This is a genomic window from Salinibacterium sp. UTAS2018 (assembly GCF_004118935.1).
In the GTDB taxonomy this organism is placed as follows: Bacteria; Actinomycetota; Actinomycetes; order Actinomycetales; family Microbacteriaceae; genus Rhodoglobus.
Window position 1 is genome coordinate 400,363 of record NZ_CP035375.1, and the last position, 57,671, is coordinate 458,033.

The following is a 57,671-nucleotide window of genomic DNA, read 5'->3' on the forward strand; positions in this document are numbered from 1 at the left end:
TATTGAACCGGATGCATGACATGGTGTCGAGGATACTCGTGCGCTGCTGCGAGACCACGCTGTGCTCTCGGCATTTTGGATGCGGATGCTCGCTAGACTTGACCCGTGGCCAAGAGCAGTTCACCCGAGATCAGCGATCGTGTGTGGACTGTGCCCAATATCTTGAGCTTCATCAGGCTCGGGCTCGTTCCCGTGTTCCTCTATCTCATCATTTCTGCCCAGGACGCTTTAGCGCTGATTGTGCTGGTTTTTTCCAGCCTCAGCGACTACCTCGATGGCTTCATCGCCCGGCGTTTTAACCAAATGACGCGATTGGGGCAGCTGCTCGATCCGGCGGCGGATCGCCTCTTCATTTTTGCGGCGCTGATCGGTCTCGCCGCTCGCGAGGTGATCCCGTGGTGGTTGGTCGTCGTGATTGTGGCGCGTGACGTCATGTTGGCGATCTTGGGCATCGTTTCTGCCAACTACGGGTTTGGCCCGCTTCCGGTCCACCATTTGGGCAAAGTCGCCACTGCGGCGCTCTTCTACTCACTGCCGATACTGATGCTCGGGCAGGCATTTCCTGCGATTGCCGGGGTCACGGAACCCCTCGGGTGGGCTTTCGCGCTCTGGGGCGCATTCTTATATTGGTGGGCAGGTTTCATTTACGTTGCACAATCGGTCCGAATTTCTCGTCTTCCGAGGGTCTGAGGAGTGCTCCGATCCGATACGCTGGTTAGTCAGGGAGGTTTGCGATGGTTGAGTCAATGAATAGTGGTCACGGCGCCGACGTACAGTCGGCAAACGAGACGTCCGCGCAGCCTATTGTCGAGCGCATCGACACCACAGCTACGTATAGTCACGAGTTTGCGGCGCAGGTCGCAGCGATGGCTGCTGATGTGTCGGCCGACGAGCAGTCTGCGATCGCCGCGCTGCCTTCGGGGTCAGCTTTGCTGATCGTTCGCCGCGGCCCCAATGTGGGTGCGCGTTTCCTTTTGGATGCCGACCTCACTACGGTGGGCCGTCATCCTGAGGCAGATATTTTTCTCGATGACGTCACGGTGTCGCGTCGTCATGTCGAGTTCTTGCGTAACGGTATGTCTTTCGATGTTAAAGACTTGGGTTCGCTCAACGGCACCTACCTCGGCGGCGACCGCATCGCGACTACCGCTGTCCTTCGCGACCGTGCTGAAGTTCAGATCGGCAAGTACAAGCTCACGTTTTACGCGTCGCGGCGCGATCTCGCGCCGGCGGCGAGTAATTAGTGGCTAGCGTCGCACGCCAAGCGCGGTCCACTCCGGGTCCCGCTCTGCTAAGTATTGGCCAAGTTCTTGCCAAGCTCAGTCCTGAGTTTCCTGACTTGACCCCGTCGAAGTTGCGTTTCCTCGAGGAACGAAAGCTCGTTGCTCCAGCGCGAACAGCGTCGGGCTATCGCAAGTTTTCGTCCGCAGACATGGAGCGCCTGCGCTTTGTGCTCACGATGCAGCGCGACCACTATCTTCCCCTCAAAGTCATTCGTGGCTATTTGGAAGAGATGGATGCGGGGCGCACGCCCGAGCTTCCTGGTGGCGCGGTTGCGGCGGCTTCCATGCTCTCGGCGGAGCGCAAGCTCACCCGCGACGAGTTAATTCGCGAGGCCGGCGCGAGCCCGATGCTGTTGGGGGACGCGATTTCGTCGTCGCTCATCGTGGCGTCCGATGTATTCGGTGAAGATTCTCTTGCCGTGCTCAAGTCGCTTGTAGAGCTCCAGCGCAGCGGTATCGAGCCACGACACCTTCGCGGGTTCCGCGCAGCCGCAGAACGCGAGCTAGGCCTTATCGAGAGCGCATTGATGCCGGTCGCGCGTCGTAAAGATGCGTCAAGTCGCGCCCGTGCGGCTGAGATGGCCCGCGAAATTGCCGGGCAGCTAGAGATCGTTCGCAGCAGTCTTATTCGATCCGCCCTCAGCAGACTCGATTCGTAGTACGGTCGATCTGTTGATCGTTTTTTGGCGCCAGCCAAAGACGGTTCCGTGAGGTTGGCCCAGTTTCACCCGGCTGATTCCGACACGCCGCCGAGTTTTTGCGAATGTCGTTGATCGGGGCCGCGGGCGTGACTACCGTGGGGTAACACGAAACACTAAGCGTCAACTTCAACATGAAGGTTCGTTGTTTTCGTGCTGATCAATCAGAACTAAAGGGGCCAAGCCATGAGTGAAGTGAACCGTAGCGAAGAATCACGCTACGACCTTGGCCTTCTCTTCACCGACGGAATGCCCAACCTCGACGACACGTCGGGGTACCGCGGCGCTGTAGCTGCTCGCGCTGCGGGCATTAGCTACCGTCAACTCGACTACTGGGCTCGCACCCAACTGGTAGAGCCCACGGTTCGTGGCGCTGCCGGATCAGGCTCACAGCGACTGTATGGCTTCCGCGACATCCTCGTGCTCAAGTTGGTCAAGCGACTGCTTGACACGGGTATCTCCCTTCAGCAAATCCGCATCGCAGTCAATCAGCTCCGTGAGTCGGGCATCCATGATCTTGCTCAGACCACGCTCATGAGCGACGGAGCCGGGGTCTACCTCTGCACGTCGAACGACGAAGTTATCGACCTCGTAAGCCGCGGCCAGGGCGTGTTTGGCATTGCTGTTGGCAAGGTTCTGCGCGAAGTGGAAACCAGCCTGATCGACCTCGATACGATCAAGGGCGAAGACCCGATGGATGAGCTGGCTAAACGTCGTTCATCCCGCGCGTCCTAAGCGACGCTTTTCTCGCTGCGCAAATCTGCGTAGCTGTCAGGACGCAAAAAAAGACCAGCACCGAAGTGCTGGTCTTTTGTGCACAGAGCCGAGCTACTGGCCGTTGTTGTACTCGCCCATGCGCGCGGCGCGCATGACGCGGTCGAGAATCTGATCGAAGTATCGCGCCATTTCCTGAGCGCTCTCGCCCGGCCACACATGCAGGGGCTTCGCAGCGCCCTGAGCTTGCTGAAGCGACGTACGCTCCGGAAGCTGCGGGGAAAGCACGAGCGGGCCAAACATGTCGCGAAGTTCCTTGATTCGAAACTGGTGTTCGAGCGATTGCGACCGTAAACGGTTCACGATGATCCCGAGCGGCTGCAAACGAGGGGAGAGGCCGCGGCGAATTTCTTCGATCGCGCGGAGGGCGCGGTCGGCGGCGGCCACTGAAAATAGTCCGGGTTCCGTAACGATCGAGACGCGATCGCTGGCAGCCCACGCGGTTCGCGTGAGGGCGTTGAGCGACGGCGCGCAGTCGATCAGTACAAGGTCGTAATCCGCTTCAACGTTGGCGAGGGCTTCTTCAAGCTTCCAGATGTCGCGAATGCTGGGGTGCGGCCCGTCGAAGTTGATCGCCGACGGGGAGCCGATGAGTACATCTATTTTGCCGGGGCGGCCTTTGGTCCAGCCACTGGGAGCGATCGCGGCGCGCACGATTTTCTCCTTGGGCGAGGCAAGGACGTCAGCCACATTGAGGTGACCGGTGACATCAATGTCCATACCGGTCGAGACATCGGACTGGGGGTCAAGGTCGACGACGAGAGTTCGAAGACCGCGAGCGAAGGCCGCCGAAGCGAGCCCAAGCGTAACGGTCGTCTTTCCTACGCCCCCCTTGAGGGAGCTAACGCTAAGTACGTGCACGAGTAACGACGATACCTTCACTACAGTTAAGAAACCTAAAACTCCGCCAACTTTTGCGCACCCTTGAGGAAACTGCCAGAGTTCAATCACTCTAGGCTTGGTTTTTGTCAGGAAGGACCGAATGTTCAAGAAGATTCTCGTTGCTAACCGAGGTGAAATTGCCATCCGCGCTATGCGCGCGGCTGTCGAGCTCGGCGCAAGAACCGTTGCTGTTTTTCCGTATGAGGACCGTAATTCGGTTCATCGGCTGAAGGCCGATGAGGCGTATCAGATCGGTGAGGAGGGTCATCCTGTTCGGGCCTACCTCGATGTTTCGGAGATCATCCGAGTTGCGAGGGAGTCGGGCGCAGACGCGATCTACCCCGGCTACGGCTTCCTCTCGGAGAACCCTGACCTCGCTCGCGCTGCAGCGGACGCGGGAATCACCTTCATCGGCCCACCCACCAAGGTGCTGGAGATGGCAGGCAACAAGGTCACGGCAAAGGAACACGCCATTGCGGCGGGAGTTCCCGTGCTCAAATCAACTCCGGCCAGCACTGACCTTGAAGCGCTCATCGCTGGTGCCGACGAAATCGGCTTCCCGGTGTTTGCTAAGGCGGTCGCCGGTGGTGGTGGTCGCGGCATGCGCCGCGTCGACAAGAGAGAAGACCTGCGCAGCGCTCTTGAAGAGGCCATGCGCGAGGCAGATAGCGCTTTCGGTGACCCCACGATGTTCATCGAGCAGGCGGTCGTTCGCCCGCGTCACATCGAGGTACAGATTCTCGCTGACTCGCACGGCGGAACGATCCACCTGTTCGAGCGCGACTGCTCGGTTCAACGTCGTCACCAGAAGGTTGTCGAGATCGCTCCGGCGCCCAACCTCGACGAGAACACCCGCCAGGCGATGTACCGCGATGCGATCGCCTTCGCCAAGTCCATCGACTACGTGAACGCGGGAACCGTCGAGTTCCTGCTCGACACTGCGGGGGAGCGCAAGGGTGAGCACGTGTTCATCGAGATGAACCCGCGCATCCAGGTCGAGCACACGGTTACCGAAGAAGTGACCGATGTCGACCTCGTTCAGTCCCAGATGCGCATTGCGTATGGTGAGTCGCTCGAAGAGCTCGGGCTCCGTCAAGATGAGCTTCAGCTGCGCGGGGCCGCTCTGCAATGCCGCATCACGACAGAAGACCCCGCCAGTGGGTTCCGGCCCGACACCGGCAAGATCACCACGTACCGTTCGCCGGGTGGTGCCGGCATCCGTTTGGATGGTGGAACCGTTTCTGCAGGTTCGCAGATCTCGCCGCATTTCGACTCCATGCTCGTCAAGATGACCTGCCGTGGTCGCGACTTTGCGTCGGCGGTGCGCCGCGCTCGTCGTGGGCTCGCGGAGTTCCGTCTTCGCGGTGTCACCACAAACATCCCGTTCTTGCAGGGCGTTCTTGACGACCCTGAGTTCATCGCGGGCGACGTCAGCACGGCGTTCATCGATGAGCGTCCGTGGCTCGTCAACTCGCACCGCTCGAAGGACCGTGGAACCAAGATCCTCACGTGGCTCGCTGATGTGACCGTCAACCAGCCCAACGGCGATGGCGCGGGAATCATCAAGCCCCAGTTGAAGCTGCCCGAGGTTGACCTCATGGTCGACGCTCCTGCCGGTTCGCGTCAGCGCTTGCTTGAGCTTGGGCCGGTCGGTTTCGCTTCCGCACTGCGCGAGCAAAAGTCGTTGGCTGTCACTGAAACCACTTTCCGCGATGCTCACCAGTCGCTCTTGGCGACTCGCGTGCGTACTCGCGACTTGGTCGCAGTGATGCCGCACGTTGCGCGCCTGACACCTGAACTCCTGTCGGTCGAGGCGTGGGGTGGTGCGACCTACGACGTTGCACTGCGCTTCTTGGCCGAAGACCCGTGGGAGCGCTTGGCATCGATGCGTGAGGCTCTGCCGAACGTCGCGATCCAGATGCTGCTGCGTGGCCGCAATACGGTTGGCTATACCCCGTACCCCACCGAAGTGACGGATGCCTTCGTGCGCGAAGCAGCCGACACCGGGGTAGATATCTTCCGTATCTTCGATGCGCTCAACGATGTTTCGCAGATGCGTCCTGCGATCGACGCGGTTCTCAACACGGGTACCGCTGTCGCTGAGGTGGCCCTCTGCTACACGGGCGATCTTCTTGATCCGAATGAAGATCTTTACACGCTTGACTACTACCTCAAGCTTGCCGAACAGATCATGGAGAGCGGCGCTCACGTGCTCGCGATCAAGGACATGGCCGGCCTGTTGCGTGCAGAAGCCGCTGAGAAGCTCGTCACGGCGTTGCGGGAACGATTCGACGCTCCGGTCCACGTGCACACTCACGACACCGCTGGTGGCCAGCTGGCCACGCTCTTGGCTGCAGCACGCGCCGGGGCGGATGCAGTGGATGTCGCTAGCGCTCCGATGGCAGGAACGACCAGCCAGCCGTCCATGTCGGCCTTGGTCGCCGCGCTCGCGCACACCGAGCGCGACACCGGAATCTCGCTCGATGCTGTTTCGGATCTCGAGCCCTACTGGGAGGCCGTGCGTCACACCTACGCGCCATTCGAGTCGGGACTTCCCGGCCCGACAGGGCGCGTCTACCACCACGAGATTCCTGGTGGTCAGCTCTCCAACCTGCGTCAGCAGGCGATTGCGCTCGGTCTCGCCGATCAGTTCGAAACGATTGAAGACCTCTACGCTGCGGCCAACAAGATGCTGGGGCGTCCGCCTAAGGTGACGCCGTCATCTAAGGTCGTTGGCGACTTGGCGTTGGCTCTGGCTGCTGCCAACGCCGACCCGGCTGATTTCGAGGAAAATCCCGACAAGTACGACATCCCGGATTCCGTTATCGGTTTCATGGCGGGGGAGTTGGGGGAGCTTCCTGGTGGGTGGCCCGAGCCCTTCCGTACGAAGGTGCTCAAGGGGCGCAACGTCAAGATTGGTGTCGAAGAGATCAGCGCTGAGGATCAAGCGGCGCTCGATGGTGAACCGCAGGAACGCCGCTCGGCCCTCAACCGGTTGCTGTTCGCTGGCCCGACTCAGATCTTTGAGACGGCGCGCGAAACCTATGGCGATCTTTCCCAGCTCGACAGCACTGATTACCTGTACGGCATCCAGCACGGTCAAGAGCACGTGGTGGAGATCGAGAAGGGTGTTCAACTCTTCGTCGGTCTTGAAGCGATCGGTGAGGCCGACGACAAGGGTATTCGTACGGTGATGGCGACCCTCAACGGGCAGCTGCGTCCCGTATTCATCCGGGATCAGAGCATCCAAGTCGACTCGACTGCTACGGAGAAGGCCGATGCGTCGAAGCCCGGCCACGTGGCCGCACCCTTCTCTGGAGTCGTCACGTTGCAGGTCGAGGAGGGCGCGAAGGTTGAAGCTGGCCAGGCCGTTGCCTCGATCGAGGCCATGAAGATGGAAGCCGCGATCACCACTTCTGTCGCCGGAACGGTCAAGCGTTTGGCCATTCCCACGACGCAACAGGTGGATGCGGGAGATCTGCTTGTGGAAATCGAGCCCAGCTAGTTCGTAAAGTTTGTAGGGTGAGGGCGTGACCGTTGTGCAAACGACGGTCACGTCTCGCTCGTTAACGCGGTAGAATGGTGTGTTTGCTTTCTGAAGGGGATCGACACGTGACTACAAAGCGCAATGACTCTGATGTGCAGTCGTCCGTCGACGAACAAGATTCGTCGACCGATCACGACACGAAAGACTCGACTGTTGAGCAGGCTCCGAGCTCTGAAAGCGTGACCTTCACGCTGTCACTGCCGGTTGCCGTTCGCGAAACACCGGCGCACGAGGCCGCTGTAGCAATCGATGATGTCGCCGTTACGGCCCATCACGTCGACCCTGCAGCGATGGCAACGACTACCGTCGCATTCGCGCCGGAGTCTGTGGTGACCATTCCGCCGGAGTCGGTGCCCGAAGCCGCTGTGATTCCGGAGCTTCCCCCGGCAGACCGTCCGTCGACGCGTCGAGGGCGTCAACGCACCGAGGTACGCACAACGCCAGAGACGGCCACAATGCTGACTGCCGAGCGATTGATCAATCCGGGGCGAAAAACTCGTCTGGCAGCGCCGGAGGGGTTCTTCCAAGAACTCGTCTACGCGGCAACCTTCCACCTGGTCAATCTGGGGGATTCCTACCGCGTGCGGGAGCGCAAGGCGCTCGAAGCTCGCGTCACTAAAACTTTCGTCGGCGGTACCCGATTCGTGCCGGTGCTCACTCGCAAGGGCGGCGTGGGCAAGACCACGATCACCGCACTGCTCGGTATGGCACTGGCCGACACTCGCGAAGACCGCATCATCGCGATCGACGCCAACCCCGACCGCGGCACGCTGGCAGAGCGCATCGACAAGCAGACGCGCGCCACGGTGCGCGACGTCGTTATGCGTGCCGAATCGCTGCACACGTTCAGCGAGTTCCAGACTGTCGTTTCTCGTGACGAGACTCGCCTCGATGTGCTGGCCTCCGACACCGACCCTCACGTATCCGAAGCCTTCGATGAAGATGACTACAACGTTGTTGCCGATATGGCTGAGCGTTTCTACTCGGTTGCGATTACGGACTGCGGTACCGGCATTGTGCACTCGGTCATGCGAGCGACTCTGCAGCGTGCAGACTCGATCGTGATCGTTTCGGGCGGCAGCGTCGACGAAGCTCGACTGGCCTCTGAAACGCTCACTTGGCTTGAGTCGAATGGTCATGAAGATCTCGTCAAGAACGCCGTCGTTGCTATTAACACCGCCACACAGGGCACTAACTTGGTCAAGCTCGAGGAGATCGAGGCGCACTTCAAGTCGCGCGTTCGTGAAATCGTGCGTGTTCCCTACGACCCCAGCTTGGCGACCGGGTCTGTCGTTCACTACCGCGATCTCAACAAGCTGACCAAAGCGGCAGCCACTGAGCTTGCGGCAGTAGTCATGGATGGCCTTCCCGCGGTTCGGGTCAACTGACGTTATGGCTGTTCGTGAGATCCGTCTTTTCGGCGACCCCGTCCTTCGTTCGGCATGCGATCCGATTGTGATCGGTGACCCGCGTGCCACTGCACTCGTTGATGACCTCATCGAAACGGTGAAGCTTCCCGGGCGAGCGGGGCTAGCCGCGAACCAGATCGGCGTCGGTCTGCGGGCGTTTAGCTACAACATCGATGGAGACATCGGCTACATCATCAACCCTGTGCTCGCCGAAGTGTCGGGGGAGCCGGAGTTGGTAGACGAGGGGTGCCTCTCGGTGCCCGGTTTCTACTTTCTGCGCCGTCGGTACCCGTTTGCGCGGGTCACTGGCGTGAACCTAGCGGGGGAGCCTGTCGAGCTCAGCGGCGATGGCCTCATGGCTCAGGCGCTTCAGCACGAGACAGATCACCTCGACGGTCACCTCTATATCGAGGGCCTTGAGGCTGAGACGAAGCGTGAAGCGATGCGCGAGATCCGTAAGGCGTCCTGGTACTAGCAGGTCTTGAGGTCGTGGATTCCACGCGGACCGCGCCTACGCACGAGAAAACCCCCGTCACGCGTGCGTGACGGGGGTTTTCTGCTGTGACAGCTACTTGAGAGAGATTCCCTCCGTGGCCGGCGAGTTCGAGTAGAGCCCGTCGATCACGTCGGCAAAGTCCACCAGGATGACGTTCCTCTTGATGCTGAGTTTCGGGGTCAAGTGACCGCTTGCCTCAGTCAGGTCAGCATCCAGGATGTGGAACTTGCGAATCGATTCGGCGCGGGAGACTCGAGAGTTTCCGACGTCGATCGCCTTTTGCACTTCGGCGAGCACCGCGGGGTGCGCTGCTGCCTGCTCCACGGTCCACGTAGCGTCGAGGCCGTTGTTGCCGAGCCAGGTCGGAAGCATCTCTTCATCGAGAGTCACCAGCGCCGAGATAAACGGGCGCTGCTCCCCGACGACGACGACTTGTCCGATGATCGGGTTCGCGCGAATCGGGTCCTCAAGGGCAGCCGGAGCGACGTTCTTGCCTCCGGCGGTCACGATGATCTCCTTCTTGCGACCGGTGATCTCGAGGTAGCCCTCTTCGTCGATCTGTCCGATGTCGCCGGTCTTGAACCAACCGTCTTCAAACACCTCGTCGGTGGCAGCCTGGTTGTTCCAGTAGCCGTCGAAGACGCACACGCCCTTGGCTTGAATTTCTCCGTCGTCTGCGATGCGAACGGATACTCCGGGAAGCGGCGGGCCGACCTTTCCGATCTTGAAGTTCGAGGGCTTGTTGACCGAGATCGGAGCAGTCGTCTCGGTGAGGCCGTAGCCCTCAAGAATCGTGAGACCGAGACTGCGGTAGAAGTGTCCGAGGCGAAGGCCGAGCGGTGCAGAGCCTGAGACGGCGTACTTGACGCGTCCGCCGAGGGCAGCGCGAATCTTCGACAGCACGAGGCGGTCGAAGACGGCGAACTGAATCTTGAGGCCCAGCGGCACGTGGCCGGCATCCATGGCCTTGGAGTGAGCAATCGCGACCTCAGCGGCCTTGCGGAAGATCTTGCCTTTGCCGCCGGCTTCAGCCTTTTGCTCCGAGGAGTTGTACACCTTCTCGAAAACACGCGGCACGGCCAAGAGGAACGTCGGCTTGAACGAGGCCATCGACGGCAGCAAGAGCTTGGTGTCAGGCTGGTGTCCGACCTTCACGCCACCATGGACGCACAGGATTGAGATAAAGCGGGCGAAGATGTGCGCTGTCGTGATGAACAGCAGCGTGCTCGAGTCGGGGTTCACAACCTCCGGAATCGCTTTCTGAGAGTTGCGGCACAACTCAACGAAGTTCGAGTGCGTGATGACGCAGCCCTTGGGCTTGCCGGTCGTTCCCGAGGTGTAGATCAGGGTCGCGAGGTCAGATCCCTTGGCGAGGTTACGGCGACGTTCAATTTCTTCGTCGGTTACGGCTGAACCTGACTTTGCGAGCTTGTCGAGGTCACCGAGATCGATCTGCCAGACGTTGGCGATCGCAGGAACGTCGGCGCGAATTTCATCGAAGCGAGCGAAGTGATCCGGCGTTTCGGTGATCATCGCCGTAGCGCCAGAATCCGTGATATTCCAGAGGATCTGGCTTGGCGAACTTGTTTCGTAGATTGGTACGAGCACTGCTCCCGCAAACCAGGTTGCGAAGTCAATCAGAGTCCACTCGTAACGGGTCTTGCACATAAGACCGATTTTGTCGCCGGGCTCGATGCCTGCGGCAACCAAGCCCTTCGCAAGAGCTTTAACTTGGGTAAGAAACTCTGTTGACGTCACATCGCTCCAGCCACCGTTAGCGGTGGGGAGCGAGAACAACGCGTTATTGGGTGTAGCCGCAACGCGATCTATCAAGAGATCGGTAGCGTTTGCTTCCGGGTCAGCCTTAACGAGGGCTGGTACATCAAACTGTTTCACGGCAACTCCTTTGGCACCGGTTAGGTGGTCTCGTCCACTCTATCGAGATCATCCGCCACAAAACACGCGCGCATTGGTGCGAGAGAACAATTGCACCCTTTTGTGGGGTACCTGACCACCGGGCGGTAGAGTGGGTAATCCCGCGACGACGAAAGAGAGGTGCCATGTTCTATTGGTTTATGAAGAATCTGGTTGCCGGTCCCATCTTGAAGACCGTCTTCCGTCCGTGGGTATCCGGTTTGGAGAATATTCCGCGTAAAGGCGGAGTCATCTTGGCCAGCAACCACTTGTCTTTCATCGACTCAGTCTTCTTACCGCTCGTAATGGACCGCCGTATTTTCTTCTTGGCCAAGAGCGACTATTTCACCGGCAAGGGCATTAAAGGCTTCCTGTCGCGCGCGTTTTTCAATGGCACCGGCATGCTGCCGATTGACCGTTCCGGCGGCAAGGCATCCGAGGCGTCACTCAATACCGGGCTTGCTGTTCTCGCTCGCGGAGAGGTTCTCGGCATCTACCCCGAGGGCACCCGCAGCCCAGACGGCAAAATGTATCGCGGTCGCACCGGCGTTGCCCGCATGATTCTTGAGGGTCACGTCCCGGTTGTTCCGGTAGCGATGATCGACACCGAGAAGGTCATGCCCATCGGTACCAAGATTCCTCGCATGGGTCGTATCGGCATTGTTTTCGGTGAACCGCTCGACTTCAGCCGTTTCGAAGGCATGGAGGGCGATCGGTTTATCCTTCGCTCGATTACCGACGAAATCATGTATGAACTCAACCGCATCAGCGGGCAAGAGTATGTGGACGTTTATGCCACCTCGGTCAAGGACCGCAGCGCAGCTCGTCGCTAACTCCTCCGCCGTTAGGGCGACGTGCGACACCGTCCTCACGCACATGTAACGGTGACGCTCAGCGCTCCGCGGTGCCGTAGGCTCTAAGAGGGTCACAAGCCCAGCCATTCTCGTAGTAAATGTATGAAGGAAACTCCTCGTGGTCGACCCGTCAGAACCAGTCGTGCTCGCTGATCCCGCCGTGATTGCCGGCCTAGACAACTGGCGCACTCTCCCCATCAAGCAGCAGCCGCAATGGCCGGATGCCGACGCCGTTGGCGAAGCATCCAGCAAGATTGCCTCGCTGCCGCCTCTCGTCTTTGCGGGCGAAGTAGATCGCCTCCGCACGAGGCTCGCGCGCGCCGCTCAGGGTGACGCCTTCTTGCTGCAGGGTGGTGACTGCGCCGAAACGTTTGCCGGCGCTACGGCGCAGCAGATCAGCGACCGCGTCAAGACCATCTTGCAGATGGCTGTCGTGCTCACTTATGGCGCGTCGAAGCCCATCGTTAAAATGGGGCGCATGGCCGGCCAGTTCGCCAAGCCGCGTTCGAGCGACTCCGAGACGCGCGGCGATGTTACGTTGCCCGCCTACCGCGGCGACATCGTCAACGGCTTTGACTTCACTCCGGAGTCGCGCACCGCAGACCCCGCTCGTCTCGTCGAGGGCTACCACACGGCAGCTTCGACGCTGAACCTCATTCGGGCGTTCACGCAGGGTGGTTTTGCTGATTTGCGCCAGGTGCACTCCTGGAACAAGGGATTCGCGGCTAACCCGGCGAACCACCAGTACGAGAGCCTCGCTAAAGAAATCGATAAGGCGGTGCGCTTCATGGAGGCCGCAGGCGCTGACTTCGACGAGCTCAAGCGAACCGAGTTCTACGCCAGCCACGAAGGCTTGCTCATGGACTACGAGCGCCCCATGACGCGCATCGACTCACGCACCGGCACCCCGTACAACACGAGTGCTCACTTCTTGTGGATCGGGGAGCGCACCCGCGACCTCGACGGCGCTCACATCGATTACTTCTCGCGACTGCGTAACCCGATCGGCGTCAAGCTCGGTCCAACTACGACCCCCGAGACCATGAAGCAGCTCATCGACAAGCTGGACCCTGAGCGCGAGCCCGGCCGACTCACCTTCATCACCCGCATGGGTGCTGGCAAGGTGCGCGACGCGCTTCCGCCCCTGCTCGAGGCCATCAAGAGCATGGATGCCACGCCTCTCTGGGTCACTGACCCGATGCACGGCAACGGCCTCACTACGCCCACCGGCTACAAGACTCGTCGTTTCGATGACGTCGTCGATGAGGTCAAGGGATTCTTCGAGGCGCACCGCGCTGCGGGAACGTACCCCGGCGGCATCCACATCGAGCTCACCGGTGACGACGTCACTGAGTGCCTCGGTGGCTCCGAGCAGATCGACGAAGCAACGCTCGCGACTCGCTACGAGTCGCTCTGCGACCCGCGACTCAACCACATGCAGTCTCTCGAACTCGCGTTCTTGGTGGCTGAGGAGCTTCGCGCCTTCTAGCACTAACGAAAAGCCCGCCCTGTCGAGCGCCGTAAGGCGCACCGCTGGGCGGGCTTTTAGGTTGTTAAGACGCTTGGAAAACGCGACCTATAGCTGCGGACCGTAGAGGGTCACTTCCGAGCCTCTCTTGAGAGATTCGCCGGCGCCGGGGTCTGTGCCAGAGACCGGTGCGAAACTTGAATTCCAGAATCCCTGAGGGATATCGGTGATCACCGTCACTACGAAATCGAGCGATTCGAGTTCGGCTTTCGCTGCGGCGATCCATTCGTCACTTACGTCGGGGACCTGAACTGGTTCGGGGCCGCGAGAAGTGATCAGCGTGACGGTATCTCCTTCGCGAACAATGCGCGGTTCGCCCTCGTCGTTCTTCTCGGAATCGATCGAGACGACAGTGCCTTCATCGCAGTCGCTGAAGACTTCGATACCCAGTTCAACGTTGAGCTGGAGGTCAGCGAGCGTCTGCGTGGCATTGTCAACGCTCGAGCACGCCACATCGGGCAGCGAACCCGCCGACACGATCAGCGACACCTCTTGAAGCTCACCATAGTTTTCTGCACCCAGGATGGAGGCTCCGTCGGCGTCGAGAACATCGATGATGAAGCCGGCTTCGATCTCGCTATCGAACTGTCTCACGACCGGCTCGACGAAGGTGAACGGTGCTTCGCTGATCGCGGTGCGAGCCTCGTCCTCCGTCATGTCTGCGAAATTCGGCACAGGGAGGGGGCGCGGCCCCTGAGAAATGAGAAGTTGCACGGGTGAACCGTTCGCGACGATGGCTCCCACTGCAGGATCGCTATTGGCCACGAGATCGACGGCGATCACCGCGTCATAGGCTTCGCCCAGTTCGTCACTGACCTCAAGGCCGAGGTCTTCGAGTATGACCCGAGCCTCGGCGGGGGTGGAATTCTGAATGCTGTCGGGAATTGTCACTTGCGATCCCGGTCCGGCGCCGAAATACCACCCCGCACCGGCAGCGCCACCCACGAGAAGCACGATCAATGCGACCAGCCACCAGCCACGTTTCTTTCGCTTCGTGGCTCGAGTAGAAAGTGTCGTGGTGTTTTCTGAAACCTGAGTGGGCGCGGGGGCCGCGACTTGCTGCAGCTCGGCACCGAAAACTTGAGTGTCAGCCGTCGAGTTCTGAGGTTCGCTGGCAGGGGCGCTGGGCAGCACCATGGTGCGCTGCACGGCGGTCGATGCCGTCGGTGGTAGTGCTGTCATGAGCGAGCTGTGCGTTTGATACAGCTGATCGAGCAGCACGCGAGCGTCTTTGGGACGATCATCCGGTTCGCGAGAAGTTGCCCAGAGCACGAGGTCGTCGAGTTCGGCCGGCACGAGGTGGTTGGCAGCGCTAGGGCTGGGCACGACCTCGTTGGCGTGCTGATAGGCGATCTGCATGGGCTGTTCGCCCTTGAAGGGCTGTTCACCGACGAGCATTTCATACATCATGATGCCGATGGCATAGATGTCGCTGCGGGTATCGGCGAGTCCGCGGGTGACGAGCTCGGGGGAGAGATAGGCGATCGTGCCGAGTAGTGCTGCGCCGGTTGCCGTGTTGGCGCTGGCCGCGCGTGCGAGGCCGAAGTCGCCGATCTTAATGCGGCCATCGTCGGCAAGCAGCACGTTCTCTGGCTTGAGGTCGCGATGGACGATGCCCGCTTTGTGCGCCGCGGCGAGGCCTGCGAGCACAGCCTCCATGATGTCGAGTGTTTGCTCGGTAGTGAGAATGCGGTGTTCTTCAAGAAGGTCACGCAGCGTAATGCCAGGCAGGTACTCCATGACGAGATACGCCATGTCGCTGTCTTGGCCCTGGTCGAAAACGTTGACGACGTTCGGATGTGCAAGACGCGCAGAGGATCGTGCTTCTTGAACGAAACGTTCCTTGAACTTGCTGTCGTCAGCAAGGTGGCCGTGCATCACCTTGATCGCGACCTTGCGCTGGAGGCGCTCGTCGGTGGCGAGGTAGACCGTAGCCATGCCCCCACGCGCAATCCGCGAACGAATCTGATAGCGGCCGTCGAGCAGACGGCCGATCATCGGATCAGTAGAGTTCGCATTCACTCTGAGAGTCTAAAGTTCTGAGCTTCCCCAGCACCGCTAGACACGGCTGTTCTGCAGGTTAGTCGAGCTGTTCGAGCCAGAAGCGGGCTGATTTCTCCCACTTTGCGTACGCATCCGGGTGTCCGGAGATCTGTACGGCCTGTGCGGCGCGCGTGACCGTCATGTTCTGCCAGCCGGAGATTTCCAACAATCCGCGAGTAGTTCCTGAGTTGGGATTGCTTGGACCCCCGTAAAAGAGACGTGCAGCGTGGTCCGGCGCCGTGAGCTCGGCCACTGTTCCCCATCCTGCACTCGGGCGCTGCTGAAAGAGACCGACGGAGTCGCGATCGCCCCAGTCAAGGTTTCGAAGACTCGACTCCTGCATTGCGGTAGCGAGGGCAATGATGATGCCGTAGTCCGACACACCGAGCTCGCGGCCCACCTGAATGATGACGTCAGCGTTTGCTTGCATCTCAGAGTCGAGGTACGTGACAGTATCCCCGGTGCTGGCGACGCTCGAACTCGGAGCAGGGATCGTCAAAGTGTCGCCGATGAAGATCATCCCCGAGTCAGCGATGCCATTAGCTTCCAGCAATGCTGCAGCCGAAATGTCGGCGATCGAGGCGATCGCTGAGATCGTATCGCCGGACACCACGACGTAGGGAGTGCCTGGCGTGGGTCGCGGTGCCGACTCGTCAGAGCTGCTGGCATCGGCTTCACCTGTGGAAATCTCATCAGGAGAAACATCGTGATGGTCTTCAGCGGCGTCGAGTTCGTCGGCAGTGAAGTCGTACGCTTCGGTCTCTTGCAGAGGCGAGCTGAGGTTGCCGGGAATGATCATCGTCTGGCCGGGGTAGATAATGCTCGACCACCCAAGCCCATTTGCCGACATGACCGAAATCGTAGAAACACCGAACTTGTGAGCGATCCCGCTTATCGTGTCGCCAGCCACGATGGTGTACTCGCCGTTGGTCGTCTTAACCTGGTTGACGCTGGGCAGCGTCTCCGCCGTGTCTTTGGAGAGCTTCAGTTCTTGGCCCGGAAAAATCATCGACGACCAGCTGAGCCCATTCAGGGCGAGAACGGATGCGGTCGAGAGCCCGTATTTCGAGGCGATGTCGCTCACCGTGTCGCCTTCTGCGACACGGTAGCTGGCGGGTGCGGGCTGAATTTCGGTCGCAGGCGCTTCGCTGACGCGTGGCGCGGCAAGGGCGGCGCTCGGCTTATTTGCACGTTCAGTCGACAAGCGCGGATCGTTGGGGGTCTTCGCATTGACGGGTTCGACCGGACCGGTGAGATTGAATGTCACGGCAGCGAGTGAGCCGACGAGAAGCACGGGTACCGTGTTCATCACGCTGCGGTGGAGACGCGCACGCTGCTTTGTCAGTCGTCGAGCACGATCGTCGCTGTGCTTCGATGGTGCGGGAGCGAGCCCCGCAAAAACGTTCGACGCACTGTTGTCGATGTCGTCAGTAATGAAATGTGTCATGTAATTCTTCCTGCTCCCGGCCCCGAGTAGGTCTCTGTGATTGTGAAAATCACCGCTCCCAAGTTGTCACAGAAGCAGTCTTGTGTCAATCAATGTGGCAGGAGTGACTGATGTGACTGGTGTTATTCGAGTTCACTAGTGAATATTCTGCGGAAGCCGTGCGAACTGTCAGGTTTTACGCTGATGTCGTGGCAGTCTTAACGTGTGAATGAATCACCCTCCACCCACTGGCTTACTGTTCCTGACCTCACCGAGCTTCTCGGTCTCAAGGTGAGCCAAGTGCGCCGCCTTATCGAAGAGGGCGCACTACTCGCCAGCAAGATCGATGGAGTCTGGCAAGTTCCCGACGTATTCATCGTCGATGGAGCTCCCCTTCGCGAACTAAGGGGAACAGTCGTCGTGTTGTCCGACGCGGGCTTCTCGTCAGACGAGTCGATGACTTGGTTGCTCTCAAGCGAGCCGAGCTTAGGAGTATCCCCGGTCGAAGCCCTTCGAGCTGGACGCAAGGCGGAAGTGCGTCGCGTCGCTCAAGCGCTCGGCTTCTAGAGCGCACAACTCCTTCCTTAGCGTCCTCTAGTTCTCGAGAGCGAGGCCGATGCGCCTTCAGCGCGACGCGCTAAAAGGTGCGCGTGGTCGCCGCTTTTGCCAGTTCGAGAAGCTGCGCCCGCGCTGTCGGCGCTAAGTTCGCGCTCTCGATCGCTTCGCAGGCTCGTTCCAAATTGCGAGTGATGACTTTTTCGACTTGAACGATCGCGCCGGATTCGTGCAAGGTCGAGCGGAGCATGCCGACCTGTTCGTCGCTGAGGTCGGGATCTCCGAGAAGCTCGTCGAGGATCGCGTTGGCGCTTCGCGAGAGGTTTTGGCGCGCAATCGCGATAATCGCGGTGCGCTTTCCCTCACGAAGGTCATCGCCGGCGGGCTTTCCCGTAACTTCAGGGTCACCGAACACTCCGAGAACGTCATCCCGCAACTGGAATGCGACGCCGAGCGGCAGCCCAAAGGCTCGTAGCGATGCGAGTTGCTCGTCACTGCCGGCGCCCAAGCTAGCCCCGAGCACGAGGGGGGCTTCGACGCTGTACTTTGCAGATTTGTAAACGAGTACGCGTTGGGCTCGGTCGAGTGCTTCTGATTCGGGGTAGCTCGCCCAGGCGCTCTCATCGTGGATGTCGAGAAACTGACCTGCCATGACCTCAGTTCGCATGGTCATGAACTCTTTGCGGGCCGCGATGGCGGAAGGTCGAGGGAGGGTGCCGAGCCCGCGACCAAGTAGTTCATCGCTCCAGCCCAGCAAGAGGTCGCCGAGCAGCAAGGCCGATGCTTCGCCGTAGGCCTCAGCGCTGCCGCTCCAGCCGCCCTGTACGTGCATCGTCTCGAAGCGTCGGTGGGCCGAGGGTGCTCCGCGGCGAGTATCCGAGCGGTCCATGATGTCGTCGTGCACCAGCGCTGCGGCATGAAACAACTCAAGTGCGGAAGCCGAGAGCAGAACGCCGGTGAGATCGTGGCTCGCGCTGTCGTCAGCGAACGGATCTTCGGGTGAGGTCAGTCCCGCGACTGACTGCCAGCCCCAGTAGCAGAAGAGCGCCCGAAAGCGCTTGCCGCCGGCGAGGAGGGCGCTCCCCACATCGGTAAGGGCTGTCAGCTCGGGGGCGATCGCTTCAAGTTCGCTGTGCTTCTCGCTCAGGAACTCATCGATTTTCAGCTGGACAAGGTCAACTAACTGGTTACTCTCAGGCACTCGTCTAGCCTACCTAGTGAATGGGGGCGTACTATAGAGACCTAGCCGTAAATCCCAGAGAGAGGGGAACGGAATGCCGCTTTCAGAGCAAGAGCAGCGGGCCCTCGATGAGATGGAGCGCAGTCTCTATCAAAACGATGCCGATTTTGTCAGCGCAGTTAACCCTCGCAAAGGTAAGCCTAACTATCGAATGATGGTTATCGGCGTCCTTGTTGCGGTCGCTGGAATCATCGCGCTCCTCACGGGCGTCATCATTCAGCAGCCTCTCGTGGGCGTATTGGGCTTCATTGTCATGTTCGTTGGCGTGCTGCTCTTCGTATCACCGTCACGCTCGAGTGATGCCGACCTCGACGCAGACGCTGCACCCGCATCCTCAAGCAACTCGACCAAACGCGGGGCATCCTTCATGGATACCCTCAACGAGCGCTGGGATCGCCGCCAGGACGGCCGCGGCTAACCTCCCACCCACTCCACTTTCAAGGACCAGCCTTCGGGCTGGTCCTTTTTTGTGCCCTCAACAGGGGAGGACTCTCCATTTCTTGGAATTTTGCTCCATTTTCCTCCACCCCAATATTCCGCTAACTTACTGGCATATGTGGATAACTTTGACGCTGATACGCTGAAAACCTTAGATATGTGGTTGAAAGTGGAGTAAAGTGGAGGCAACCAGAATCCGGGCCGGAGATTGAGGGGAGGCGCCGTGTTTCTAGGCACCTACGCTCCCAAGCTCGACGACAAGGGCCGCATCATCCTGCCGGCGAAGTTTCGTGAAGAACTCGCCTCCGGTGTCGTGGTCACTCGCGGCCAGGAGCGGTGCCTGTACGTCTTCAGCCAGCGCGAGTTCGAAGTGATGCATGAGGCGATTCGCAAGGCACCGGTCACGAGCAAGCAAGGTCGTGACTTCTTGCGTCTCTTTCTTTCTGGAGCCAACCAAGAAACCCCAGACAAGCAACACCGAGTAACGATTCCGGCCGGGCTACGCGAGTACGCCGGACTGGGGCGGGATCTCACCGTCATCGGTGCGGGCAATCGCGCTGAGATCTGGGACACCGAAGCCTGGAACAACTACTACGAGGCCACCGAGGCCGATTTCGTCAACACCACCGAGGAGGTGATTCCGGGACTCTTCTAGCTCTTCGACGCTGACTCCCAGCCGAACGCCCTGATTTTCTTCCCCGATATCAGGTCGAGTCGGATGGGGATCAGCATCCAAGAACTAGGCCCTACGCCATGGCTGACAACACCATCCACACCCCAGTACTCCTTGAGCGCTCGATTGAGTTGCTCGCCCCAGCGCTAAACGCCCCGGGCGCCGTTCTTGTTGACGGAACCCTCGGCATGGCCGGTCACGCAGAGGCGTTCCTCCAACGTTTTCCCGAGCTCACCCTCGTGGGAGTGGACCGGGACGAAGACGCTCTGGCTATTGCTCGACGTCGGCTCGAGCCTTTCGCCAACCGCACTCACTTTGTTCATGCCGTGTACGACGAAATTCCGCAGGCGCTCGACTCCCTGGGGATCTCGTCGGTGGAAGGCATTTTCTTCGACCTCGGGGTTTCGTCCCTTCAGCTCGATCGTGTCGAGCGAGGGTTCTCCTATTCTCAGGACGCTCCGCTTGATATGCGAATGGATACCTCAACGCCGGTCACCGCGGAGCACATCCTTGCTACGTACAGCGAGCTCGAACTTCGCCGCATTTTTTATGCGTATGGCGATGAGAAACTCGCGCCGAGATTCGCAAGCCGCATCGTGCAGTTCCGTGAGCAGCAGCCCTTGACGACATCCGCCCAATTGGTCGAGCTGATCATTGCGGCAACCCCGGCCGCTGCGCAGCGTGCGGGCCATCCTGCAAAGCGAGTTTTCCAAGCGCTTCGTATCGAGGTCAACCAAGAACTTTCGGTTCTCGAGCGCGCGATTCCTGCGGCGGTTGATTCGCTTGCTATTGGCGGTCGGATGGTCGTGCTGGCGTACCAATCGCTGGAAGACCGAATCGTGAAGCGTGAATTGCAACGTCGCTCACGCTCAACGGCGCCGGCGGGATTGCCCGTCGAGCTCCCTGAGCACAAAGCAGAACTCAAACTCTTGGTTCGTGGCTCCGAACAAGCCAGCCAAGAGGAGCAAGACCTTAACCCGAGAGCAAAGCCCGTACGACTGCGAGCGATAGAACGAATGCGAGTCACCTCATGAGCACTAACCTCGCTTATGCACTTCCAGAACCACTTCACCGTCCGTCAGAACGACCCTCGCACATCGAGATCGTCACGACGAAGGCTCAGCGCAAGGCGCGTCCGCGCATGCTCTATGCGGTGGTGACAGTTGCTAGTTTTTTCGTGATCCTGGCCGCTCAGCTGTTGCTGAGCATTGTGGTCACTCAAGGCGCTTACCAGATCGACGCACTGCAGTACGAGCAGAAGGTGCTCATCCGTACTGAGCAGAGCCTCTTGGAATCGCTCTCGTTGCAGTCCTCATCCCAGAATCTAGCGTCGAAGGCCGCTGAGCTTGGAATGATTCCCAACGCCACCCCGTATTCGCTTGATATCGCAAATGGGTCTGTCTTCCGTCTGCCGGGAAGTGCTGATCCAACCGGATGCGGCGGAACCTGCGGCCTCGTGGGCAATACGCTGCTTTCTAGTGCGTCAGTGGGAGCGGCGCAGGCTGCCGGAGCTGACGCGACTGCGTCGACAACCGCAACCGCGGGGACGGCAGTCGTTGGGGCCGCTACCGGTGCCGCCGCTGCAGGAACTGCTGCTGCAACGGCCGAGGTAACGCCCGCTGAACCCGCCGCGCCAGAGCCGTCCAATAACACGATTCCCGCCCCTGTCACGCGATGATTGAGGTGAACCCTCTGGGGGAGGACCGATGAAAGCCCGCTCAACTCGCGCTCGAGTGTCCTTTGTCGTTCTTACGATCGCTGTCTTGACTGTTGTTTTTATGGTTCGTCTTGTCGACCTTCAAGTGGTCCAGGCAGAAGCCCTGAACGCCGAGGCCGACACGAAGCGCACTCTCACGAGCGTCGCGTACGGAACGCGCGGCGACATTGTCGACACGCGAGGTGCAGTGCTCGCCGACAGCGTTGAACGATTCGATATCGTCATTTCGCCTCGTGTGACTTTGCTGCGAGAAAACGCGTCAGTCGTCGTCTTGGACGACCTGAAGCAGATCACGGACATCATTGGGGGAGACCCCGACGAGATGCTCACGATGATTCTGGAGAACCCAGAGTCGGATTTCGAGTACCTCGCGAAGAGCATCACTCTCGAGCAGTATCAAGCCGTGGAGGATCTAGGGATTTCGTGGTTGTACTACGAACTCAACCCGGAACGAAGCTATCCCAACGGTGAGATCGCGGGAAACCTCGTTGGCTTCATCGGTACAGATGGGCCTCAGGCCGGAGTTGAACTGACGTCAGACGAGTGCTTGGCCGGCACCGACGTCGAAGCCAGCTACGCACGCGGCGAAGATGGAGTCGCGCTTCCGGGCAGCGCCGTTGAAACGCTGGAACCCCAAGACGGCGGCACCCTTTCTCTCTCGATCGATGGAGACCTTCAGTTCTATGTGCAGCAGCGTATGGCGCAGACCGCTGAGTCCCTTGGGGCAACATGGGCCACGGGCGTGGTCATGCGCGTCAGCGACGCCCACCTGCTGGCTGTCAGCGACTGGCCGACCCTCGACCCCAACGACGTCAACCTTGCCGACCGCGACGCCCTCGGATCGCGCGCATTCAGTACGCCTTACGAACCCGGCTCGACAGTGAAGGCCTTGACCGCGGCATCCCTCATCGATGCCGGTGTTGCCAACCAGAGCACCCAGGTCGTCTCGCCCTACGCCCTTGAATTGACCAACGGTGGCGGAACGATTAGTGATTCGTTCTATCACGAAGACCAGCGTCTTACTTTGGCCGGGGCACTCGTGGAGTCATCCAACACGGCGATCGCTCAATACACCGATCTTCTGGATGCCGCGTCGCGTCATGACTATCTTGAAAAGTTTGGCTTCGGGCAAAAGACCGGTATTGGATTCAACGGAGAGTCGTCCGGAACGCTGTACGACGCCGATGAGTGGGATGCTCGCACGAACTATGCCGTGCAGTTCGGCCAGGGGCTGACGACGACATCCATTCAGATGGCAAGTTCCTACCAGGCGTTGGGTAACGGGGGAGTCCGACTCCCGCCCGTGCTCGTCGAAGGTTGCGAATGGCCCGATGGCACGGTCACCGATACGCCCTCTACCGAGGGCACGCGAGTAATTTCTGAGGCCGCCGCTAAGCAGACTCTTGAGATGATGGAGATGGTTTACAGCTCCAGCGGCTCTGCACCGAACCTTGAGATTCCGGGCTACCGTGTGGCGGTTAAGAGCGGTACGGCCCAAGTTGCGGAGAACGGCGCTTACGGCGATAACGTCGTTATCTCCTACGCGGGCTTGGCGCCGGCCGATGACCCTGAGTACATTGTGATCGCGACTGCTGGTATCCCAGATAGCATATATTCCGGCGCCATCGCCTCGACGTTCCGCGACATTATGGCCCAAACGCTCACCACCTACCGTGTCACCCCCTCAAGCACGTCAGGACCGGATCTACCGCTGCGTTGGTGAGTTTCCCCGTGTTAATCAACCCTGGAGCACTCCACGTGATCGAACTGAGTCTTGCCGAAATTGCCACCGCCGTCGGCGGAGAGTTGCGCGACGGTAGCGATGCTCAACGGCGGCTCCCCGCCAGCAGCGTGCAAACCGATTCACGACTGAACACCCCCGGCTCCATCTTTTTCGCGCTTCGTGGCGAGAGCACCGATGGGCATCTCTTCGCGGCGAAGGCCGTCGAGAACGGTGCCGCGCTTGTCATCGCAGAGCGACCGCTGGAGCTCGAGGTTCCCCAGATCATCGTGAGCAACGGAGTCGAAGCGCTTCAAGGGCTGGCGCGAGCTGTGGTGGCTCAGGTTCGCAATGCGGGCGAACTGAAAGTGGTTGCGGTCACGGGGTCAAACGGTAAAACGACCACGAAGAATATGCTGCGCACGATCCTGGAACGCGCGGGCGAAACCGTGGCGCCTCAAGGGTCGTTCAATAACGATGTCGGTGCTCCGATCTCCATGCTTGGCGTGACCGCATCCACTCGTTACTTGGTGGTGGAGATGGGAGCCGATGGCATCGGAGACATCGCTCGCTTGCAGTCGGTCGTCATGCCCGACGTGGGCATCGTTCTGATGGTCGGTCTCGCTCACATCGGTAAATTTGGTGATGCTGCCACTACGGCGCGCGCAAAGTCCGAGATGGTGACGAGCCTTCCTGCCACGGCGACCGCAGTGCTCAACAGTGACGATGGTCGCGTGAAGGCTATGGCGCAGCAAACGCAGGCGACGGTTGCGTTCTTCGGGCTCGATTCTTCGGCCGAGGTATGGGCTGACGACATTCAAGCTACGGCGAAAGGAACGGCCTTCGATCTTCACGTGGAAGGGTCCGTGATTCCCGTGCAGTTGCGCATCTTGGGCGAGCATCACGTTACAAACGCCCTAGCGGCGATTACCGCCGCCCGCGCTCTCGGAATCGCCCCGAGCGAATCTGTAGCGGCATTGGAATCCATCGATCGTGCCGAACGTTGGCGCATGGAACTTCTTGAGGCTCCCGGCGGCATCACGGTCATCAACGATGCCTACAATGCGAGCCCCGATTCGATGGCCGCTGCGCTCAAGACCCTCGTTCAGATCGTCGGTCCCCATAACCGGTCTGTCGCTGTTCTCGGCGAGATCGCCGAGCTGGGTGACTACGCTAATGAAGAACACGATCGAATCGGTCGCTTAATCGTTCGACTGAACGTGCAGAAGCTAATCGTTGTGGGGCACGCCGCTCGCCACATCCACAATGCGGCAGGCCTTGAAGGTTCGTGGGATGGAGAGTCGGTACTCGTCGATAGCATCGAGGAGGCATACGCTGTGCTTCGTGACGAATTACGAGAGGGAGATGTGGTGCTAGTGAAGTCATCCAACTCTGCCGGCTTGAGAATTCTTGGCGATCGGATTGCCGGGGTCTCCGCATGATCGCACTACTGATCGCCGCAGCCTTCTCTCTCGTCTTTACGCTTTTTCTTACTCCGCTCTTTATCAAGCTCTTCGTGCGCTTGAAATGGGGCCAGTTCATTCGCGACGACGGCCCTGAGAGCCACCACACCAAACGGGGCACGCCCACAATGGGCGGAATCGTCTTTATCTTGGGCGCGACGATGGGATATTTCGTCGGGCACTGGGTGGCCAGCGAACCGGTGACGCTGTCTGGCATCCTCGTGATCTACCTCATGGTGGGCCTCGGCGTCATCGGCTTCATCGACGACTTCATGAAGACGCGTAAACAGCGCAGTCTCGGGCTCGGCGGGTGGTCGAAAGTTGCCGGTCAGGTTATCGTGGCTGCCGGATTCGCCGCTCTTGCTCTCAACTTCCCTGATCCGGGCGGCCTGACTCCGGCGTCATCCATGATCTCGGGCATCCGCGACATTCCTTGGCTCGACCTCGCGACTTTCGGTGTCGTCATCGGTGCGATTTTGTTCGCCATTTGGGTCACTCTGATTATCGTGAGCACGTCGAATGGTGTGAACGTCGCGGACGGCCTCGACGGGCTTGCGACCGGATCGGCCATCTTCGCCATTGCCTCGTACATCGTGATCGGTTTCTGGCAAAACAACCAGTCGTGCAGCAACTTGAGCATCGACCGTGAGGTCCTCTACAAGTGCTACGACGTGCGCGACCCGCTAGACCTCGCCATCATCGCTGCGGCCATCGCGGGTGCCCTCATCGGGTTCCTCTGGTGGAACACTTCCCCGGCTCAGGTCTTCATGGGAGACACCGGCTCGCTCGGCCTTGGTGGCGCTATTGCCGCCCTGGCCATCATGAGCCGCACGGAACTGCTTCTCGTACTGATCGGCGGTCTCTTCCTCATCGTCACCGGTTCGGTGATCCTGCAACGCGCCTACTTCAAGATCACAGGCGGTAAACGTATATTCCTGATGAGCCCGCTGCATCATCATTTCGAACTCAAAGGCTGGGCCGAAGTCACGGTCGTCGTGCGTTTCTGGCTGATTGCGGCGCTATTCGTCGCGGCCGGCGTCGGAACCTTCTATCTCGAATGGATTAACCAGTAGCTGTGCGTGACCTCACTTCATTCACCAGTTGGAACGGGGCGTGGAGCGAGCTCAGCGTCGCTGTGCTCGGTCTCGGCGCAACCGGCTTCTCGGCGGCAGATACCCTCACTGAATTGAAGGCTGACGTGCTGGTGATCGCGGATGCGGCATCCGACAACCGAATCGAGATGGCCGAGGTTATTGGGGCGGCACTCGCTCTCGGCGGCACCGCCGAGGACCAAGTCGCGGCACTGACCGCTCATACCCCCGACGTCGTCATCGTGTCACCGGGATATCCGCTCGATCACCCCTTGTTGCTGTGGTGCCGTGAGAACGACATCGCCATGTGGACAGAGATCGAACTTGCTTGGCGCTTGCGGGATAAAACGGGCACGCCCGCTGAATGGATCGCCATCACCGGTACCAACGGCAAAACGACCACGGCGCAACTGACCGCCCATATTCTGACAACGGCCGGATTCCGAGCGGGAGCCGTCGGCAACATCGGTGTTCCCGTGCTTGATGCGATCCGCTACCCCGATGGCTTCGATTTTCTCGTCGTGGAACTGTCAAGTTTTCAATTGCACGGCATGCCGCGGATGGGTGGCGGCGCGATTTCGCCACTCGCTAGCGTGTGCCTAAATTTGGCTGACGATCACCTCGACTGGCACGGTTCACGCGAGGCGTACGCCGAAGCAAAAGCCACGGTTTACGCGAATACGAAAGTCGCCGCTGTCTACAACCGTGCGGTGCCAGCGACTCAAACTATGGTCGAAAATGCCGATGTGGTCGAAGGATGTCGAGCAATCGGTTTCGGACTCGATACGCCAGGTCGCAGCGATTTCGGCATCGTGAGCGATATCTTGGCCGATCGTGCGTTTGGCGACGACCGCCACAACACAGCACTTGAGCTGTTCACCCTTCACGAATTGCAGCAGCGCAATTTCGGCGCGCCCCACATGGTCGCGAATATTTTGGCAGCAAGTGCGCTCGTGCGCGCGGCCGGTGTCAGCATCGAAGCGTTGCGCGCGGGTGTCGCGAGCTTTGAGCTCGATGCCCACCGCAACCAAATCGTCGTTGTCAGTGGAGGCGTGACCTGGGTGAATGACTCTAAAGCGACGAACTCACACGCGGCAAGCGCGTCGCTCTCGGCAGCGGACCCCGTCGTCTGGATTCTCGGCGGGCTTCTCAAGGGGGTTGATGTTGCGCCGCTCATCGCCAAGCATGCTGATCGGTTGAAGGCTGCGATCGTGATCGGCAGCGAGAGGCTGGCAATCCGGGCCGCATTCGAGCGACACGCGCCTGAGATTCCGCTCTTCGAGGTCGAGTCGACTGACACTGAGCACGTGATGCCACGAGCTGTTGAGATGGCGCACGGGATCGCCACCGACGGTGACACGGTCTTGTTAGCGCCGGCAGCGGCTTCCATGGATCAGTTCAGAAGCTATTCCGACCGCGGAGAAAAGTTTGCGGCAGCTGTGCTCGAACGAGTAGGAGGAAACGACGATGGCGCCTCCTCAGCGACCGCAACGGTCCCCTCGGCCGGCTAGCTCAGATTCTCAGTCTCGGCCTCAGGCTTCGTCGACACCGTCGGACAAGTCGTCACGGCCGCTAGCGGCGCGCGTACCGGTCAAGAAGATTTTCTCAGCGCAGTCGAGCGATTTCTTCTTGCTGTTGGGAACAACTCTCTTTCTCGTCGTCTTTGGCCTGGTCATGGTTCTTTCGTCGTCGTCGGTCGAATCGTATGCCGCGGACCAGGGATTTTTCGGAAGCTTTTTACGTCAGACCGCGTTCGCGTTCATCGGCATACCGCTCATGCTGCTCGCCTCGCGCGCTCCCGTGCGATTCTGGAAACGCTGGGCGCTTCCTGGGCTGATCCTCGGCGCCGTACTGCAACTTCTCGTATTCGTTCCCGGTATCGGTTTGGCCTACGGAGGCAACCAGAACTGGATTCAAATCGGTACGTTTAGTGCCCAACCGTCAGAGTTCGTCAAAGTCGCCGTCATCGTGTGGGTGGCGTGGGTGCTGTCGACCAAGCAAGATCAGCTGGGCGATTGGAAGCAAGTTCTGCTCCCTGTCGCACCAGTGGCCGGTGCTGCGATCGGATTGGTGCTGATTGGAAACGACCTCGGCACCGCGTCCATCATGTTGCTCATTGTCTTCTCGTGTCTTTTCTTTGCGGGCGTTCGACTGCGTTTTCTCACCATCGGCGTCGTTGCTGTAGCTCTGGGCGCCATCATGTTTGCGACCACTAGCGGTTCTCGAACGTCGCGCATCGGCGTATGGCTCAACGGGTGCACCGAACTCGACTATCAGGACACGTGTTGGCAAATCGAGCACGCGTATTGGGCTCTCGCTGGTGGCGGCCTCTTCGGTCGTGGCCTGGGCAACTCGGTCGCTAAACGTGGCTGGCTGCCCCACGCCGATAGCGACTACGTCTATGCGATTATCGGAGAAGAACTCGGCCTTATCGGCGCAGTGGTCGTGCTATCGCTGTTCGTCACGCTCACCGTTGCTTTCGTGCGAATTATTCGTTCTACCAACGACAGCTTTGTCCGCATCGCTACGGCCGGAGTAATGGTCTGGGTTGTCGGCCAAGCCTTCGTCAACATCGCTGTCGTGTTGGGTGTGCTCCCCGTTCTTGGAGTACCGCTGCCGCTGATTTCAACCGGTGGGTCTGCTCTCATTGCCACACTGCTTGCCATTGGCATCGTTCTTTCCTTTGCCCGCGCAGAAAAGAATGGATCTAATCCACCGCGCCCCGGCGCAACCTCCACCCAGCCGAAGACCGCGACACAAGCGGCGCCAGCACAACCGGCTCCGGTGCAATCGCCCGCTGACCGATCACGCATGCTGGCCGCAAATCGAGCACAAGGACGTCGATGACCACGTATCTACTGGCGGGCGGCGGCACCGCCGGCCACGTCAATCCCTTGCTCGCCGTCGCCGAACGCATTCGGGTGCGCGAGCCGGAGGCCGAGATTCTGGTTTTGGGCACCGAGGAGGGGCTCGAGGCGAGATTGGTGCCTGAACGTGGTTTCGAATTGCTCACGATCGCCAAGCTCCCTTTTCCTCGACGACCGAATCGGGCTGCGCTGAAGTTTCCGGCCCGCTTGCGTGCGGCGATTGACGAGGTCGTTGCGATCATCGCTGATCGTGAGGTAGATGTCGTCGTTGGTTTCGGCGGTTATGTGGCTGCGCCGGCGTATTTGGGCGCGCGTAAGGCGAAAATTCCACTCGTCATTCACGAAGCAAATAGCCGTCCAGGAATCGCTAACCGGCTTGGTTCCTTCTTCACTCCCTTCGTCGGCACAGCCTTCGATCGGACTCCGATTCGCGGGGGCGTCGTTGTCGGCATGCCTCTGCGAGCAGAAATTGAAACCCTCAATCGTTTCGCGGCGCGTTCGGAAGCCGACCCATTCTTCGGACTCGATCCTGAGAAGCCAACGTTGCTCGTGACCGGAGGATCCTCGGGCGCTAAGCGCATCAACGACACCATCTCGTCTTCGATTACCCGCATTGTGGGTGCCGGGTGGCAAGTACTCCACATCACAGGGGAGTACCGGGATGCCGTAGACGATCCGCAACTCGCCGGGTATGTGGTCGTCAAATATTGCGACCGGATGGAACTGGCTCTCGCGGCTGCGGACCTGGCAATCGCACGCGCAGGAACCTCGACGGTGGCGGAGCTCACTGGCCTGGGCATCCCGGCAATCTATGTTCCTTACCCCGTCGGCAACGGCGAGCAGAAGTACAACGCGCGCACAGCCGTAGATGCGGGCGCCGCCATCCTCGTTGACGACTCGGAGTTCCTTCCGCAGTGGGTCGGGTCTGAACTTGTTCCTATGCTGCGTCGCCGTGCTCTCATCGCCGATATGGCCGCCCGGGCATCGACGGTAGGTTCACTCGACGGAACGGACCGAATGCTCGAACTCGTCGATCTCGCCCTCGGCCGCGCTCTACCATTGACATCATGATCTTCCCCGATTTGTCTATGCCCCTGCCCGGCCCACTCCGTTCGGCGCACTTCGTTGGCGTCGGCGGCTCAGGAATGAGCGGTATTGCCCGCATGTTTCTGGATGCCGGTATGACAGTCACTGGTTCTGACCGGGCAGCGAACGCGAACGTTGAGTCCCTGCGCGCGGCTGGAGCGACGATCACTATCGGGCACGACGCGGCCAACCTTGGCGACGCCGATGCTCTCGTCTACACCGGTGCGCTGTGGCCCGACAACCCTGAGTATGTCGCCGCAGTCGAGCGGGGGATCCCCGTTCTGCACCGCTCCCAAGCGCTTGCGTGGCTCGTGGGTTCCGACCGCCTCATCGCGGTTGCTGGCGCTCACGGCAAGACGACCTCCACCGGAATGATCATTACGGGGCTTCGCGAGCTCGGCGCATCGCCCAGCTTCGTCAATGGCGGGATCATTCAAGGTCTGGGAACAAGTTCAGGCTCCGGCTCTGACGACCTTTTCGTCGTGGAGGCGGATGAATCTGATGGCTCATTCTTGCTGTACTCGACAGCAATCGCTCTGATTACCAACGTCGATGCCGATCATCTCGATCACTACGGCTCACACGAAGCTTTCGACGATGCCTTTGTCGAATTCGCCGCGAAGGCATCAGAAGCTGTAGTGGTATCGAGTGACGACGCCGGCGCCGTCCGAGTGACTCAGCGTCTCGACCACCACAACATCGTTACCTTTGGCGAAGCAGCGGATGCCACCGTTCGTATCCACTCGATTACGTCGCTGGGTCCCGTTGCTTTCACAATCGTGGTCGACGGCCGTGAAGAGCGTGTCCAGTTAGCCGTTCCTGGACGCCACAACGCCATCAATGCCACGGGGGCTATCGCTGTGCTCGTCGGGCTCGGTCACGAACTTGGCGCAGCAATCGACGCAGTCTCTCTGTTCGCGGGCACGCAGCGTCGTTTTGAGTTGCATGCTGTAGTCGACGGAGTCAGCGTGTACGACGATTACGCTCATCACCCCACCGAGGTCGAGGCTGCTCTCAGCGGTGCCCGCAGTGTGGTCGGTGCCGGCCGGGTGATTGCCGTTCACCAGCCGCACTTGTTTAGTCGCACGCGAGACATGGCATCCGAGTTCGCTGAGGTGTACGAGCGACTGGCCGACCACACCGTCGTCCTCGATGTTTTTGGTGCACGCGAAGATCCCATTCCCGGCGTCACGGGCGAGCTCGTATCGTCGCGTTTTGTCGATTCATCGCGTGTTGACTTTGAGCCGGACTGGTCATCCGCTGCCGAACGGGTAGCTGAGATCGCGCGCGAGGGCGACATCGTTATGACCCTGAGTTGTGGCGATGTGTACCGCATCATCCCGCAGCTCATCGCCGCAATCGATCACCGTACGGATGCTGCTGAAGCGCCCGCGTCGGGTGCGGATCAGGTGCCGAGTGAAGAGGCCTGAGGGGTTCGACAAGGCGGCTCAGCAGCCCGACCCCGCGTCGGCCAAACCCCGGCGTAAGCGCGCACCAACGGCGTCGAGCGCTGGCGAGAGTGCTGACGCTCCGGTGCGGCCCACGCTGCGACGCAAATCGCCAGGGCCGAAAGGCGTTTCGCAGTCGGCGTCGAAGGTCACCGGACCAACCGCGTCACAGGAGTCGAACGCCGCGAGTGTGACGACAAAAACTGCGGGAAGCCCTCGGGAACGCAATCGTTCTCGCTCCGGCAAGACTCCGCCGCGCCCTGAGGCGGCGGCCAAGAAGCAATTGCGTCGCGCCGCTCGCGATCGACGTCGTGCTGAAAAGGCGGAGTTGCGGCGGTTCACCCGCCGAGCACGTACGCGCAAATATACTTTGCTGTCTGTGGCGGGGCTTGTCGCTGTGCTTCTCGGGTTGATCGCCGTTGCGGTATTTTCACCGATTTTGGCGCTGCGCACGGTGGTCATCGATGGCACCAATCGCATTGACCCCACTCAGATCCAAGCCGCGGTGGAAACCCAGCAGGGCACCCCGCTCGCGTTGCTCGACTTCGACGCGATCAAAACCGAGCTGTCGGTCTTTCCGCTCATTCGCAGCTACGTGACGGAGATCGTTCCCCCCGACACCCTGCTCGTTCATATCGTCGAACGCGAGCCGATTGGTTCGATCACCGTGAATGGAGTTTTCACACTGGTCGATCCGGCGGGCATCACGATCCAAGAGTCTGCCGAGCGAATTCCTGGTGTCCCTCTGATCGATGTCGGGGGAGCGGATGCCTCGAGTCCGGCCTTTGCTGCAGTGACTGAAGTGCTGCTCTCCTTACCGACCGACCTTCGAGCGCGGGTCGAAACGGTGTCTGCGACCACGCAAGACGATGTGTCGTTCGTTCTCTCTGGAGTCGGCCAAGGGGTTGTCTGGGGCAGCGCAAGTGACTCGGCGAGAAAGGCAGCTCTGCTCGAGGCCCTGATCTCCACGCGTGATCCGGATGAGGCTGGCGAGTTCGATGTCTCGGCTCCCAGTAACGGAATTTTCCGCCCCAACTAGTGGGCGAGGTCGTCGGCGGGTTGAGTTGCCCCCGATTTGCCTGAACACTTTCCGACACGCGGTTCATGTGCATCCGTGCGGGGCGCTATCCGCATACTCTCAACAAAAGAAATACATACTGAGCATAACTTTAAACCTCAAGTCGAGGTTGATAGTTTCCAGTGGAGGCCGAAAAGTGACATCAAACCAGAACTACCTCGCAGTCATCAAGGTAGTCGGCATCGGTGGCGGTGGCGTGAACGCTGTCAACCGGATGATCGAGCTCGGCCTGCGAGGCGTCGAGTTTATTGCGATCAATACCGACGCCCAGGCGCTGCTCATGAGCGACGCAGACGTCAAGCTCGACGTCGGTCGCGAACTCACGCGTGGACTAGGAGCCGGCGCAGATCCTGAGGTTGGCCGTCGTGCTGCCGAAGATCACGCCGAAGAGATCGAAGAGGCGCTTGCGGGTGCCGACATGGTCTTTGTGACCGCTGGTGAGGGTGGTGGAACGGGTACCGGTGGTGCACCGGTCGTCGCCCGTATCGCTAAGTCGATCGGCGCTCTCACGATTGGTGTTGTCACGAAGCCCTTCGGCTTCGAGGGCAAGCGCCGTTCGTCGCAGGCGGAGATTGGGGTGGAGACCCTCAAGAACGAGGTCGACACGCTCATCGTCGTACCCAACGATCGTCTTCTCGAGATCAGTGACCGTGGCATCAGCATGCTCGAGGCATTCTCGACCGCTGACCAGGTTCTGCTCGCCGGCGTTCAGGGCATCACCGACCTGATCACGACCCCCGGGTTGATTAACCTCGACTTCGCCGACGTCAAGTCGGTTATGCAGGGTGCCGGTTCTGCGCTCATGGGCATTGGCTCATCACGCGGGGCCGACCGGGCCATAAAAGCGGCTGAGTTGGCTGTTGCCTCCCCGTTGCTCGAAGCCAGCATCGATGGGGCGCACGGCGTACTGCTCTCGATTCAGGGCGGATCCAACCTCGGTATTTTCGAGATCAACGATGCCGCGCGTCTTGTTCAAGAAGCTGTCCACCGCGAAGCCAACATCATCTTTGGTGCCGTCATTGACGACACTCTCGGCGATGAAGTTCGCGTGACTGTCATCGCGGCGGGGTTCGACGGGGGAGAGCCTGCGGCTAAGCCTGTAGAAGGCCGCCGTACCAACTACGTTGTACCTGAGCCGCCAGCTGAGCACATTGCAGCCGACAACTCCGCGACGACGAAGGACACCGACTGGAAGTCGCAGCCAAGCGCCATTCCGGCAACGCCGATCGACCGCAGCTTCGACGATGACGACGAGAACGACAACGATCTCGACGTTCCCGACTTCCTGAAGTAGCAGTGATGGTCGACCTAACTCCGTTGGGCGAACGACTTGCAGAGGTCGACGACAGAATCGCGGATGCCGCACGCGCCGCATCCCGCGATCTGTCGTCGATCACGCGCATCGTGATCACTAAGTTTCATCCCGCGAGCCTCGTGCGTGAGCTCTATGCCCTCGGCGTTCGCGATGTCGGTGAGAACCGACACCAAGAAGCGCAAGCCAAGGCAGCTGAACTCGCCGATCTCGACTTGCGGTGGAACTTTGTCGGCCAACTCCAGAGCAAGAAGGCGCGTCAAGCTCGTGCTTATTGTCATGCGATCCATTCGGTGGATCGGGACTCGCTCATCACAGCGCTGTCGAGCACCCAGGCTGAAACGCCGCTCGATGCGTTCGTGCAGGTCAACTTGACCGATGACCACGGGCGCGGCGGCGTTGTGGCTGCAGAGCTTGAGGCGTTTGCCGATCGCGTTGCTGCGGCTCCCGGACTTCGCCTGCGCGGCATCATGGGCGTTGCTCCCTTGGGGGAAGACCCGAGACCGGCGTTCGCTTCTCTGAGGGCTCTGTCCGAGCGCCTGCAGGTGCAGCATCCCGACGCTTCAGCGCTCTCGATGGGGATGTCCGGCGACTTCGCTGACGCGATCGCGGAAGGTGCGACACACCTACGCATTGGCACGGCAATCACGGGAAATCGACCCGACCATGGTTAATCTCGAATTAGAAGCTTCACCATTCGGAGGATTATCATGGCCAACCCACTGCGCAAGACAATGGTCTACCTCGGCCTCGCCGATGAGGACTACGAGTACGAACAGGGAACGACTACGCCAGCCGCGCCGGTCGCCCCTGTCGCAGCAGCACCGGCTCCAGCGAGCTCTAACCGCGCACCGGTTACCCCGTTGCGTCGTGCTGCACCCAGCACTGCGGAGGCAGAGATGAACGAGATTTTGACGGTGCACCCGCGCCAGTACAAGGACGCTCAGCTGATCGCGGAAAACTTCCGCGAAGGCATCCCCGTCATCATCAACCTGTCCCAGATGAGTGAGCCCGATGCGCGTCGTTTGGTCGACTTCGCTAGCGGTCTCTCGCAGGGGCTCTACGGCAAGATCGAGCGTGTCACGAGCAAGGTATTCCTGCTCTCGCCCGCCCATGTTGCCGTCAGTGGCGAGCAGGCTGAAGTCGAATCTGACGTGGACGCGTCCTTCTTCGGGCAGTAAACCCGTTGTCAGCGGGCCTCTTTTCCCCCGCTAACCTAGAGGGGTGAATCCCGTTTCAGTTATCGCCGCGGTGGCGTACTACGCCATCACCCTGTTCATGTTTACGATGTGGGCTCGGTTCATTCTCGATCTCGTCGTCGTTTTCGCTCGCGGTTGGCGCCCCAGTGGCATTGGTCTCGTACTTTCTGAGTTCGTGTTCACGATTACCGATCCCCCGATCAAGGCCGTCCGCAAGGTCGTGCCCATGATTCGTATCGGCAACGGAGCGCTTGATTTATCTTGGATGCTGGTCATGCTCGTCTGCATAATTCTTACCTCCATTTTGCGGGGCTTTTAGATCTGCAGGCTGCCGATGTAGTGTTGTCGTAGTTCATGCGGCAACTAATCAGGTTTCGTCAGTACGCTGTGACGCGAATGTTGAACGTTATGTATACGTTGAAAGAAAGTTTTAGAGGTGGCGGCAATGGCTTTGACTCCAGAAGACGTGGTCAACAAGCGGTTTGAATCGACAAAATTCCGCGAGGGATACGACCAAGATGACGTCGACGATTTTCTCGACGAGGTCGTTGTCGAGTTGCGACGACTGAACCAAGAAAACGACGAGCTCCGTCAGCGCTTGAGCGCTGCTGAAGCTCGCGCGACTGAACTTCAACAGTCCGCAGGCAGTGCCGCTGCAGCGGCCCCGGCGCCAGCAGCAATCGCTGCTCCCGCCCCTGCTGCTATCGAGAGCGCTCCCGCTCCTGCTGTGGCAGCTCCCGAGCCCGCTTCGTCGGTTCTCGACGACGCCAGTAGCACGAACAACCTTCTCCAGCTCGCGCGCCGTCTTCACGAAGAGCACGTGCGTGAGGGCGTTCAGAAGCGCGACGCGCTCATCGCTGAAGGCCAGGCATCTGCCGCTGACATCGTCGCCGAAGGTCGCGCATCCGCTGCCGAGATCCTCACCGAGAGCAAGTCTGCTGCCGCTGAGATTGCCGCTCAGGCTGACGCTAAGCAGCGCGAACAGCTCGGAATTCTGGAGCACGAGCGTGAGGCTCTCGAAGGACGCATCGAATCGTTGCGTAACTTCGAGCGCGAGTACCGCGACAAGCTCAAGAGTTACATCGAAGACCAGCTGCACGAGCTTGACTCGTCGAGCCTCGTCTCCGCGGGTGGCCCTTCGCTTCAGGAGTCCGCTCAGCAGGGTCAGGCTCCGGCCTCGCAGCCTTCTGGTCACCTCACTCCCGAAGATTTCGCTGCGCCGCAGTCGGCACAGCAGCCGCCAGCTAGCTTCTCTGGCTTCTCCGGTAGCTAGTTTTTCTGCACGAGCCGTCAGCCGGCCGGTGCGAGCTTAGGCTCCACCGCCGCTGGCGGCTTTTGCTGTGTTCGCACCTCATTCCTTGTGGCTGGGATGTGTGGCACCACACCTTTTGACATTGATATCTAGGAGCACCAGTGGAAACTCGAAGCTTGCCGGTTCCCGAGGGCCTCGCGGGGCAACGAGTTGACGCCGCCCTCGCTAAACTGCTCGGATTCTCTCGCACCTTCGCCGCGGAGGTCGCCGCAGGTGGGGGAGTAACGATGGATGGCGCGACGGTGGGTAAGTCTGATCGTCTCGTTGCAGGCTCTTGGCTCGAAGTGTCGTGGGTGTCGAAGACGGAGCCTCAGATCGTTCCGGTGGTGCTCGACAGTCTGGGTATTGTTTACGATGATGAACACATCGTGGTCATCGATAAGCCTGCCGGCGTTGCCGCCCATCCCTCAATGGGATGGGATGGAGCCACCGTACTCGGTGCCCTGGCCGGCGCGGGCTACCGGATTTCTACATCGGGTGCGGCCGAACGAGCGGGAATCGTCCATCGCCTGGATGCTGGCACGAGCGGGCTCATGGTTGTCGCCAAATCTGAGATGGCGTACACCGCGCTCAAGACCGCGTTCCACGATCGCGAGGTAAGCAAGATTTATCACTCCATCGTTCAGGGACATCCCGACCCTCTCGCCGGCACTATCGACGCTCCGACTGGGCGTCATCCGGGTTCGAGCTGGAAGTTTGCGGTCGTGGCAGGCGGCAAGGACTCGATCACTCACTACGAGACCCTCGAAGCATTTCCGTCGGCGGCGCTCGTTGAAGTGCATCTTGAAACCGGGCGCACCCACCAAATTCGTGTTCATATGGCCGCTCAGCGCCACCCTTGCGTTGGCGACACAATGTACGGTGCCGATCCCACAATCTCGGCCCGTTTGGGACTGACTCGCCAGTGGCTGCACGCCCACAAGCTCGGATTTGCTCATCCGGCTACTGGCGAACAGGTCACGTTCGAGTCGCCGTACCCGGCTGACCTTCAGGCAGCACTTGAGGTGCTTCGAGCCGACTAGGGCGCGTCAGTTAGAGTCCCTCCGGGGTGCTGGCTTAGGCTAGATTCCGAAAGAATTCGGAGTGTCGGTGGCTGCTAATAACGAATCATTTGTGCATTTGCACGTTCACAGCGAGTACTCAATGCTCGACGGTGCTGCTCGCGTTGGACCGCTGCTGGACGCAGCTGTCGAGCAGGGCATGCCGGCTATTGCCATCACTGACCATGGCAACATGTTCGGCGCGTACGACTTTTGGAAGCAGGCGACGGCCAAGGGCATTAAGCCGATCATCGGCACGGAGGCCTACGTAACGCCGGGTACTTCGCGCAGCGATAAGACTCGAGTGCGCTGGGGGCGTAGCGACCAGGCCCGCGATGATGTGGGCGGCAGTGGTGCCTACACGCACATGACGCTGCTCTCTCACAACAACGAGGGAATGCATAACCTTTTTCGTCTGTCTTCGCGCGCCTCCATCGAGGGCTTTTACTTCAAGCCACGTATGGACCGTGAACTGCTCAGCGAGTATTCCAAGGGAATTATCGCTACGACCGGTTGTGTCGGTGGTGAGGTGCAAACCAAGCTTCGTCTCGGTTTGTATGACGAGGCACGCCAGGCGGCAGCAGAGTTTCAAGACATCTTCGGCAAAGAAAATTTCTTTGCCGAAATCATGGATCACGGCATCGACATTGAGCGACGCACCATGCTCGACCTCATCAAGCTCGCTAAAGAGCTCGACATGCCGTTGCTGGCCACCAACGACCTGCACTACACGCACGCGCATGATGCGACAGCACACGCGGCTCTTTTGTGCGTGCAGTCCGCCTCCACCCTCGACGACCCCAACCGTTTCAAGTTCGACTCGAACGAGTTTTACCTCAAGTCGGCTGCAGAGATGCGATCTCTCTTTCGTGAGCATCCCGAGGCGTGCGATAACACGCTGCTGATCGCGGAACGCAGCGAGATCAGTTTCGAAGGTCGCGACCTCATGCCGCGTTTCCCGGTTCCCGAAGGGGAGACCGAAGCAACCTGGTTCGAAAAAGAAGTTGCGCGCGGTATGAACAAGCGCTTCAACAACGCACCATCCGAAGCGCATTTGGCGCAGGCGAAGTATGAAGTCGATGTCATTCAGCAGATGGGCTTCCCCGGCTACTTCCTCGTCGTTGCCGACTTCATCGAGTGGGCTAAGTCGCAGGGTATTCGTGTCGGCCCCGGTCGCGGTTCTGCCGCCGGCTCAATGGCGTCGTACGCTGTGGGCATTACTGAGCTAGACCCGCTACATCACGGCTTGATCTTCGAGCGCTTCCTCAACCCTGAACGTGTGTCGATGCCTGACGTCGACGTCGACTTCGACGATCGCAGACGTGGCGAAGTAATTCGCTATGTCACCGATAAGTACGGCGACGATCGAGTAGCTCAGATCGTGACGTACGGAACGATTAAGGCCAAGCAGGCTCTCAAAGACTCCGCGCGAGTGCTGGGCATGCCCTACTCGGTAGGCGAAAAGCTCACCAAGGCTATGCCTCCCGCCATCATGGGTAAAGACATTTCACTCGGCGACGTACGCAACAAGGACGCCGCGCGTTACAAAGAGGCCGCCGACATCCGGGGGATCGTCGACACTGATCACGAGGCGGCGAAAGTCTTCGAGACCGCCGTCGGCCTTGAGGGCCTTAAGCGTCAGTGGGGAGTTCACGCCGCTGGTGTTGTTCTTTCGGCTGAGCCGCTACTGGATGTACTTCCCATCATGCGCCGTGAAGACGATGGCGCCATCATTACCCAGTTCGACCAGCCACCGCTGGAGAGCCTCGGCCTGATCAAGATGGACTTCTTGGGTCTTCGAAACCTCACGGTTATTGAAGATGCGCTCAAGATGATTGAGGCCAACACTGGATCGCCGTTGATCATTGAAGATCTCGATCTCGACGCGGACCAAAAAACGTACGATCTGCTCGCGCGCGGAGACACTCTTGGAGTGTTCCAGCTCGATGGTGGGCCGATGCGTGCTCTTCTCAAGCAGCTGAAGCCCACTAACTTCGAAGATATCTCCGCGGTGATTGCCCTGTACCGTCCGGGCCCCATGGGAATGAACTCGCACACGAAGTATGCGCTTCGCAAGAACGGTCTTGAGAGCATTGACGCTATTCATGCCGAGCTCGAAGAGCCCCTGCGCGAGATTCTTGGTACGACCTTTGGTCTTATCGTGTACCAAGAGCAAGTCATGTCGGTTGCTCAGAAAGTTGCTGGCTTCAGCCTGGGGCAGGCTGATGTTCTTCGCCGCGCCATGGGTAAGAAGAAGAAGGAAGAGCTCGACAAGCAGTTCCTGGGCTTCGAAACGGGCATGCAGACCAACGGGTACAGCAAAGAAGCCGTCAAGGTGCTCTGGGAAACGCTCATGCCGTTCGCGGACTACGCCTTCAACAAGGCTCACAGCGCAGGTTACGGCGTACTGAGCTACTGGACTGCATACCTCAAAGCAAACTACCCAGCCGAGTACATGGCTGCGCTCCTGACGAGCGTCGGTGATTCCAAAGACAAGCTCGGAATGTACTTGAGTGAGTGCCGGCGCATGGGTATCAAGGTGCTGGCGCCGGATGTCAATGAATCGACCGTGAACTTCACTGCTGTCGCCGGCGACATCCGCTTCGGCCTCGGTGCAGTGCGTAACGTCGGCGCTGCCGTCGTCGAGCAAATCGTGCGGGCGCGCACCGAGAAGAGCCGTTTCGAGTCTTTCCACGATTTCCTGCGCAAAGTATCGATTCAGGTCGCCAATAAGCGCACCGTTGAATCGCTGATCAAATCCGGCGCGTTTGACTCCTTGGGAGCAACGCGTCGCGGGCTGCTAGAGATTCACGAGGGCGCGTGTGATTCTGCGGTGAGCCTCAAGCGCAACGAGGCCAACGGTCAAGTTGACCTCTTTGGCGGAATCTTCGATTTTGACGAGGATGACGACGGCGTTCCCGATCGTCCCGAATGGTCGAAACGCGACAAGCTCGCCTTCGAGCGCGAGATGTTGGGGCTGTATGTCTCCGATCATCCGCTCTCAGGTCTCGAGCTTCAGCTTGCGAAGCATCAAGACTTCACGATCACCGAAGTCTTAGCGGGGGATGCTGTTGCCGACGGCGAGCACGTGTCTATCGCGGGACTGGTAACAAGCGTGCAACACCGCGTTGCCCGCAATAGCGGAAACCAGTACGGCATCGTCACGGTAGAAGACTTTGCAGGCGAGATCGACGTCATGTTCCTGGGAAAGACCTATCAAGAGTTCGCTCCGGGGTTAGTGAACGACTCAATCGTCGTGGTGCGCGGTCGCGCCAGTGCTCGCGACGACGGCATGAACCTTCACGCGGTGAGTATGTTCTCGCCGGATCTCGGGCCCAGCTTGGGCTCGGGGCCAATCGTGTTGACGGTGAAAGAGCAGCGGGCGACCACTGACGTCGTTTCGGGCCTTGGAGAGGTTCTCATCCGGCATGCTGGCGATGTCGAAGTACGTCTGCGCCTCGTGCGCGGCGATGTTGCTCGCGTGTTCGAACTGCCCTACCGAGTCAAGGTTTCCGCTGACCTCTATGGCGAAGTCAAGTCGCTGCTGGGGCCCGGGTCGCTCGGCTAAACGCTGGGCGAGTTACTCTCGAGAGCGAGAGGGCGCATGTAGGTGCGCTCGTGGTACAGCAGCGCTTCATCTTCGGCGCCGAGGATGCCGTGTTCGATTTCGACGACAACCACCGCGTTGTTGTGCACCGGATGTACGTCGATGATGCGCCCGATCATGACGGCCGTAGCGCCCTCCAGCAGTGGGAGACCGTTCTCGCTTGCCCGCCAGTGGTCGCCTACAAACCGAAGATCATGATCAGCGGCCATGGTTTCAGCGAGATGTCTGCTGTGGGGGCCCAACATGTGGATGGCGATATGGTTACCCACTGTGATCGCCGGCCACGAGCTTGAGGCCTGAGCCATGTTGAACGTAGCCAGCGGCGGCACAGCGGCGAGCGACGCGAGAGAAGTCGCCGTAAATCCCACCGGACGCCCGTCTGGCGCCACCGATGTGATGGCAGCGACTCCCGCCGCATGGCGCCTAAAAGCGGCTTTGAAGGCGTCGATTCCGTTTGCTAGGTCTGAATTATTCATAGGTTCACCTCAACCCTAATTGCCTCAGGCGAATTCCAAGCGAGAACGAAGTAGCATAGTCAAGCCATGTCGTTGAATACTATTGATCTCCGGTCCGCCGCTCTCAGCCGTGCGGAACTTTCTCGCGTCATCCCGCGTGCCCAGATGGACGTGTCGGTGGCCTCCGCCGCTGCGATTCAGCTCATCAACGATGTGCGAGAACACGGCGAGCAAGCGCTGCTCGATCAGGCGGAGCGCCTCGACGGCGTTCTTCCGGAGCGCGTTCGAATCCACGCCGATGAGATCACCCGGGCGACCCGCGCCCTTGAGCCGGCCGTTCGCGAGGCGCTCGAGCTCGCCATTGACCGCGTTCGCACGGCGAGCAAGGCCCAAATTCCATCGCCCATGATGACGCAACTGGGCGACGGCGCTGAAATCGTTCAGCGCTGGCAGCCTGTCAACCGCGTGGGGCTCTATGTGCCCGGTGGCAAAGCCGTGTATCCCTCCAGCGTGATCATGAATGTGGTTCCCGCCCAGGTCGCCGGCGTTTCGTCAGTCGCGTTGGCATCGCCACCGCAGCGCGGCTTCGGGGGAGCAGTGCACCCCACAATCTTGGGTGCGGCCGGTCTCCTCGGAGTCGATGAGGTCTATGCCATGGGGGGAGCCGGCGCCATTGGGGCATTCGCCTATGGCGTTCAAGAACTCGGCCTCGACCCCGTTGACATGATTACGGGCCCGGGAAACGTCTACGTCGCTGCAGCTAAGCGGGCCGTGCGTGGCATCGTTGGTATCGACTCTGAAGCAGGCCCGACCGAGATCTTGATCATCGCTGATGGGGCGGCCGATCCGCGGCTTGTTGCGGCGGATCTGCTCAGTCAAGCCGAGCACGATGAACTCGCCGCAGCTGTACTTGTCACCGATTCAGAAGAGCTAGCGGATGCGGTGCGAATCCACCTTGCCGAGCAACTAGCAGTTACGCCGCACTCTCAGCGCGCTGCCGTCGCACTCGACGGTCAGCAGTCAGCAATTGTGTTGGTCAATGACATGGCGGCGGCTGCTGCCTTGAGTAACGCGTACGGCCCCGAGCACCTCGAGATCCAAACGGAAGAGTCAGGCGCGGTGCTCGACATGATCGACAACGCCGGAGCGATATTCCTCGGCGATCAATCTCCCGTTAGCCTGGGCGACTACCTCGCCGGCTCGAATCACGTGCTCCCGACCGGTGGTCAGTCACGATTCTCCTCGGGCCTCGGTGCCTACACTTTCCTCCGGCCGCAGCAGGTGATTCGTTACAGCCACGAGGCGTTGCGTGAGCTTGAGCCTCACATCGTGGCACTGAGCGCGGCTGAAGATCTTCCCGCTCACGGCTCGGCTGTGAGTAAGCGATTCAGCGACCGCTAACCGGGTACTCTTAACACACTATGTATTGCCCTTTTTGCAGGCATCCTGACAGCAGGGTTGTCGACTCACGAACCAGTGACGATGGCCTTTCGATTCGTCGTCGTCGGCAGTGCCCCGAGTGTGGGCGCCGCTTCTCCACGACCGAGACCGCATCGTTGAATGTGATCAAGCGCAACGGCGTCGTGGAGTCGTTCAGTCGCGAGAAGATAGTCAGCGGCGTGCGTAAAGCCTGCCAGGGGCGTCCGGTTACCGATACTGATCTAGCCGTTCTCGCGCAGAAGGTTGAAGAATCGATTCGAGCGACGGGTACTGCCCAGATCGACGCGAACGAGATTGGTCTCGCGATTCTTTCACCGTTGCGCGATCTCGATGAGGTCGCGTACCTGCGTTTCGCCAGTGTCTATCAAGCCTTCGACTCGCTCGACGACTTTGACGCCGCGATCAGTCAACTTCGTTTGGATCACGGCACCGGCGCTTAGTTGCCTCGGTGACGTGACGATTCTCCCCACCTTCTACCGCTGAGAGCACCGTTAGCTATGTACGACTTTTTCTTCCGCACTGTTCTCAAACGACTCGATCCAGAATTCGCGCACTCTCTTGCGTTTTCCGTTATTCGTGCGTTGCCCGCTATTGGGGTTGGGAAGCTGCTGCAGCGCCCGGTCGATCCTTCGTTGCGCGTAGAAACTTTGGGGCTCACGTTCGATTCGCCGTTCGGGGTCGCCGCTGGCTTCGACAAGTCCGGCGTGGGTATCCAAGGCCTTGGCCAGCTGGGTTTCAGCCACGTCGAGGTCGGTACGATCACGGCGCTTCCGCAGCCCGGCAACCCCAAGCCTCGGCTCTTTCGTCTCGTAGCAGACCGTGGCGTCATTAACCGCATGGGCTTTAACAATGCGGGTGCAATTCGCGCCGCTGGCGTGATCGAACGTGCTCGTCGTCGTCCTGGGCGTCCAGTGATCGGCGTCAACATCGGTAAATCGCGTGTCGTCACGGTCGACGATGCTGTAGCCGATTACCTAACGAGCACTCGAGCGTTGGCGCCCCTCGCTGACTATCTCGTGGTGAACGTCAGCTCGCCCAACACCCCGGGTCTGCGGGGTTTGCAAGAGATCGACAAGCTCAAGCCGTTGCTGACCGCGGTGAAGTCTGCAGCGGGAGATACTCCGGTGTTGGTAAAGATCGCACCTGACGTCACGGATGACGAAGCTCGAGCAATTGCGCACCTTGCGGCAGTTGAACTTGACGGAATTATCGCGACGAACACGACGCTTTCGCGGGAGGGTCTTTCGACGCCCGCCGCGACGGTTGAAGCAGTGGGAGCCGGAGGAGTATCGGGAAAGCCGGTCGCCGCACGTTCTCTTGAACTACTGCGAATCATTCGCACGGTTGTGCCTGCGGAGTTCTGTGTGATCTCCGTTGGCGGCGTCGAAACCGCTGAAGACGTTGCGGAGCGACTCCGGGAGGGAGCCACGCTCGTTCAGGGCTACACCGGGTTCATCTACCGCGGCCCATTCTGGGCGCGATCGATCAATACGAAGCTCGCAAACCTCATGCGTTCACACTCCGCCTAACGGCGCAGCGCTTAAACTGCGCCGTTCAGGCGCTCTGTCTGAGTTGTCGCAGTCGACTGGTCGCTTCGCGCCGCATCACAGCGTTCGAATGCGGCTTAGGCGGGGAATTGCCCGCGCTTAACCTGCGGCTTGGGCAGGCGCATGATGCGCAGTTGAAGCGAGCGCATGGCCGCGTACCAACGCACGCGCTCGGCGCGCGATTCGCCATACTTTTCGTTGATCTTCTTGCGCAGTCGAAGACCGAGCAGTACCGCGTCGAGAGTCGCAACGATGAAGAAGCCCCAGAGCGCCATGAGACCGATGACCTGCACTTCGGGCTGAGGGAAGAACGTCATGATGATGACGGCGAACATCATCGGCACGAGAAGCTCACCAACGTTGAAGCGCGCATCTACATAATCGCGCACGAAACGTTTCTGCGGACCCCGATCGCGAATCGGAAGGTACTTCTCTTCACCGTTCGCCATACCGATGCGAGCTCGTTCACGCTCAGCCTGCATCTGAGTGCGAGCCGTGCGACGCGCTTCTTTGCGGTCGTTAGAAACGAGCGGGCGCAGGTTCGCAGCCTCGCGCTCCTTACGAGTGGGGGTGGGACGCCCTTTGCCGGCGGACACGATGTCGTGCTCGCCAGAGTTCTCGGGAGTGGGGGTGTTTTCGGTCGAAGATGCTTTTGCCACGGGGTTCCTTGCGTTGGTGTCGCTCTAAGATTACTCGTATGACTCATACGCCGCAGCCGACGTCAGCGTCGACGACTCCCGATCCTCTGCTCGTTCCCCTCACCGAAGCCGTCGAGGCCGCGTTGCCGGCGACCATCGCAGAGTTGAGCGCACTCGTTCGCATCCCCTCAGTTTCCTGGGATGGTTTCGATGCAGACCAGGTCAAGCGCAGCGCGGAAGCAGCTCAGGCTCTCATAGCGGGGATCGGTGTGTTTGACACAGTGGAGCTTGCTCGAGCGCCGATCGAGGGCGATGTTCTCGGGCATCCTGCGCTGTTAGCCACACGCAAAGCCAAGAACGGCAAACCCACTATTTTGCTCTACGCGCACCACGACGTGCAGCCTCCCGGCCACGACGCTGATTGGGACTCGCCGCCCTTTGAGCCTACGGTGCGCGGTGATCGGCTGTACGGCCGTGGTTCAGCAGACGATAAAGCGGGAATCATGGCTCACGTCGCAGCGATCCGTGCTTTCGTAGAAACGGTGGGACCCGATTTTGACCTCGGCCTTGTGGCATTCTTCGAAGGTGAAGAAGAGTTTGGTTCGCGGTCGTTCGCGAACTTCATCACCGAGAATCGCGAGAAACTCGCGGCCGACGTGATCGTGGTTGCCGACTCAGATAACTGGGACATCAATACCCCGTCCCTGACGGTCGGATTGCGCGGCAACGTGACGTTCAAGCTCAGGATCTCCACGCTGGCGCATGCGTCGCACTCCGGCATGTTCGGGGGAGCGGTTCCGGATGCAATGCTCGCCGCAATCAAGCTGCTCGCGACTTTGCACGGAGAAGACGGCGCTGTCGCGGTCGACGGTCTCAGCAGTCGTGAGTCGCCGACTCCGGAATACAGCGAAGACAAGCTTCGTCATGAAGCTGGATTGCTCGACGGAGTTTCCTCGATCGGCGATGGCACGGTGTTGAGTCGACTCTGGGACAAGCCGGCAGTGACGATCACGGGCATTGATGCTCCCACAGTCGTTAACGCGTCCAACACGTTGACACCGAGTGTGACCGTCAAGCTGAGCGCTCGAATTGCGCCGGGCCAAGATCCTGAAGACGCTTTTGTGGCGCTGCGCGATCATCTCGAGGCCAACGCGCCCTTTGGCGCCCACCTTGAGATCTCCGATGTCGACAAGGGCAGCCCGTTCTTGGTCGACACGAGCGGCTGGGCCGTTGAGGTCGTCAAGACTGCCATGCATGAGGCCTGGGGAAACGAGCCTCTCGAAACAGGGATAGGCGGCTCGATCCCCTTTATTTCCGACCTTGTTGAAGTATTTCCGGAGGCACAGATTCTCGTCACCGGAGTCGAAGACCCCGAGTCGCGGGCGCACAGCCCGAATGAATCTTTGCACCTCGGCGTATTCAAGCGCGCCATCCTCACGGAAGCGTTGCTGCTCGCAAAGTTGGAACGACGGGCGTAGAATCAGTTCATGACTGATTCCGCTGTTGAAATTGACACCCACGGTGTTGCACTGACGGAGGCTGCCTCGAACAAAGTTCGTAGCCTCATGTCGCAAGAGGGCCGCGATGACCTTCGTCTGCGTTTGGCTGTTCAGCCGGGCGGATGCTCAGGGCTCATCTATCAGCTCTACTTCGACGAGCGGTTCCTCGACGGAGACGTTAGCCGTGACTTCGGCGAGGGCGTTGAGGTCGTAGTCGACAAAATGAGTGTTCCGTACCTTGACGGTGCGAGCATCGATTTCGAGGACACGATTGAGAAGCAGGGTTTCACTATTGATAACCCGAACGCTGAAGGTAGCTGCGCCTGCGGCGACAGTTTCCACTAATTTCATAGCAATTTTGTGAGAAGGTGCGCCGATTTGGTGCACCTTTTCGCTTGTGTGGGGCGAGGCGGTAATCATTACCCCCTCTCGCTGCATATACACTGGAAAGGTATTAGTCCGTGTTCTTCGAGAGGTCACAGGTGCGCTCTAACCGCCGAATTCGATGGGCAGCGATCCCACTAGCTCTAGTTACGATGCTGGTGCTGACCGGCTGTACTCAAGAGCAGTTGCAGGGCTGGCTCCCGGGAGATCCCGAAACCACCAACCACACAAGTCGCATCATTGGCTTGTGGGTCACGTCTTGGATTGTGTTGCTCATTGTGGGTGTCATTACCTGGGGCCTCATCATCTGGGCTGCCGTCGTTTACCGACGTCGCCGTGGACAGACCGGCCTCCCGGTTCAGCTTCGGTACAACATGCCGATTGAAGTTTTCTACACGATCGTGCCCCTCATTTTGGTCATCGGATTCTTTGCGTTCACCGCGCGTGACCAGGCTGCCATCGAGCAGGTCGACGCAAACCCCGACGTCACCATCGAGGTCATCGGCAAGCGTTGGGCGTGGGACTTCAACTACGTTGACGACAACGTCTACAGTGCAGGCGTTCAAGCAGACTTCAATCCCGACGGCACTGTTGACGTCGACGACCTTCCTCAACTGGTTCTTCCCGTTGACAAGAAGGTCGAGATCAAGATTGAGTCTCGCGACGTCATCCACTCTTTCTGGGTGGTGGACTTCTTGTACAAGAAGGACATGATCCCCGGCAAGAGCAACTACATGTACTTCATTCCCACTAAGGAAGGCACGTACCAGGGCAAGTGCGCTGAGCTCTGTGGTGAGTACCACTCGCTCATGCTCTTCACGGTCAAGGTCGTGTCTCAGGCCGAGTACGACGAGTACATCGAGAGCCAGCGCGACGCCGGCTTCGAGGGTCAAATCGGAATTGAATACAACGTCAACCAGAACTTGCCCGGCAACGGCAGCAGCGACGAGGAATAGGGCTCATGAGCGTCGAACGTAAGGGCAACGTCATGGTGAACTGGATCACCTCGACGGACCACAAAACTATTGGGTACATGTACCTGATCACGTCATTCTTCTACTTCCTTCTCGGCGGTGTAATGGCGCTGGTCATCCGTGCTCAGCTCTTTGAGCCGGGTCTTTCAATCGTCGCAACTGGTGAGCAGTACAACCAGTTGTTCACGATGCACGGCACGATCATGCTGCTGATGTTCGCTACGCCGCTGTTTGCTGGCTTCGCGAACGTTCTGATGCCGCTTCAGATCGGTGCTCCCGACGTCGCGTTCCCGCGTCTCAACGCTTTCGCCTACTGGCTCTACAGCTTCGGATCGCTGATCGCGGTCGCCGGATTCCTCACCCCTCAGGGCGCGGCATCATTCGGCTGGTTCGCGTACGCACCGCTGTCGAGCACCACGTTCTCACCCGGTATCGGTGGAAACCTCTGGGTCTTCGGTCTCGCGATGAGTGGTTTCGGAACCATTCTTGGTGCAGTGAACTTCATCACCACGATCATCACGATGCGTGCTCCGGGTATGACCATGTTCCGCATGCCGATCTTCACGTGGAATACCCTTGTGACCTCGCTGCTGATTCTCATGGCTTTCCCCGTTCTTGCGGCAGCGATGTTCGGCCTTGGCATGGACCGTGTATTCGACGGTCATATCTATGACCCAGCGAACGGCGGTGTTCTGCTCTGGCAGCATCTCTTCTGGTTCTTCGGCCACCCCGAGGTATACATCATCGCGCTTCCGTTCTTCGGAATCGTCTCTGAAGTATTCCCGGTCTTCAGCCGCAAGCCGATCTTCGGTTACAGCACCCTCATCTACGCGACGATCTCGATTGCTGCACTGTCAGTAACGGTGTGGGCTCACCACATGTACGTCACCGGTTCTGTTCTGCTTCCATTCTTCTCTCTGATGACGATGCTCATCGCGGTGCCAACGGGCGTGAAGATCTTCAACTGGATCGGTACGATGTGGCGCGGCTCGATCACGTTCGAAACCCCCATGCTGTGGGCTATCGGATTCCTCGTCACCTTCACCTTCGGTGGCCTCACGGGTGTTATTCTCGCCAGCCCGCCGCTCAACTTCCACGTATCGGACACCTACTTCGTTGTCGCTCACTTCCACTACGTGGTCTTCGGAACCGTCGTATTTGCAATGTTCAGCGGGTTCTACTTCTGGTGGCCCAAGTGGACCGGCAAGATGCTCAACGAGAGCTTGGGAAAGATCCACTTCTGGTTGCTGTTCATTGGCTTCCACATGACCTTCCTCATCCAGCACTGGGCCGGTGTCGTCGCTCTTCCGCGTCGGTACCGCACCTACCTGGAAGAGGATGGCGTGACGTGGATGAACCAGGTCTCAACGATCGGCGCATTCGTGCTGGCAATTTCGATGATTCCGTTCCTCTACAACGTCTACGTCACGGCCCGCAAGGCGCCCAAGGTAACTGTCAATGACCCGTGGGGCTACGGTCGCTCGCTCGAGTGGGCCACAAGTTGCCCGCCGCCGCGGCACAACTTCACGTCGATCCCTCGGATCCGTTCGGAATCCCCGGCTTTCGACCTGAATCACCCCGAAGCGGGTATTCCCGTAGGCATCGGTCCAGGCAAGGATGCGCCCGACGCTCCGGTCTACGACCTTGCAGATGAAAAGGTGAAGTAACCAATGAATGCGAACGTCAAGCTCTACTGGATTCTCACGGTCTTCTTCCTCTTCCTCTCGGCGCTCTACACCGTCTGGTCTCTCCTCGATGCTGCTCACCAGCGCATTGAGTGGGTAGGTACGATCACCCTGCTATTGAGCGGTATGCTCTGGGCACTGATCGCGTTCTATCTCGATAAGGTTCACAAGGCACAGGGTGCTGAGTTGGCCGAAGACCGTATGGACGCCAACATCGAAGACGGTGACGCGGAGCAGGGGCACTTTAGCCCCTGGAGCTGGTGGCCCATTATTCTGGCCGGTGCCGCTTCGCTCATTTTTCTTGGTGTAGCTATTGGTCCTTGGATCGCATTCATCGGCGCAGGAATTCTCGTCGTTAGCCTCGTAGGGTGGACGTATGAGTATTACCGCGGATACTTCGCTCACTAACGCGACGCAGATTCGGGCGGCGACCGCTCTCGACGCGTCTTCAGTATTTGAGCTTCTCAAACAGCTCGGCACTGAGTACGCGCCCGATCGGGAAGCCTTCGATTCCGCTTTCGCGCACGCCGTAGACGACGGGGCCACCACGCTTATGTTGGTGGCCGCCCAGTCGGACGGCGCAGTCGTGGGCTATGCCTTCGCGACAATCGCACATCTTCTTCATACCAACGGATGCTCCGCTCAATTGCAAGAGCTGGTAGTCGATAGCAGTGTGCACAATTCTGGAATCGGTACCCGCCTGGTAGAAGCCGTGGAGGCAGTGTGCCTCGAGCGTGGCGTACGCCAACTCACGGTGCCCAGCCGCGGTTCCGCCAACTTCTTCGAGCGCATCGGCTACATGTCGACCGCGGACTTCCTCAAACGCGTTTTCGACTAGGCGCCCACCGCTGTTTGCCCGTGCGGTTCCGTTAGCGCGGCCGTTTAAAATTCCACGCCATTTCGTCATCGCGTGGGGCCCCAAGAACGACGTCGTGATTGTCGTGTCGGATTCTACGCTCCACCTGCGACGACAAGCACAATCAGCACTACGTTGAGCAGCACGATAAGCCCCGTGACGAGCCACGCGATCCAGGTGACGATACGTGGGTTCGCGAATTCGCCCATGATCGTACTGTTCTGCGTGTAGGCGACAAGCGGGATTAGCGCAAATGGGATGCCGAGGCTCAAGAGCACTTGACTCAGCACCAATGCGCTGGTGGGGTCGAAGCCGATCGCCAGAACTATCAGAGCCGGTATCAACGTTATGACGCGGCGGGTGAGCAGCGGGACACGAAGGTGGAGTAGACCTGCCATGATCGCGGAGCCGGCGTAACTACCCACTGATGTAGAGGCGAGTCCGGAGGCGAGAAGGCCAATGCCGAAGATGATGCCCACCGCCGGGCCGAGTGCCGCCACAATCGCAGCGTGGGCCCCCTGGATGCTATTCGTGCCGGCCACTCCACGGAGGCTAGCGGCGGCAAGGAGCAGCATCGCGATGTTTACTGAACCAGCGATAACGAGCGCGATCGCGACATCCCAGCGAGTTGCGCGGAGGAGTCGAGGTATTCGCGCCGGGTCGACGCTGGCTCCGTGACGGTCACGGGCCAGCCCCGAATGCAGGTAGATGGCGTGTGGCATCACGGTCGCGCCGAGCATGCTGGCGGCCAAAAGGATTGTCTCCGTGCCTTGGAATCTCGGGACCAGCCCTCCAACAAGTTCGCTCAGCGATAGCGGACTTACGAAAAGGCCGGCAACAAAACCAACGGTGATGACCGCCAGAAGTCCGATAATCACGAACTCGAACGGTCGTTGCCCCCGTCGTGACTGTACCGAGAGCAGGATGGTGGAGATCACCCCCATGATGAGCCCGCCCAGCGGGAGGGGAAGACCGAAGAGAATCTGCAAGGCGATTGCACCGCCGATTACTTCGGCGAGATCTGTCGCTGCGGCGACGAGCTCGGCCTGTGCCCAGAACATCAGGCGCCTACGCCGGGGGAGTCTCTCGCCTAAGAGCTCGGGCAGACTCTTGCCGGTTACCAGCCCCAACTTTGCGGACAGGTATTGGATCAGCACTGCCATAACATTGGCCACAACGAGCACCCATACGAGCAGATAGCCGTACTTTGCACCCGCTGTGAGGTTCGCGGCGACGTTGCCGGGGTCAACGTAGGCGATTGCAGCAACAAATGCTGGCCCCAGAAGGAAGAGTAAGCGTTTCTCTGGCGGCGAGGCCCGCATCGGTTGATTGCTCTGCGGCTGATCGGGGATCAGATCAGAACGCCCATCTCTCATGAAGCAAACCTAACCCAACTTACTCAACTCAGATGTCGCAGAGAGCAGCAGCACCGTTGTTAAAACAGTGTGGGCCTCACCGAAATAAATTCGGTGAGGCCCACACTGTTTAGAACGGGGGAGCAACCTTAGTGGTGCTCGTCCTTTGACTGCTCGATCTCCTGTTGCGACACAGGAGCGATGCGGTCTTCGAAGAACCAACGCGAAGCCGAAGCACGCAGACGTTGTCCGAAGCCGATCCGTCCCTGGTCATCCGGGCGGATCATCAACGGCTTGTAGTCCGTGTAGCTGACAAGCTTCCACCGCTCATACTCGGAGAGCTGCTCATGAACCTCGATGTACTCGCCGTGCGGCAAGCGTACGATTCGGCCCGACTCGTACCCGTGGAGGGCAATCTCGCGGTCCTTCTTCTGCAGGCCGAGGCAGACACGCTTCGTGATGAAGTACGCGATGATCGGTCCGAAGATGAGCAGAGCCTGGCAGGAGTGAATAACTCCCTCGATCGACAGCTTGAAATGCGTTGCCAAGAGGTCGGAGCTCGCGGCGGCCCAAAGGACTGCGTAGAACGTGACACCGGCAGCACCGACAGCGGTACGGGTCGGAGCGTTGCGCGGGCGGTCAGCGATGTGGTGTTCGCGCTTGTCTCCGGTGATCCACGCCTCAATGAAGGGGTAGAAGGCAACGATCGCAATGAACAGCCCCAGAATCACCAGCGGAGCGATGATGTTGAAGGACCACGTGAAGCCGAACCACTCGGTTTCCCACCCTGGTGGAACGAGTCGGAGGGCGCCGTCGGCGAATCCGATGTACCAGTCAGGTTGAGTACCCGCAGAAACCGGCGAGGGGTCGTACGGTCCGTAGACCCAGACTGGGTTGATCGAGAACGTCGATGCGATCAGCGTAATGACACCGAAGACGATGAAGAAGAATCCACCGGCCTTGGCTGCGAAGCCAGGCATAACGGGTGAGCCCACAACATTGTCGTTGGTGCGACCGGGGCCAGCGAACTGCGTGTGCTTGTTGATCACGAGCAGCAGCATGTGGATACCGATAGCAGCGATGATAATCGCTGGCAGCAACATGATGTGCAGGATGTAAAGACGGCTCACGATGTCAACGCCGGGGAACTCTCCACCGAACAACAAGTAGGAGATCCAGGTTCCGATGACCGGGATTCCCTTGACCATTCCGTCGATGATGCGCAGACCGTTACCGGAGAGCAGGTCATCGGGGAGCGAGTAGCCGGTGAAGCCTTCAGCCATCGCGAGGATGAAGAGCACGAAGCCGATGAACCAGTTGATCTCACGCGGCTTGCGGAATGCTCCCGTGAAGTACACGCGGAGCATGTGCAGGCCGATGGAAGCCACGAACAGCAGCGCTGCCCAGTGGTGAACCTGGCGCATGAGGAGTCCACCGCGGATGTCGAAGGAAATATCGAGTGTGGAGGCCATAGCCGCCGACATCTCGATTCCCTTGAGCGGTGCGTAAGGACCCTCGTAGTGGACTTCGACCATCGATGCTTCGAAGAAGAACGTCAAGAACGTTCCTGAGAGCAGGATGACGATGAAGCTGTAAAGAGCTACCTCACCGAGCATGAAGGACCAGTGGTCGGGGAAGATCTTGCGACCTACCTCTTTGACGAGCCCTGAGATGCTGGTGCGCTCGTCAATGTAGTTCGCTGCAGCTCCGGTGAAACGCTGTCCGCGTGTCTTGGGCTGTGCGTCCTGGGTGGGGGTGGTTGTCATAGCTTGCGCTCCCAGAAGCTTGGACCGATGGGTTCTTCGAAGTCACTCTTTGCGATGAGGTAACCCTCAGAGTCGACGGTGATCGGCAATTGCGGAAGTGGACGCTTTGCAGGGCCAAAGATAACGGCTGCTTCGCGGGTGATGTCGAACTGCGACTGGTGGCACGGGCACAGCAAGTGGTGTGTCTGCTGTTCGTAGAGCGCAACCGGGCATCCGACGTGGGTGCAAATTTTGGAGTAAGCGACGATTCCGTCGTAGTTCCAGTCTTCGCGTCCCTCAGAAACCTGCAGGTCTTCGGGCTTCAAACGAACGAGGAGAACAGCGGCTTTTGCTTTCTCTTCGATGCGGTGCTCGGAGTCGTTGAGCCCTTCGGGAATGACTTGGAAGGCAGAACCGATCGTAAGGTCAGATGCCTTGATCGGCGTTCCGCTCGGGTCGCGCGTCAGGCGCATACCCTTTTCCCAGAAGGTGTGCTTGAGCAGCCCCACCGGGTTCTCGGCGGGAGCCAAGTCACGGAACAGCACAATGGCGGGGAGGGGCGTAACGACGAGGGCACCGATGAGAGTGTTCCGCAGCAGCGTACGACGCCCAAAGCCGGAGTCCTTGTTGCCCAGCGTGAACACTTCAATAGCCTTGGCTCGAGTTTCTTCGCTGCCGCGTGTTCCGTGGCGCTGTTCGACAAGGTCGTGACCCTGCATGAGCGCCTTGGACCAGTGAACGGCACCAATACCGATTCCCAAAAGGCCAAGCGTGATTCCCAGACCAAGGAACAAGGTGTTGTTACGCACCGACTGCATGTTGCCCGGCTCAATCGGAAACGCGAAGTAGGCGACTACTGCGAGAACGCTTCCGACGATCGACAGGACGAAGAGCGTCGAAACGCGACGCTCTTGCTGCTTGTCGACTTTGGGGTCGAGGTCCGTGACGCGGGGGCGATGAGGAAGGAACCCCGGGTTGGGTACCTCGTCACTTGCGACGACGGCGGTGCCTGCACTGTGTGCAGGAGCGCCGTGCTGCTCGACGTCCTTACCCGCAGCCGTGCTGCCGGCGGTGTCGCCGTGGTCGTCTGCCATTCTTATCCCTTCAACCGTCCGCTGCGAAGCGGTCGCTAACTAGTTTGACTTAGCCGTGAGCCAGACCGTGATTGCCACGATCGCGCCAAGGCCGAAGATCCAGATGAACAGACCCTCAGAAACGGGGCCGAGTGATCCAAGCGTGAATCCACCCACGGAAGGAGTCTCATCGAGGTACTTGAGGTACGTGATGACGTCGGCCTTCTCTTCGGGAGTGAGGTTGGTGTCGTTGAAGACCGGCATGTTCTGCGGGCCGGTAAGCATGGCCTCGTAGACGTGCTTCGAAGTGACTCCGGAGAGGTGCGGTGCGTACTTGCCCTCGGTCAACGCTCCACCAGCACCAGCAACGTTGTGGCACATGGCGCAGTTGACGCGGAAGAGCTCGGCACCGTTGGAAACATCTGCGTCACCCGTGAGGTACACGTCAGCAGGGATTGCAGGACCCGGGCCCTTGGAAGCAACGAAAACCGCGAGGGCCTGAACCTGCTCTTCAGTGAACTGAACGGGCTTGACTTCAGCCTGCGGGCCGGTGATTGCCATCGGCATGCGACCGGTACCAACTTGGAAGTCAGTTGCTGCCGCACCCACGCCGACGAGCGTGGGGCCCTGAGTCGTTCCTTGGAGGTTCAGACCGTGACACGTTGCACAGTTTGCGGCGAAGAGCTTTCCGCCGTCTTCGACGAGAGCTTCAGCGGATGCGCTGGTCTCTGCTGTTGCACTCGAGGTGAACAGCGCATACGCGCCGCCCGTACCCAAGAGCCCGACGAGCAAGAGGGCTACAGTCGCAAGGGGATGGCGTCGCCCAGCAGATTGAGATCCGCCTGACGCGCGAGCTGCCTTTAAGGCCATTACGTCTATTCCGTTTCTTATTTGAGCACATAGATGATGAGGAAGAGGCCGATCCACACTACGTCGACAAAGTGCCAGTAGTAGGAGACGACGATTGCAGTCGTTGCCTCTTTGTGTCCGAACTTCTTGACGGCGAATCCGCGGCCGAGCACGAGAAGGAAGGCGATGAGGCCACCCGCGACGTGGAGTCCGTGGAACCCGGTGGTGATGTAGAAGGCCGAGCCGTAGGAATCGCTCGAGAGGCTGACGTGCTCGGAGACGAGTGTTGCGTACTCCCAGACCTGGCCGGTGACGAAGACGGCGCCCATGGCGTACGTCATGAAGAACCACTCGGTCATGCCCCACTTGCGCATGTCGAATAGCGAGCCGGTGCGGCTCACTTGCATGCGCTCAGCGGCGAAAACACCGAACTGGCAGGTCACCGACGAGAGCACGAGGATGATCGTGATGGTCGTCGCGAATGGCACATTGAGCTTTTCGGTCTGTTCCGCCCACAAACCGGGGGACGTCGACTTCAACGTGAAGTAAATAGCGAAGAGGCCGGCGAAGAACATCACCTCGCTACCAAGCCAAACGATGGTACCGACCGCAACAGTGTTCGGTCGCTGGACAGACTGGGCTCCAAGAGAGCGGTTGAGGGCAGCTGTGGTCACGTATCTATTATGGCTGATAACTCGGCGTAAGTTTTTCAATCTCCGGCCTGTCGGCTCAGGATCGGTAAGATTTCATTCATGTCTGCATCCCCAACTTGGCCAGAAATCCTTTCAACGCTTGTTTCCGGCAAGGATTTGTCGATCAGCCAAGCGTCTTGGGCGATGAATTCTGTAATGGTCGGTGAAGCAACATCCGCTCAGTTGGCTGCCATGTTAATTGCGCTTCGTATCAAGGGCGAGACCGTTGACGAGATCGTGGGATTCCGTGACGCAGCCTTAGCTAGCGCTCTACCGTTGCCCGTCGATCCGATGGCGTTGGACATCGTCGGGACCGGCGGAGACCCGTACGGAGCGGTGCTGAACATCTCGTCAGTAGCGTCGGTTATCGCCGCGGCGGGGGACGTGCCCGTGATTAAGCACGGCAACCGCGGCGCCAGCAGCAAGAGCGGGGCATCCGACGTTCTCAGTGCTCTAGGCCTCAAACTTGACCTCACTCCGGAACGCGTTGCCGAAGTGTTGGATGAAGTGGGTATTACCTTTGTTTATGCTGCGCTCTTCCATCCCGGCTTCGCCCACGCCGGTCCGACCCGCCGGGAAATGGGCATTCCTACTCTCTTCAACATCCTCGGCCCGCTGTGCAACCCGGCGCGTCCGCAGGCTTCAGCCGTCGGCGTAGGAAGCCGCGAACGTGTGAGCCTGCTGGTAGGAGTGTTCCAAACGCGGGGCGCTACAGCTTTGGTTTATCGCGGCGACGATGGAATCGACAAGCTGACAACTACTGGCCACAGCCATGTCTGGGAAGTGTCGCGTGGGTCGGTGACCGAACACGACCTCGACCCGCTTGAGTTAGGCATTCCCCGCGCGCCGATCGAAGCGCTTTTAGGTAAGGACCCGGAGTACAACGCGCAAGTGATCCGGTCAATTTTGGCGGGGGAGAAGTCCCCTGCGCGCGACGTCGTCTTGCTCAACGCCGCTGCGGGCCTCGCGTCATTTGAACTCGCGAAGGATGCCGACGAAAGCCGGCGACCTCTCGTGCAGCGACTGCGCGAACAGCTTGAGCGCGCCGAAGACCTCGTCGACTCCGGGCGCGCGAGCGCCAAACTCGACGAATGGGTCGCCGCCACTAATCGCTAGACGGGCGAGAGCTACCTAGTCGGTGTCTTCGTTGACCCAGTCCAACGTTTTGGTGATGGCCTTTTTCCAGTTGCGGATGAGGCGCTCACGTTCGGCAGCATCCATCTGAGGCTCCCAGCGTTCGCCTTCATTCCAGCGATCGCGCAGTTCGTCGAGCCCGCTCCAGTAGTCGACGGCAAGCCCGGCAGCATAGGCGGCACCGAGTGCGGTGGTCTCCGCAACTTCCGGGCGAACGACGGGCATGTTGAGGATGTCTGCCTGAAACTGCATGAGCGTGGAGTTGGCGACCATGCCGCCATCCACCCGTAGCTCTGTCATCGCAACATCGGCATCCGCATTGGCGGCTTCGATCACGTCGCTGGTTTGGAATGCGGTGGCTTCGAGCGCGGCGCGAGCAATGTGACCCTTATTGGCGAAACGAGTGAGTCCGAGGATGGCTCCGCGAGCATCCGGTCGCCAATGGGGTGCGAAAAGGCCTGAGAACGCGGGAACGAAGTAGACGCCACCGTTGTCGTCGACCGAAGCGGCGAGAGTCTCGACCTCCTCAGAACGAGAAATGATGCCGAGGTTGTCGCGCAACCATTGGATAAGCGAACCGGTGACGGCGATCGATCCCTCAATCGCGTAGCGCGGCGCATCGTCGCCGAGTTGATAGGCGAGGGT

General features: G+C 59.7%; 53 protein-coding genes (2 of these 53 only partly in view). 39 read left to right on the forward strand and 14 right to left on the reverse strand.

The window, feature by feature from the left end:
* Window positions 1-22, reverse strand: the 5' portion of a protein-coding gene (locus ESZ53_RS01910) for a HEAT repeat domain-containing protein (protein ID WP_129073455.1). Its footprint begins 422 nt before the window's first position; 22 of the gene's 444 nt are visible here — the first part of the coding sequence; its start codon is at window positions 20-22; its stop codon lies off the left edge, out of view.
* An 83-nt stretch (window positions 23-105) separates the two neighbouring features.
* Between ESZ53_RS01910 and ESZ53_RS01915 the strand changes: the two genes are divergently transcribed.
* The 4 genes from ESZ53_RS01915 to ESZ53_RS01930 all read left to right on the forward strand — a co-directional run bounded on the left by ESZ53_RS01915 (window position 106) and on the right by ESZ53_RS01930 (window position 2,716).
* Window positions 106-690 (forward strand): CDP-alcohol phosphatidyltransferase family protein, encoded by a 585-nt coding sequence (locus tag ESZ53_RS01915; RefSeq protein ID WP_129071289.1) that lies wholly within the window; start codon window positions 106-108, stop codon window positions 688-690.
* Window positions 691-734: 44 nt separating this feature from the next.
* Window positions 735-1,244 carry an FHA domain-containing protein gene (locus ESZ53_RS01920; RefSeq protein WP_129071290.1) on the forward strand — a complete coding sequence of 170 codons (510 nt, stop codon included), beginning with the start codon at window positions 735-737 and terminating at the stop codon, window positions 1,242-1,244.
* Window positions 1,244-1,942: a MerR family transcriptional regulator gene (locus tag ESZ53_RS01925; protein WP_129071291.1), complete on the forward strand. Its 699-nt coding sequence runs from the start codon at window positions 1,244-1,246 to the stop codon at window positions 1,940-1,942. The genes ESZ53_RS01920 and ESZ53_RS01925 overlap by 1 nt, the downstream gene beginning before the upstream one ends.
* A gap of 225 nt (window positions 1,943-2,167) precedes the next feature.
* Window positions 2,168-2,716 carry a MerR family transcriptional regulator gene (locus tag ESZ53_RS01930; protein WP_129071292.1) on the forward strand — a complete coding sequence of 183 codons (549 nt, stop codon included), beginning with the start codon at window positions 2,168-2,170 and terminating at the stop codon, window positions 2,714-2,716.
* Window positions 2,717-2,809: 93 nt separating this feature from the next.
* On the opposite strand, the gene ESZ53_RS01935 is transcribed toward ESZ53_RS01930, so the two are convergent.
* Window positions 2,810-3,616, reverse strand: coding sequence for a ParA family protein (locus ESZ53_RS01935; RefSeq protein ID WP_129073456.1), 807 nt, complete (start codon window positions 3,614-3,616; stop codon window positions 2,810-2,812).
* Window positions 3,617-3,737: 121 nt separating this feature from the next.
* Here ESZ53_RS01935 and ESZ53_RS01940 point away from each other — a divergent pair, with 121 nt between their 5' ends.
* The 3 genes from ESZ53_RS01940 (at window position 3,738) to ESZ53_RS01950 (ending at window position 9,068) form a co-directional block, all read left to right on the forward strand.
* On the forward strand, window positions 3,738-7,142 hold the full coding sequence (locus tag ESZ53_RS01940; RefSeq protein ID WP_129071293.1) for a pyruvate carboxylase: 3,405 nt from the start codon (window positions 3,738-3,740) through the stop codon (window positions 7,140-7,142).
* A gap of 107 nt (window positions 7,143-7,249) precedes the next feature.
* Complete coding sequence (locus ESZ53_RS01945) at window positions 7,250-8,572, forward strand: MinD/ParA family protein (protein ID WP_246837353.1); 1,323 nt, start codon at window positions 7,250-7,252, stop codon at window positions 8,570-8,572.
* A 4-nt stretch (window positions 8,573-8,576) separates the two neighbouring features.
* Window positions 8,577-9,068: a peptide deformylase gene (locus ESZ53_RS01950; RefSeq protein WP_129071295.1), complete on the forward strand. Its 492-nt coding sequence runs from the start codon at window positions 8,577-8,579 to the stop codon at window positions 9,066-9,068.
* 93 nt (window positions 9,069-9,161) lie between these two features.
* Here the strand turns inward: ESZ53_RS01950 and ESZ53_RS01955 are convergent, their stop codons facing one another.
* Window positions 9,162-10,985 carry a long-chain fatty acid--CoA ligase gene (locus ESZ53_RS01955; protein ID WP_129071296.1) on the reverse strand — a complete coding sequence of 608 codons (1,824 nt, stop codon included), beginning with the start codon at window positions 10,983-10,985 and terminating at the stop codon, window positions 9,162-9,164.
* A 164-nt stretch (window positions 10,986-11,149) separates the two neighbouring features.
* Here ESZ53_RS01955 and ESZ53_RS01960 point away from each other — a divergent pair, with 164 nt between their 5' ends.
* Both ESZ53_RS01960 and ESZ53_RS01965 read left to right on the forward strand, forming a co-directional pair.
* Window positions 11,150-11,836, forward strand: a complete 687-nt coding sequence (locus ESZ53_RS01960; protein ID WP_100389101.1) for a 1-acyl-sn-glycerol-3-phosphate acyltransferase — start codon at window positions 11,150-11,152, stop codon at window positions 11,834-11,836.
* A gap of 139 nt (window positions 11,837-11,975) precedes the next feature.
* Window positions 11,976-13,346, forward strand: a complete 1,371-nt coding sequence (locus tag ESZ53_RS01965; protein WP_129071297.1) for a class II 3-deoxy-7-phosphoheptulonate synthase — start codon at window positions 11,976-11,978, stop codon at window positions 13,344-13,346.
* 87 nt (window positions 13,347-13,433) lie between these two features.
* Here the strand turns inward: ESZ53_RS01965 and pknB are convergent, their stop codons facing one another.
* Together pknB and ESZ53_RS01975 are read right to left on the reverse strand one after the other, a co-directional pair.
* Window positions 13,434-15,407: a Stk1 family PASTA domain-containing Ser/Thr kinase gene (gene pknB / locus ESZ53_RS01970; RefSeq protein WP_129071298.1), complete on the reverse strand. Its 1,974-nt coding sequence runs from the start codon at window positions 15,405-15,407 to the stop codon at window positions 13,434-13,436.
* A 58-nt stretch (window positions 15,408-15,465) separates the two neighbouring features.
* Window positions 15,466-16,875 (reverse strand): LysM peptidoglycan-binding domain-containing protein, encoded by a 1,410-nt coding sequence (locus ESZ53_RS01975; RefSeq protein ID WP_129071299.1) that lies wholly within the window; start codon window positions 16,873-16,875, stop codon window positions 15,466-15,468.
* A 204-nt stretch (window positions 16,876-17,079) separates the two neighbouring features.
* On the opposite strand from ESZ53_RS01975, the gene ESZ53_RS01980 reads away from it, so the two are divergent.
* Window positions 17,080-17,421, forward strand: coding sequence for an Rv2175c family DNA-binding protein (locus ESZ53_RS01980; RefSeq protein ID WP_129071300.1), 342 nt, complete (start codon window positions 17,080-17,082; stop codon window positions 17,419-17,421).
* Window positions 17,422-17,491: 70 nt separating this feature from the next.
* Here the strand turns inward: ESZ53_RS01980 and ESZ53_RS01985 are convergent, their stop codons facing one another.
* Window positions 17,492-18,610, reverse strand: coding sequence for a polyprenyl synthetase family protein (locus ESZ53_RS01985; RefSeq protein WP_129071301.1), 1,119 nt, complete (start codon window positions 18,608-18,610; stop codon window positions 17,492-17,494).
* 73 nt (window positions 18,611-18,683) lie between these two features.
* Here ESZ53_RS01985 and ESZ53_RS01990 point away from each other — a divergent pair, with 73 nt between their 5' ends.
* The 19 genes from ESZ53_RS01990 to dnaE all read left to right on the forward strand — a co-directional run bounded on the left by ESZ53_RS01990 (window position 18,684) and on the right by dnaE (window position 40,661).
* The gene (locus ESZ53_RS01990; RefSeq protein WP_129071302.1) at window positions 18,684-19,067 is read left to right on the forward strand and encodes a DUF3040 domain-containing protein; all 384 of its coding nucleotides are present in this window, start codon (window positions 18,684-18,686) and stop codon (window positions 19,065-19,067) included.
* Window positions 19,068-19,310: 243 nt separating this feature from the next.
* Complete coding sequence (mraZ, locus tag ESZ53_RS01995) at window positions 19,311-19,742, forward strand: division/cell wall cluster transcriptional repressor MraZ (RefSeq protein ID WP_129071303.1); 432 nt, start codon at window positions 19,311-19,313, stop codon at window positions 19,740-19,742.
* Window positions 19,743-19,840: 98 nt separating this feature from the next.
* Window positions 19,841-20,794, forward strand: a complete 954-nt coding sequence (gene rsmH, locus ESZ53_RS02000) for a 16S rRNA (cytosine(1402)-N(4))-methyltransferase RsmH (protein WP_129071304.1) — start codon at window positions 19,841-19,843, stop codon at window positions 20,792-20,794.
* Window positions 20,791-21,438, forward strand: a complete 648-nt coding sequence (locus tag ESZ53_RS02005; protein ID WP_129071305.1) for a hypothetical protein — start codon at window positions 20,791-20,793, stop codon at window positions 21,436-21,438. The genes rsmH and ESZ53_RS02005 overlap by 4 nt, the downstream gene beginning before the upstream one ends.
* An 85-nt stretch (window positions 21,439-21,523) precedes the next feature.
* A complete protein-coding gene (locus ESZ53_RS02010) occupies window positions 21,524-23,200 on the forward strand; it encodes a penicillin-binding protein 2 (protein WP_246837354.1) in 1,677 nt (558 codons plus the stop codon).
* Window positions 23,201-23,235: 35 nt separating this feature from the next.
* Entirely contained in the window at window positions 23,236-24,639 is a 1,404-nt protein-coding gene (murF, locus tag ESZ53_RS02015; protein WP_129073457.1) for a UDP-N-acetylmuramoyl-tripeptide--D-alanyl-D-alanine ligase, read from the forward strand.
* On the forward strand, window positions 24,636-25,733 hold the full coding sequence (gene mraY, locus ESZ53_RS02020) for a phospho-N-acetylmuramoyl-pentapeptide-transferase (protein ID WP_129071307.1): 1,098 nt from the start codon (window positions 24,636-24,638) through the stop codon (window positions 25,731-25,733). The genes murF and mraY overlap by 4 nt, the downstream gene beginning before the upstream one ends.
* A gap of 2 nt (window positions 25,734-25,735) precedes the next feature.
* Window positions 25,736-27,262 (forward strand): UDP-N-acetylmuramoyl-L-alanine--D-glutamate ligase, encoded by a 1,527-nt coding sequence (gene murD / locus ESZ53_RS02025; protein ID WP_129071308.1) that lies wholly within the window; start codon window positions 25,736-25,738, stop codon window positions 27,260-27,262.
* 118 nt (window positions 27,263-27,380) lie between these two features.
* Window positions 27,381-28,598 (forward strand): putative lipid II flippase FtsW, encoded by a 1,218-nt coding sequence (gene ftsW / locus ESZ53_RS02030; protein WP_246837355.1) that lies wholly within the window; start codon window positions 27,381-27,383, stop codon window positions 28,596-28,598.
* Complete coding sequence (locus tag ESZ53_RS02035) at window positions 28,595-29,689, forward strand: glycosyltransferase (protein WP_129071310.1); 1,095 nt, start codon at window positions 28,595-28,597, stop codon at window positions 29,687-29,689. The genes ftsW and ESZ53_RS02035 overlap by 4 nt, the downstream gene beginning before the upstream one ends.
* Complete coding sequence (gene murC / locus ESZ53_RS02040; protein ID WP_129071311.1) at window positions 29,686-31,134, forward strand: UDP-N-acetylmuramate--L-alanine ligase; 1,449 nt, start codon at window positions 29,686-29,688, stop codon at window positions 31,132-31,134. The genes ESZ53_RS02035 and murC overlap by 4 nt, the downstream gene beginning before the upstream one ends.
* Window positions 31,121-32,191, forward strand: a complete 1,071-nt coding sequence (locus tag ESZ53_RS02045; protein WP_246837356.1) for an FtsQ-type POTRA domain-containing protein — start codon at window positions 31,121-31,123, stop codon at window positions 32,189-32,191. Before murC ends, ESZ53_RS02045 begins: the two co-directional genes overlap by 14 nt.
* 175 nt (window positions 32,192-32,366) lie before the next feature.
* Window positions 32,367-33,524 (forward strand): cell division protein FtsZ, encoded by a 1,158-nt coding sequence (gene ftsZ / locus ESZ53_RS02050; RefSeq protein WP_129071312.1) that lies wholly within the window; start codon window positions 32,367-32,369, stop codon window positions 33,522-33,524.
* Window positions 33,525-33,529: 5 nt separating this feature from the next.
* Window positions 33,530-34,216: a YggS family pyridoxal phosphate-dependent enzyme gene (locus ESZ53_RS02055; protein ID WP_129071313.1), complete on the forward strand. Its 687-nt coding sequence runs from the start codon at window positions 33,530-33,532 to the stop codon at window positions 34,214-34,216.
* A 36-nt stretch (window positions 34,217-34,252) separates the two neighbouring features.
* Window positions 34,253-34,723: a cell division protein SepF gene (locus ESZ53_RS02060; RefSeq protein ID WP_129071314.1), complete on the forward strand. Its 471-nt coding sequence runs from the start codon at window positions 34,253-34,255 to the stop codon at window positions 34,721-34,723.
* Between the two features lie 43 nt (window positions 34,724-34,766).
* A complete protein-coding gene (locus ESZ53_RS02065) occupies window positions 34,767-35,060 on the forward strand; it encodes a YggT family protein (RefSeq protein ID WP_129071315.1) in 294 nt (97 codons plus the stop codon).
* Between the two features lie 126 nt (window positions 35,061-35,186).
* Window positions 35,187-36,014 (forward strand): DivIVA domain-containing protein, encoded by an 828-nt coding sequence (locus ESZ53_RS02070; RefSeq protein ID WP_129071316.1) that lies wholly within the window; start codon window positions 35,187-35,189, stop codon window positions 36,012-36,014.
* Window positions 36,015-36,154: 140 nt separating this feature from the next.
* Window positions 36,155-37,075: an RluA family pseudouridine synthase gene (locus tag ESZ53_RS02075; protein WP_129071317.1), complete on the forward strand. Its 921-nt coding sequence runs from the start codon at window positions 36,155-36,157 to the stop codon at window positions 37,073-37,075.
* A gap of 121 nt (window positions 37,076-37,196) precedes the next feature.
* Window positions 37,197-40,661, forward strand: a complete 3,465-nt coding sequence (dnaE, locus tag ESZ53_RS02080) for a DNA polymerase III subunit alpha (RefSeq protein WP_246837417.1) — start codon at window positions 37,197-37,199, stop codon at window positions 40,659-40,661.
* On the opposite strand, the gene ESZ53_RS02085 is transcribed toward dnaE, so the two are convergent.
* Window positions 40,658-41,176, reverse strand: coding sequence for a flavin reductase family protein (locus ESZ53_RS02085; RefSeq protein WP_129071319.1), 519 nt, complete (start codon window positions 41,174-41,176; stop codon window positions 40,658-40,660). The two genes, dnaE and ESZ53_RS02085, sit on opposite strands and share 4 nt — an antisense overlap.
* Before the next feature lie 66 nt (window positions 41,177-41,242).
* Here ESZ53_RS02085 and hisD point away from each other — a divergent pair, with 66 nt between their 5' ends.
* The 3 genes from hisD to ESZ53_RS02100 are packed head-to-tail and all read left to right on the forward strand — an operon-like array spanning window position 41,243 to window position 44,124.
* Complete coding sequence (gene hisD, locus ESZ53_RS02090; RefSeq protein WP_129071320.1) at window positions 41,243-42,556, forward strand: histidinol dehydrogenase; 1,314 nt, start codon at window positions 41,243-41,245, stop codon at window positions 42,554-42,556.
* Window positions 42,557-42,576: 20 nt separating this feature from the next.
* Window positions 42,577-43,035 (forward strand): transcriptional regulator NrdR, encoded by a 459-nt coding sequence (gene nrdR, locus ESZ53_RS02095; RefSeq protein ID WP_129071321.1) that lies wholly within the window; start codon window positions 42,577-42,579, stop codon window positions 43,033-43,035.
* A 57-nt stretch (window positions 43,036-43,092) separates the two neighbouring features.
* Window positions 43,093-44,124: a quinone-dependent dihydroorotate dehydrogenase gene (locus tag ESZ53_RS02100; protein ID WP_129071322.1), complete on the forward strand. Its 1,032-nt coding sequence runs from the start codon at window positions 43,093-43,095 to the stop codon at window positions 44,122-44,124.
* Window positions 44,125-44,219: 95 nt separating this feature from the next.
* Here ESZ53_RS02100 and ESZ53_RS02105 read toward each other — a convergent pair whose 3' ends face one another.
* On the reverse strand, window positions 44,220-44,801 hold the full coding sequence (locus ESZ53_RS02105; RefSeq protein ID WP_129071323.1) for a DUF3043 domain-containing protein: 582 nt from the start codon (window positions 44,799-44,801) through the stop codon (window positions 44,220-44,222).
* Between the two features lie 38 nt (window positions 44,802-44,839).
* Here ESZ53_RS02105 and ESZ53_RS02110 point away from each other — a divergent pair, with 38 nt between their 5' ends.
* The 6 genes from ESZ53_RS02110 (at window position 44,840) to ESZ53_RS02135 (ending at window position 50,160) form a co-directional block, all read left to right on the forward strand.
* Window positions 44,840-46,258, forward strand: a complete 1,419-nt coding sequence (locus ESZ53_RS02110; RefSeq protein WP_129071324.1) for a dipeptidase — start codon at window positions 44,840-44,842, stop codon at window positions 46,256-46,258.
* A gap of 9 nt (window positions 46,259-46,267) precedes the next feature.
* Window positions 46,268-46,624 (forward strand): iron-sulfur cluster assembly accessory protein, encoded by a 357-nt coding sequence (locus tag ESZ53_RS02115; RefSeq protein WP_129071325.1) that lies wholly within the window; start codon window positions 46,268-46,270, stop codon window positions 46,622-46,624.
* Window positions 46,625-46,761: 137 nt separating this feature from the next.
* Window positions 46,762-47,619 (forward strand): cytochrome c oxidase subunit II, encoded by an 858-nt coding sequence (gene coxB / locus ESZ53_RS02120; RefSeq protein ID WP_210403827.1) that lies wholly within the window; start codon window positions 46,762-46,764, stop codon window positions 47,617-47,619.
* Window positions 47,620-47,624: 5 nt separating this feature from the next.
* Window positions 47,625-49,304: a cytochrome c oxidase subunit I gene (gene ctaD, locus ESZ53_RS02125; RefSeq protein WP_129071327.1), complete on the forward strand. Its 1,680-nt coding sequence runs from the start codon at window positions 47,625-47,627 to the stop codon at window positions 49,302-49,304.
* A 3-nt stretch (window positions 49,305-49,307) separates the two neighbouring features.
* Complete coding sequence (locus ESZ53_RS02130) at window positions 49,308-49,730, forward strand: cytochrome c oxidase subunit 4 (RefSeq protein WP_129071328.1); 423 nt, start codon at window positions 49,308-49,310, stop codon at window positions 49,728-49,730.
* Window positions 49,699-50,160 (forward strand): GNAT family N-acetyltransferase, encoded by a 462-nt coding sequence (locus ESZ53_RS02135; RefSeq protein WP_129071329.1) that lies wholly within the window; start codon window positions 49,699-49,701, stop codon window positions 50,158-50,160. Before ESZ53_RS02130 ends, ESZ53_RS02135 begins: the two co-directional genes overlap by 32 nt.
* Before the next feature lie 113 nt (window positions 50,161-50,273).
* Here the strand turns inward: ESZ53_RS02135 and ESZ53_RS02140 are convergent, their stop codons facing one another.
* The 5 genes from ESZ53_RS02140 to ESZ53_RS02160 form a co-directional block, all read right to left on the reverse strand.
* Window positions 50,274-51,500 carry an Nramp family divalent metal transporter gene (locus ESZ53_RS02140; protein WP_129073459.1) on the reverse strand — a complete coding sequence of 409 codons (1,227 nt, stop codon included), beginning with the start codon at window positions 51,498-51,500 and terminating at the stop codon, window positions 50,274-50,276.
* 182 nt (window positions 51,501-51,682) lie between these two features.
* On the reverse strand, window positions 51,683-53,299 hold the full coding sequence (locus ESZ53_RS02145; protein WP_129071330.1) for a ubiquinol-cytochrome c reductase cytochrome b subunit: 1,617 nt from the start codon (window positions 53,297-53,299) through the stop codon (window positions 51,683-51,685).
* Window positions 53,296-54,372, reverse strand: coding sequence for a ubiquinol-cytochrome c reductase iron-sulfur subunit (locus ESZ53_RS02150; protein ID WP_129071331.1), 1,077 nt, complete (start codon window positions 54,370-54,372; stop codon window positions 53,296-53,298). The genes ESZ53_RS02145 and ESZ53_RS02150 overlap by 4 nt, the downstream gene beginning before the upstream one ends.
* A gap of 39 nt (window positions 54,373-54,411) precedes the next feature.
* Window positions 54,412-55,221, reverse strand: coding sequence for a c-type cytochrome (locus ESZ53_RS02155; protein WP_129071332.1), 810 nt, complete (start codon window positions 55,219-55,221; stop codon window positions 54,412-54,414).
* A 17-nt stretch (window positions 55,222-55,238) separates the two neighbouring features.
* Window positions 55,239-55,874, reverse strand: a complete 636-nt coding sequence (locus tag ESZ53_RS02160; RefSeq protein WP_100389062.1) for a heme-copper oxidase subunit III — start codon at window positions 55,872-55,874, stop codon at window positions 55,239-55,241.
* 78 nt (window positions 55,875-55,952) lie between these two features.
* Between ESZ53_RS02160 and trpD the strand changes: the two genes are divergently transcribed.
* On the forward strand, window positions 55,953-57,008 hold the full coding sequence (gene trpD / locus ESZ53_RS02165; RefSeq protein ID WP_129071333.1) for an anthranilate phosphoribosyltransferase: 1,056 nt from the start codon (window positions 55,953-55,955) through the stop codon (window positions 57,006-57,008).
* Window positions 57,009-57,023: 15 nt separating this feature from the next.
* On the opposite strand, the gene glpK is transcribed toward trpD, so the two are convergent.
* A protein-coding gene (gene glpK / locus ESZ53_RS02170) for a glycerol kinase GlpK (RefSeq protein ID WP_129071334.1) crosses the window boundary here: on the reverse strand, window positions 57,024-57,671 show its 3' end. 861 nt of this gene lie beyond the right edge of the window; the window shows 648 of its 1,509 coding nt (coding positions 862-1,509); the start codon falls outside the window, past its right edge; it ends in the stop codon at window positions 57,024-57,026.

Bases quoted from the DNA above. Each gene is read 5' to 3' on its own strand.
- nrdR (WP_129071321.1), top strand. From the start codon at position 42,577: ATGTATTGCCCTTTTTGCAGGCATCCTGACAGCAGGGTTGTCGACTCA.
- ESZ53_RS02130 (WP_129071328.1), top strand. From the start codon at position 49,308: ATGAATGCGAACGTCAAGCTCTACTGGATTCTCACGGTCTTCTTCCTC.
- ESZ53_RS01920 (WP_129071290.1), top strand. From the start codon at position 735: ATGGTTGAGTCAATGAATAGTGGTCACGGCGCCGACGTACAGTCGGCA.
- ESZ53_RS02135 (WP_129071329.1), top strand. From the start codon at position 49,699: ATGAGTATTACCGCGGATACTTCGCTCACTAACGCGACGCAGATTCGG.
- ESZ53_RS02085 (WP_129071319.1), bottom strand. From the start codon at position 41,176: ATGAATAATTCAGACCTAGCAAACGGAATCGACGCCTTCAAAGCCGCT.
- ESZ53_RS02155 (WP_129071332.1), bottom strand. From the start codon at position 55,221: ATGGCCTTAAAGGCAGCTCGCGCGTCAGGCGGATCTCAATCTGCTGGG.
- ESZ53_RS02145 (WP_129071330.1), bottom strand. From the start codon at position 53,299: ATGACAACCACCCCCACCCAGGACGCACAGCCCAAGACACGCGGACAG.
- ESZ53_RS02060 (WP_129071314.1), top strand. From the start codon at position 34,253: ATGGCCAACCCACTGCGCAAGACAATGGTCTACCTCGGCCTCGCCGAT.
- ESZ53_RS01950 (WP_129071295.1), top strand. From the start codon at position 8,577: ATGGCTGTTCGTGAGATCCGTCTTTTCGGCGACCCCGTCCTTCGTTCG.
- ESZ53_RS02150 (WP_129071331.1), bottom strand. From the start codon at position 54,372: ATGGCAGACGACCACGGCGACACCGCCGGCAGCACGGCTGCGGGTAAG.
- ESZ53_RS01960 (WP_100389101.1), top strand. From the start codon at position 11,150: ATGTTCTATTGGTTTATGAAGAATCTGGTTGCCGGTCCCATCTTGAAG.
- ESZ53_RS02055 (WP_129071313.1), top strand. From the start codon at position 33,530: ATGGTCGACCTAACTCCGTTGGGCGAACGACTTGCAGAGGTCGACGAC.
- ESZ53_RS01930 (WP_129071292.1), top strand. From the start codon at position 2,168: ATGAGTGAAGTGAACCGTAGCGAAGAATCACGCTACGACCTTGGCCTT.
- ESZ53_RS01940 (WP_129071293.1), top strand. From the start codon at position 3,738: ATGTTCAAGAAGATTCTCGTTGCTAACCGAGGTGAAATTGCCATCCGC.
- ESZ53_RS02115 (WP_129071325.1), top strand. From the start codon at position 46,268: ATGACTGATTCCGCTGTTGAAATTGACACCCACGGTGTTGCACTGACG.
- ESZ53_RS01975 (WP_129071299.1), bottom strand. From the start codon at position 16,875: ATGACACATTTCATTACTGACGACATCGACAACAGTGCGTCGAACGTT.
- ESZ53_RS02035 (WP_129071310.1), top strand. From the start codon at position 28,595: ATGACCACGTATCTACTGGCGGGCGGCGGCACCGCCGGCCACGTCAAT.
- mraY (WP_129071307.1), top strand. From the start codon at position 24,636: ATGATCGCACTACTGATCGCCGCAGCCTTCTCTCTCGTCTTTACGCTT.
- hisD (WP_129071320.1), top strand. From the start codon at position 41,243: ATGTCGTTGAATACTATTGATCTCCGGTCCGCCGCTCTCAGCCGTGCG.
- rsmH (WP_129071304.1), top strand. From the start codon at position 19,841: ATGGCTGACAACACCATCCACACCCCAGTACTCCTTGAGCGCTCGATT.
- ESZ53_RS02005 (WP_129071305.1), top strand. From the start codon at position 20,791: ATGAGCACTAACCTCGCTTATGCACTTCCAGAACCACTTCACCGTCCG.
- ESZ53_RS02100 (WP_129071322.1), top strand. From the start codon at position 43,093: ATGTACGACTTTTTCTTCCGCACTGTTCTCAAACGACTCGATCCAGAA.
- ESZ53_RS01990 (WP_129071302.1), top strand. From the start codon at position 18,684: ATGCCGCTTTCAGAGCAAGAGCAGCGGGCCCTCGATGAGATGGAGCGC.
- ESZ53_RS02110 (WP_129071324.1), top strand. From the start codon at position 44,840: ATGACTCATACGCCGCAGCCGACGTCAGCGTCGACGACTCCCGATCCT.
- dnaE (WP_246837417.1), top strand. From the start codon at position 37,197: ATGCTCGACGGTGCTGCTCGCGTTGGACCGCTGCTGGACGCAGCTGTC.
- ESZ53_RS02140 (WP_129073459.1), bottom strand. From the start codon at position 51,500: ATGCGGGCCTCGCCGCCAGAGAAACGCTTACTCTTCCTTCTGGGGCCA.
- ESZ53_RS02070 (WP_129071316.1), top strand. From the start codon at position 35,187: ATGGCTTTGACTCCAGAAGACGTGGTCAACAAGCGGTTTGAATCGACA.
- ctaD (WP_129071327.1), top strand. From the start codon at position 47,625: ATGAGCGTCGAACGTAAGGGCAACGTCATGGTGAACTGGATCACCTCG.
- trpD (WP_129071333.1), top strand. From the start codon at position 55,953: ATGTCTGCATCCCCAACTTGGCCAGAAATCCTTTCAACGCTTGTTTCC.
- murC (WP_129071311.1), top strand. From the start codon at position 29,686: ATGATCTTCCCCGATTTGTCTATGCCCCTGCCCGGCCCACTCCGTTCG.